General features: G+C 33.8%; 49 protein-coding genes, 1 tRNA gene, 4 pseudogenes and 2 other annotated features (1 of these 56 running past the window's edge). Of the genes and pseudogenes, 11 read left to right on the top strand and 43 right to left on the bottom strand.

All coding sequences use genetic code 11. The features are described 5' to 3' along the window. From pheT to Q9R40_RS00580, 4 genes are all read right to left on the bottom strand, one after another. On the bottom strand, positions 1-1,444 hold the 5' portion of the coding sequence (gene pheT, locus Q9R40_RS00565; RefSeq protein ID WP_304675867.1) for a phenylalanine--tRNA ligase subunit beta. Its footprint begins 971 nt before the window's first position; the window shows 1,444 of its 2,415 coding nt (coding positions 1-1,444); its start codon is at positions 1,442-1,444; its stop codon lies off the left edge, out of view. Next, positions 1,444-2,493, bottom strand: coding sequence for a phenylalanine--tRNA ligase subunit alpha (gene pheS, locus Q9R40_RS00570; protein ID WP_300592628.1), 1,050 nt, complete (start codon positions 2,491-2,493; stop codon positions 1,444-1,446). The genes pheT and pheS overlap by 1 nt, the downstream gene beginning before the upstream one ends. A gap of 34 nt (positions 2,494-2,527) precedes the next feature. Continuing rightward, positions 2,528-2,736: a binding site (T-box leader), on the bottom strand. 45 nt (positions 2,737-2,781) lie between these two features. After that, complete coding sequence (locus Q9R40_RS00575) at positions 2,782-3,138, bottom strand: helix-turn-helix domain-containing protein (RefSeq protein ID WP_012846505.1); 357 nt, start codon at positions 3,136-3,138, stop codon at positions 2,782-2,784. Positions 3,139-3,225: 87 nt separating this feature from the next. Then, the gene (locus tag Q9R40_RS00580) at positions 3,226-3,987 is read right to left on the bottom strand and encodes an RNA methyltransferase (RefSeq protein WP_300724169.1); all 762 of its coding nucleotides are present in this window, start codon (positions 3,985-3,987) and stop codon (positions 3,226-3,228) included. Between the two features lie 97 nt (positions 3,988-4,084). Here Q9R40_RS00580 and Q9R40_RS00585 point away from each other — a divergent pair, with 97 nt between their 5' ends. Next, a complete protein-coding gene (locus tag Q9R40_RS00585; RefSeq protein WP_004893729.1) occupies positions 4,085-4,360 on the top strand; it encodes an acylphosphatase in 276 nt (91 codons plus the stop codon). A 63-nt stretch (positions 4,361-4,423) separates the two neighbouring features. Next, a complete protein-coding gene (gene yidC / locus Q9R40_RS00590) occupies positions 4,424-5,407 on the top strand; it encodes a membrane protein insertase YidC (protein WP_304675872.1) in 984 nt (327 codons plus the stop codon). Positions 5,408-5,449: 42 nt separating this feature from the next. Here the strand turns inward: yidC and Q9R40_RS00595 are convergent, their stop codons facing one another. The 9 genes from Q9R40_RS00595 to Q9R40_RS00635 all read right to left on the bottom strand — a co-directional run bounded on the left by Q9R40_RS00595 (position 5,450) and on the right by Q9R40_RS00635 (position 12,690). Beyond that, entirely contained in the window at positions 5,450-6,988 is a 1,539-nt protein-coding gene (locus Q9R40_RS00595) for a HAMP domain-containing histidine kinase (protein ID WP_297939785.1), read from the bottom strand. After that, positions 6,954-7,682, bottom strand: coding sequence for a response regulator transcription factor (locus tag Q9R40_RS00600; protein WP_004897782.1), 729 nt, complete (start codon positions 7,680-7,682; stop codon positions 6,954-6,956). The genes Q9R40_RS00595 and Q9R40_RS00600 overlap by 35 nt, the downstream gene beginning before the upstream one ends. A gap of 70 nt (positions 7,683-7,752) precedes the next feature. Beyond that, positions 7,753-8,313: a DUF177 domain-containing protein gene (locus tag Q9R40_RS00605; protein WP_304675876.1), complete on the bottom strand. Its 561-nt coding sequence runs from the start codon at positions 8,311-8,313 to the stop codon at positions 7,753-7,755. After that, positions 8,313-9,470 carry a nucleotidyltransferase gene (locus tag Q9R40_RS00610; protein ID WP_297939791.1) on the bottom strand — a complete coding sequence of 386 codons (1,158 nt, stop codon included), beginning with the start codon at positions 9,468-9,470 and terminating at the stop codon, positions 8,313-8,315. Before Q9R40_RS00610 ends, Q9R40_RS00605 begins: the two co-directional genes overlap by 1 nt. 10 nt (positions 9,471-9,480) lie before the next feature. Continuing rightward, a complete protein-coding gene (gene rsfS / locus Q9R40_RS00615) occupies positions 9,481-9,828 on the bottom strand; it encodes a ribosome silencing factor (protein ID WP_004897785.1) in 348 nt (115 codons plus the stop codon). A 22-nt stretch (positions 9,829-9,850) separates the two neighbouring features. Continuing rightward, positions 9,851-10,447, bottom strand: a complete 597-nt coding sequence (yqeK, locus tag Q9R40_RS00620; RefSeq protein WP_304675879.1) for a bis(5'-nucleosyl)-tetraphosphatase (symmetrical) YqeK — start codon at positions 10,445-10,447, stop codon at positions 9,851-9,853. Beyond that, a complete protein-coding gene (locus Q9R40_RS00625; protein ID WP_004897787.1) occupies positions 10,440-11,066 on the bottom strand; it encodes a nicotinate-nucleotide adenylyltransferase in 627 nt (208 codons plus the stop codon). The genes yqeK and Q9R40_RS00625 overlap by 8 nt, the downstream gene beginning before the upstream one ends. After that, positions 11,066-12,175 (bottom strand): ribosome biogenesis GTPase YqeH, encoded by a 1,110-nt coding sequence (gene yqeH, locus Q9R40_RS00630; RefSeq protein WP_304675882.1) that lies wholly within the window; start codon positions 12,173-12,175, stop codon positions 11,066-11,068. The genes Q9R40_RS00625 and yqeH overlap by 1 nt, the downstream gene beginning before the upstream one ends. Further along, positions 12,172-12,690, bottom strand: coding sequence for a YqeG family HAD IIIA-type phosphatase (locus Q9R40_RS00635; RefSeq protein WP_172475473.1), 519 nt, complete (start codon positions 12,688-12,690; stop codon positions 12,172-12,174). Before Q9R40_RS00635 ends, yqeH begins: the two co-directional genes overlap by 4 nt. A gap of 161 nt (positions 12,691-12,851) precedes the next feature. Between Q9R40_RS00635 and Q9R40_RS00640 the strand changes: the two genes are divergently transcribed. After that, a complete protein-coding gene (locus tag Q9R40_RS00640) occupies positions 12,852-13,178 on the top strand; it encodes a hypothetical protein (protein WP_304675885.1) in 327 nt (108 codons plus the stop codon). Positions 13,179-13,385: 207 nt separating this feature from the next. Here Q9R40_RS00640 and rplT read toward each other — a convergent pair whose 3' ends face one another. From rplT to polA, 15 genes and pseudogenes are all read right to left on the bottom strand, one after another. Then, positions 13,386-13,742 carry a 50S ribosomal protein L20 gene (gene rplT / locus Q9R40_RS00645; RefSeq protein ID WP_003646918.1) on the bottom strand — a complete coding sequence of 119 codons (357 nt, stop codon included), beginning with the start codon at positions 13,740-13,742 and terminating at the stop codon, positions 13,386-13,388. 32 nt (positions 13,743-13,774) lie between these two features. Beyond that, positions 13,775-13,975 carry a 50S ribosomal protein L35 gene (rpmI, locus tag Q9R40_RS00650; RefSeq protein ID WP_003646917.1) on the bottom strand — a complete coding sequence of 67 codons (201 nt, stop codon included), beginning with the start codon at positions 13,973-13,975 and terminating at the stop codon, positions 13,775-13,777. Positions 13,976-13,993: 18 nt separating this feature from the next. Beyond that, positions 13,994-14,512 carry a translation initiation factor IF-3 gene (infC, locus tag Q9R40_RS00655; RefSeq protein ID WP_004893676.1) on the bottom strand — a complete coding sequence of 173 codons (519 nt, stop codon included), beginning with the start codon at positions 14,510-14,512 and terminating at the stop codon, positions 13,994-13,996. A 38-nt stretch (positions 14,513-14,550) separates the two neighbouring features. After that, positions 14,551-14,663 (bottom strand) — a sequence feature (ribosomal protein L20 leader region). Between the two features lie 84 nt (positions 14,664-14,747). Next, positions 14,748-15,395, bottom strand: a complete 648-nt coding sequence (locus Q9R40_RS00660; RefSeq protein WP_304675892.1) for a zinc ribbon domain-containing protein — start codon at positions 15,393-15,395, stop codon at positions 14,748-14,750. Between the two features lie 241 nt (positions 15,396-15,636). After that, a complete protein-coding gene (locus Q9R40_RS00665) occupies positions 15,637-16,683 on the bottom strand; it encodes a CPBP family intramembrane glutamic endopeptidase (protein ID WP_304675893.1) in 1,047 nt (348 codons plus the stop codon). After that, positions 16,680-16,868, bottom strand: coding sequence for a hypothetical protein (locus tag Q9R40_RS00670; protein ID WP_304675894.1), 189 nt, complete (start codon positions 16,866-16,868; stop codon positions 16,680-16,682). Before Q9R40_RS00670 ends, Q9R40_RS00665 begins: the two co-directional genes overlap by 4 nt. Before the next feature lie 207 nt (positions 16,869-17,075). Further along, positions 17,076-17,506, bottom strand: a pseudogene (locus tag Q9R40_RS00675) (DUF3021 domain-containing protein). After that, positions 17,503-17,937: a LytTR family DNA-binding domain-containing protein gene (locus Q9R40_RS00680; RefSeq protein WP_304675895.1), complete on the bottom strand. Its 435-nt coding sequence runs from the start codon at positions 17,935-17,937 to the stop codon at positions 17,503-17,505. The pseudogene Q9R40_RS00675 and the gene Q9R40_RS00680 overlap by 4 nt, the downstream one beginning before the upstream one ends. A 164-nt stretch (positions 17,938-18,101) precedes the next feature. Beyond that, entirely contained in the window at positions 18,102-20,033 is a 1,932-nt protein-coding gene (gene thrS / locus Q9R40_RS00685; protein WP_304675897.1) for a threonine--tRNA ligase, read from the bottom strand. Between the two features lie 281 nt (positions 20,034-20,314). Beyond that, positions 20,315-21,214 (bottom strand): primosomal protein DnaI, encoded by a 900-nt coding sequence (gene dnaI, locus Q9R40_RS00690; RefSeq protein ID WP_069168615.1) that lies wholly within the window; start codon positions 21,212-21,214, stop codon positions 20,315-20,317. Between the two features lie 14 nt (positions 21,215-21,228). Beyond that, positions 21,229-22,569 carry a DnaD domain protein gene (locus tag Q9R40_RS00695; RefSeq protein ID WP_304675901.1) on the bottom strand — a complete coding sequence of 447 codons (1,341 nt, stop codon included), beginning with the start codon at positions 22,567-22,569 and terminating at the stop codon, positions 21,229-21,231. A gap of 7 nt (positions 22,570-22,576) precedes the next feature. Beyond that, complete coding sequence (nrdR, locus tag Q9R40_RS00700; RefSeq protein WP_011162337.1) at positions 22,577-23,041, bottom strand: transcriptional regulator NrdR; 465 nt, start codon at positions 23,039-23,041, stop codon at positions 22,577-22,579. A 4-nt stretch (positions 23,042-23,045) separates the two neighbouring features. After that, on the bottom strand, positions 23,046-23,642 hold the full coding sequence (coaE, locus tag Q9R40_RS00705; protein ID WP_297939811.1) for a dephospho-CoA kinase: 597 nt from the start codon (positions 23,640-23,642) through the stop codon (positions 23,046-23,048). Beyond that, positions 23,639-24,469, bottom strand: coding sequence for a DNA-formamidopyrimidine glycosylase (mutM, locus tag Q9R40_RS00710; RefSeq protein WP_304675906.1), 831 nt, complete (start codon positions 24,467-24,469; stop codon positions 23,639-23,641). Before mutM ends, coaE begins: the two co-directional genes overlap by 4 nt. Before the next feature lie 19 nt (positions 24,470-24,488). Then, on the bottom strand, positions 24,489-27,149 hold the full coding sequence (gene polA / locus Q9R40_RS00715; protein WP_304675907.1) for a DNA polymerase I: 2,661 nt from the start codon (positions 27,147-27,149) through the stop codon (positions 24,489-24,491). A gap of 273 nt (positions 27,150-27,422) precedes the next feature. Between polA and deoC the strand changes: the two are divergent. The 3 genes and pseudogenes from deoC to Q9R40_RS00730 all read left to right on the top strand — a co-directional run. Further along, positions 27,423-27,877 (top strand): annotated as a pseudogene (deoC, locus tag Q9R40_RS00720) (deoxyribose-phosphate aldolase); the annotation flags it as partial. 49 nt (positions 27,878-27,926) lie between these two features. Next, positions 27,927-28,202: a GntR family transcriptional regulator gene (locus tag Q9R40_RS00725; protein WP_297939833.1), complete on the top strand. Its 276-nt coding sequence runs from the start codon at positions 27,927-27,929 to the stop codon at positions 28,200-28,202. A gap of 20 nt (positions 28,203-28,222) precedes the next feature. Continuing rightward, positions 28,223-28,573: a UTRA domain-containing protein gene (locus Q9R40_RS00730; RefSeq protein ID WP_304675935.1), complete on the top strand. Its 351-nt coding sequence runs from the start codon at positions 28,223-28,225 to the stop codon at positions 28,571-28,573. 89 nt (positions 28,574-28,662) lie between these two features. Here Q9R40_RS00730 and murC read toward each other — a convergent pair whose 3' ends face one another. The 7 genes and pseudogenes from murC to Q9R40_RS00765 all read right to left on the bottom strand — a co-directional run bounded on the left by murC (position 28,663) and on the right by Q9R40_RS00765 (position 35,277). Further along, positions 28,663-29,976 (bottom strand): UDP-N-acetylmuramate--L-alanine ligase, encoded by a 1,314-nt coding sequence (gene murC, locus Q9R40_RS00735; RefSeq protein ID WP_304675909.1) that lies wholly within the window; start codon positions 29,974-29,976, stop codon positions 28,663-28,665. Positions 29,977-30,562: 586 nt separating this feature from the next. Then, positions 30,563-30,972: pseudogene (locus Q9R40_RS00740) on the bottom strand (copper homeostasis protein CutC). Between the two features lie 111 nt (positions 30,973-31,083). Next, the gene (ytpR, locus tag Q9R40_RS00745) at positions 31,084-31,731 is read right to left on the bottom strand and encodes a YtpR family tRNA-binding protein (protein WP_304675911.1); all 648 of its coding nucleotides are present in this window, start codon (positions 31,729-31,731) and stop codon (positions 31,084-31,086) included. 24 nt (positions 31,732-31,755) lie between these two features. Beyond that, entirely contained in the window at positions 31,756-32,076 is a 321-nt protein-coding gene (locus tag Q9R40_RS00750) for a thioredoxin family protein (RefSeq protein ID WP_011162352.1), read from the bottom strand. A 582-nt stretch (positions 32,077-32,658) separates the two neighbouring features. Then, on the bottom strand, positions 32,659-33,315 hold the full coding sequence (trmB, locus tag Q9R40_RS00755; RefSeq protein ID WP_297939820.1) for a tRNA (guanosine(46)-N7)-methyltransferase TrmB: 657 nt from the start codon (positions 33,313-33,315) through the stop codon (positions 32,659-32,661). 11 nt (positions 33,316-33,326) lie between these two features. Further along, positions 33,327-34,538 carry an ABC transporter permease gene (locus Q9R40_RS00760; protein WP_304675915.1) on the bottom strand — a complete coding sequence of 404 codons (1,212 nt, stop codon included), beginning with the start codon at positions 34,536-34,538 and terminating at the stop codon, positions 33,327-33,329. After that, positions 34,531-35,277 carry an ABC transporter ATP-binding protein gene (locus Q9R40_RS00765; RefSeq protein ID WP_297939824.1) on the bottom strand — a complete coding sequence of 249 codons (747 nt, stop codon included), beginning with the start codon at positions 35,275-35,277 and terminating at the stop codon, positions 34,531-34,533. The genes Q9R40_RS00760 and Q9R40_RS00765 overlap by 8 nt, the downstream gene beginning before the upstream one ends. Positions 35,278-35,373: 96 nt before the next feature. On the opposite strand from Q9R40_RS00765, the gene Q9R40_RS00770 reads away from it, so the two are divergent. The 4 genes from Q9R40_RS00770 (at position 35,374) to Q9R40_RS00785 (ending at position 37,749) form a co-directional block, all read left to right on the top strand. Then, a complete protein-coding gene (locus tag Q9R40_RS00770; protein WP_297939826.1) occupies positions 35,374-35,808 on the top strand; it encodes an HIT family protein in 435 nt (144 codons plus the stop codon). An 81-nt stretch (positions 35,809-35,889) separates the two neighbouring features. Next, complete coding sequence (locus Q9R40_RS00775) at positions 35,890-36,381, top strand: YtxH domain-containing protein (protein ID WP_023599857.1); 492 nt, start codon at positions 35,890-35,892, stop codon at positions 36,379-36,381. Then, positions 36,381-36,731, top strand: coding sequence for a YtxH domain-containing protein (locus Q9R40_RS00780; RefSeq protein WP_053107639.1), 351 nt, complete (start codon positions 36,381-36,383; stop codon positions 36,729-36,731). The genes Q9R40_RS00775 and Q9R40_RS00780 overlap by 1 nt, the downstream gene beginning before the upstream one ends. A 121-nt stretch (positions 36,732-36,852) precedes the next feature. Next, positions 36,853-37,749: a peptidylprolyl isomerase PrsA gene (locus Q9R40_RS00785; RefSeq protein ID WP_023599859.1), complete on the top strand. Its 897-nt coding sequence runs from the start codon at positions 36,853-36,855 to the stop codon at positions 37,747-37,749. Between the two features lie 56 nt (positions 37,750-37,805). On the opposite strand, the gene Q9R40_RS00790 is transcribed toward Q9R40_RS00785, so the two are convergent. Genes Q9R40_RS00790 through Q9R40_RS00810 form a run of 5 tightly spaced genes read right to left on the bottom strand, consistent with a single transcriptional unit; the run spans position 37,806 to position 44,864 of the window. After that, positions 37,806-38,783 carry a 3'-5' exoribonuclease YhaM family protein gene (locus Q9R40_RS00790; protein WP_304675918.1) on the bottom strand — a complete coding sequence of 326 codons (978 nt, stop codon included), beginning with the start codon at positions 38,781-38,783 and terminating at the stop codon, positions 37,806-37,808. After that, a complete protein-coding gene (locus tag Q9R40_RS00795; protein WP_370648923.1) occupies positions 38,783-41,221 on the bottom strand; it encodes an AAA family ATPase in 2,439 nt (812 codons plus the stop codon). Before Q9R40_RS00795 ends, Q9R40_RS00790 begins: the two co-directional genes overlap by 1 nt. Then, positions 41,202-42,425, bottom strand: coding sequence for a DNA repair exonuclease (locus Q9R40_RS00800; RefSeq protein ID WP_304675920.1), 1,224 nt, complete (start codon positions 42,423-42,425; stop codon positions 41,202-41,204). Before Q9R40_RS00800 ends, Q9R40_RS00795 begins: the two co-directional genes overlap by 20 nt. A gap of 5 nt (positions 42,426-42,430) precedes the next feature. After that, on the bottom strand, positions 42,431-42,784 hold the full coding sequence (locus Q9R40_RS00805; protein ID WP_061400667.1) for a YlbF family regulator: 354 nt from the start codon (positions 42,782-42,784) through the stop codon (positions 42,431-42,433). 22 nt (positions 42,785-42,806) lie between these two features. Then, positions 42,807-44,864 (bottom strand): PBP1A family penicillin-binding protein, encoded by a 2,058-nt coding sequence (locus tag Q9R40_RS00810; protein WP_270515340.1) that lies wholly within the window; start codon positions 44,862-44,864, stop codon positions 42,807-42,809. A gap of 106 nt (positions 44,865-44,970) precedes the next feature. Between Q9R40_RS00810 and Q9R40_RS00815 the strand changes: the two genes are divergently transcribed. Continuing rightward, positions 44,971-45,819, top strand: coding sequence for an RluA family pseudouridine synthase (locus tag Q9R40_RS00815; RefSeq protein WP_304675921.1), 849 nt, complete (start codon positions 44,971-44,973; stop codon positions 45,817-45,819). Between the two features lie 32 nt (positions 45,820-45,851). On the opposite strand, the gene Q9R40_RS00820 is transcribed toward Q9R40_RS00815, so the two are convergent. The 3 genes and pseudogenes from Q9R40_RS00820 to Q9R40_RS00830 all read right to left on the bottom strand — a co-directional run. Beyond that, positions 45,852-45,935 (bottom strand) — tRNA-Leu (locus tag Q9R40_RS00820). Between the two features lie 391 nt (positions 45,936-46,326). Then, positions 46,327-46,569 (bottom strand): dihydrofolate reductase family protein, encoded by a 243-nt coding sequence (locus Q9R40_RS00825; RefSeq protein WP_304675922.1) that lies wholly within the window; start codon positions 46,567-46,569, stop codon positions 46,327-46,329. Positions 46,570-47,120: 551 nt separating this feature from the next. Next, a pseudogene (locus tag Q9R40_RS00830) lies at positions 47,121-48,070 on the bottom strand (peptidase); the annotation flags it as partial.

Below are 48,070 nucleotides of genomic sequence, written 5' to 3' on the forward strand. Positions count from 1 at the left end.
TCAAGTTATCATAACCATAAATTCGGCCAACTTCTTCTACTAAATCTGCTGGAATAGAAATATCCCATCTCCTATTAGGAACGGTAACCACTAACTCATCTTCAGAGCCTGCAACAGTAAAACCTAACTGATCAAAGATCTTTTCCATTTCAGCTCTGCTTAACTCAGTTCCCAATACCTTATTAATATAAGATACTGTAGTTTTAACTACTGAAGGATTTCTTTGAGCATCAGTTGCTTTTATTTCACCTTCATTAACTGTACCATCCGCATCATTACGCAATAACAATGCAGCCATATCCAAGGCTTTTTGAGTATTATCCCAGTTAACACCCTTTTCAAATCGGCTTGATGCTTCAGTTCTGTTAGCGTGACGCAATGCAGATTTTCTTACACTAGTTCCATCAAAAACGGCAGATTCTAAGATTACATCAGTAGTATCGTCTTCAACTTCTGAGTTCTTACCACCCATGACACCGGCCATCATAACAGGCTTTTGACCGTCAGTAATGATGATGTCATTTGGATCTAATTCTACTTCTTTATCGTTCAATAATGTAAGCTTTTCATTTTTATTTGCTTTTCTAACTTCTAGTTTACCGTCCTTAAAAGTACGAGCATCATAAGCATGCATTGGTTGACCAGTTAAAAGCATTACATAATTAGTAACATCGACCACATTATTAATCGGACGAATTCCTGCATTCCAAAGGCGTGTTTGCATCCACAATGGACTTTCACCAATTTTCACATTAGAAACTTTTCTTAAGTAAAACTTAGGTGCTAATTTTTCATCAACTTGTACATCTAATTCATTAGTCCAGTCAGATCCATCTGCCTTAAGCACTACTGGTTCAACTTTAGGTTTTTCATCAATAATTGCACCAACTTCATAAGCGGCACCTTCCATTGATAAAGTATCAGCACGGTTTGGAGTAATATCAAAATCTAAAATATAGTCATCCATGCCAAGTGCTTCGTATACTTCTTCACCTGGTTTTACATCTGCATCTTTAGGGAAAACAAAAATTCCATCTGCATATTTTGCAGGAACTACCTTATCTTCAAAACCAATTTCTTGAAGTCCGCAAATCATACCGTTTGATTTAATTCCGCGAATTTTACCACGCTTAATTTTTTCATTTCCGGCAATTCTTGCCCCGTGTAAAGCAACAATAACATCTTCACCAGCTGCAACATTAGGAGCACCACAAACAATCTGAATTGGTTCTTCTTCACCAACATCAACTTGACATTTGTGTAAGTGAGTCCCTTCAATATCCTCACACTCTAAAATGTGTCCAACTACTAATTTTTTTAATCCTTCTGCTGGGTGATCTACAGATGCGATCTCAACACCAGTTCTAGTAATCTTTTCTCCTAAATCTTTAGGATCTTCATCTAAATTAAGAAAATCTTTTAACCAATTATATGAAACAAGCATTAATCTTCCTCCTTACGGAATTGTGCCAAGAAACGTACATCATTAGTATAGAAATCACGAATATCAGAAATGCCGTATTTCAAAATTGCAAAACGATCTAACCCTAAACCAAAGGCAAAACCACCATAGACTGTTGAATCTACACCAGCATTTTCTAAAACATTTGGGTGAACCATACCAGCACCAAGTACTTCGATCCAGCCAGTATACTTACAAATTGGACAACCCTTACCATCACAATTAAAACAAGAAACATCCATTTCAACTGATGGTTCAGTAAATGGGAAGTAAGATGGACGAAGACGAGTCTTGCGATCTTGACCAAAAACGTGCTTGGCAATCATTTCTAGAGTTCCTTTAAGGTCTGACATAGTAACATTTTTATCGATTACTAAGCCTTCCATTTGTTGGAATTGATGGGAGTGCGTTGCATCATCATCATCTCTACGATATACCTTACCAGGACCAACCATCTTTAATGGACCTTTAGAAAAATCATGCTTTTCTAAAACTCTAGCTTGGTCTCCTGAAGTTTGAGTTCTAAGTAAATTTTCCTCGTCAATATAGAAAGTTGCTTGCATATCACGAGCAGGATGGTCTTTTGGCAAGTTCATCATTTCAAATACATAGTGATCAGTTTCAATTTCTGGACCTTGAACTACTTCATAACCCATTCCAATAAAGTAGCTTTCCAAATCATCCAAAATAATATTAATAGGATGTTTTGAACCTAAATGTCCCTCACGACCAGGCAAAGTAACATCAATTTTTTCTTCTTCTAATTTTTTAGCAATTAAAGTTTGTAAGAAGTTATTTTTTGCTTCATCTAACTGCTTTTGAAAGAGATCACGAACTTGATTTACTTCTTGACCCACTTTAGGTCTATTTTCTGGGGCAATATCTTTCATTGAGTGAAGAATTTGAGTTAATTCACCCTTGCGTCCCATTAATTCTACTCTAATCTTATCAAGCATTTTTTGGTTTTCAGCCTGATTGATTTGGTTCAATCCTTCTTCTTTTAACTTATTTATTCTATCGAATAAGTCCATCTTATTTTCCTTTCCAACAAAAAAGCTCCGTCCCAAAAGGGACGAAGCTTCGCGGTACCACCCTAGTTTGAACTAGCACAAATAAAGTGCGTGTTCACACTCTTTTCGAATAACGGTGAAATACCGGAATTGATTAGATTCTGCTCCTAAGATGAAATTCATGCTTCTAACTTAAGTTTCTTTCACCAGTGAAACTCTCTCTAAAAAGCTATCCACACTACTAATCTTAATCATCGCATTTAATTATAATAGTATCTTAAAACTTTTTACCTAACTTTGCAATTACCTTTAAGCCCATTTATCAGCCCAATTATGGACTTGCTCAAAAACGGGTTGTAAATCGGCACCCTTTTGAGTCAAGGTATAGCTGATAATTCCACTCTTTTTGTCTACAGTACGGTTAACAATTCCGTCTTTTTCTAGTTCTTTTAGTCGTTCAACTAAAACACGATCAGAGCATTTACTAATGCAACGTGCTAAATCCTTAAAACGCATTGCATTAGTATCACACAAAGAGCTAATAATTAAGCCGTTCCATTTTTTACCAATAATTCCAAAAGCATCAATAAAATGCGAACACAGTGAATAATCTTCTGGATCCGGACAGTCAGTCATTTTAGTTTTGCTTTCAATTTCTTGGGACATCTGTATTCCTCCTAAAAAATCAAAATAATTTTAAATCATCTATACTAAGATTATAGTGATTACACTTACTAAAAACAAGCTGCAAGCTTATGAAAAATGATAAATCATAATACCCGCTGCTACTGCCGCGTTTAGTGACTCTGCCTTTCCCTTTATCGGGATATAGATCTTTTTATCAGCTGTTTCAATTACCTCTTTACTTGCCCCATGAGCCTCATTTCCAATTACGAGCGCTAATTGAGGAACTGGAGCACAATTATTCAAGGACTTAGCGGTTTTATCAAGAATACTTACATAGACTGGAAGGCCGTTTTCCTTAAAACTACTAATAGCTTCTAAAATCGGATTTTGGATAATTTGAATATGGAACTGGCTCCCCTGCATACTACGCTGAACTTTTGGATTATATAAATCTACACTTTCTTCAGATAATACTACACCATCAAAACCGGCTGCATCGGCTGTACGAATAATCGTTCCAACATTCCCTGGATCAGTTAAATTATCTAAAACAACCCATTTTCCATATTCAAAACTAAATGATTTTGGTTGATTAATTGGTAGCACCATAAAGATATCTTGACTATTCTTAGTGCTACTTAAATGCTGAGCAATTGCATCAGTAATCTGGATGACTTTATCATCTTTTAATTTATAACTCGCCTCTAACTTTTCTAAGGCTTCTGCTGTTCCTAAAATATAAAGATAATTTTCATGACTCTTTAAAGCTTCTTCAACTAAATGAAAACCTTCAATTAAATAAGTTTGAGTCTTTTTACGATACTTTTTCTGTTCAAGCTTTCTAAGGCTTTTAATTGTGGGATTATTTACTGAGTTAATTTCTATCATAAATTTCTACTTCCTTCTACTCTAATATTTTAAATTACCTCGTCCAAAATTAACATGTTAAAATTTAAATTAGAATATACAGAAAAGAGTGATACTTATGAAAACAGTCACAATGAGAGTTACAGGCTTAGTACAAGGAGTTGGCTTTAGATGGACAACTCAAATGATTGCTCAAGAACTAGGAATCACAGGTACTGTTAAAAATAATCCAGATGGATCTGTATCAATTGTAGCTCAAGGGGATGAACTCCCATTAGAGCATTTTATCAAAAAAATCAAAGCATCTCCTTCAGTTGCTGCCCATGTTGATCATGTAGATTTAAAGACAATTCCCAATACAGAAAAATTTACTCGCTTTAGTGTGGTTTATTGATACTTTAACAAATAACTAGTAAACTTTATTGCAGTAACAATAAAGTAGGAAAGGTTATAGTTAATGAAATCAAAAACTAAATATTTTAGTCTATTTGCCATGATAACTGTGCTAGCACTTACCTTAACCGGATGTGCTAACAATGGTCAAAGCATCTATCAAGCACCCACTAGTGGGCCCTATGCTTGGGTCTTTAGTCTATTTGGCAAACCAATTCAAAACATCATGTTAGCTGTTGAGAATCAAATTGGTGGATCAAATGGAGCCGGCTGGGCAATTATTATCATCACTTTTGTTGTTCAGCTCATTGTTATGCCTCTTCGACTAGCATCCCAACGTAAAATGACTACCCAACAAGAGAAAACTCAAAAGCTCCAACCTCAAATGAAATTGATCCAAGAAGCACTTAAGAAGCCTGGCCTAACACAACCACAACAAATGCAAATTAGCCAACTTCAAATGCGCGTTTATAAGGAAAATAATATGTCAATGATGGGCGGAATGGGATGCTTACCATTACTTATTCAGCTTCCAATCATGATGGGAATTTATCAAGCTGTAGCTTATTCTAAAGAATTAGGTGCTTCAAGTTTCTTTGGTATTTCTCTTGGACAACGATCCATTATCTTAACAATTATTGCTACATTGCTGTATGTAGTTCAAGGTTATCTTTCAATGGTTGGAATACCTGAAGAACAAAAGAAAGCAATGCAAATGACTTTAATTCTAAGTCCAGCTATGACTTTCTTTATTAGTATTTCTGCTCCAGGCGCCCTAGCACTTTACTTCTTAGTCGGTGGACTTATTGCTATCTTGCAACAATTAATTACTACTTTTATTATTATGCCAAAAGTAAAAAGAGATGTTGCAGCTGAATTAAATGAACGTCCACTTAAAGTAGTTGTTACTCAAGATACCATTGATAACATTCTTAACACTACTTCTTCATCAACTTCCACTCCTGAGACAAATAAAGATCTTCATCAAGATTTACGTGCACGTAATGCGGGTAAACAAAAGCGCCCAAATGATTCAGACAAAAATTAATAAACATAAAAAATAGGAAATCCATTACGGATTTCCTATTTTTTATTTATCTGACTTAGATTTTAATAATGGAAATTCAATCATGAACTTACTGCCTGAGCCAAGTGTTGAACTAACACTGATTTTTCCATGATAACTTTCAACTAGTTTCCGAGCGATAGCTAAGCCTAATCCATTTCCACCTTTTTCACGGGTTCTAGCCTTATCTACACGATAAAAACGATTAAAAATTTTATCCTGTTCATCAGGAGCAATACCTTCACCAAAATCTTGAACTGAAATCTTAACTTTATCTTTTTCAGTAGCAGCAGCCACCAAAATTTCTTTTCGATCAGTAGAATATTTAATAGCATTATCAATCAAAATGATTAAAATTTGCTCGAAATGATTACGATAAATCTTAACTATCGTATCAGGTTTTAGGTCTGCATCATCATAAGTAATGGTAAAGTCTTGATGAATCATTCTCATGTCATTCACAGTTCTGTTTAGTACTTCATTGACATCAGTTGTTTTATCAGGATATTGCAAATCAACTTGTTCCGCCCGAGTCAGATTCAGCATTTCTTGAATCAAATGTTTCATTCTCTTGCTTTCTTGAAGAGAAGCCTGAATTGATTCTTCCAGTACTTGAGGATCATCTTTTCCCCAACGCTCTAATAAGTTTAAGTGTCCTTCAATTACAGCTACGGGAGTTCTCAATTCATGAGAAACATCTCCTACAAACTGTTTTTGCTGCTGCATATAGGCTTGCATTCTATCGAGCATCTTATTAAAAGATGTCGCTAGTTCTCCTAATTCATCATTTCTATGAAGATCGGGTACTCGCCTTTTATCAGTGGGGTCTTTATTAATATCATGAGAAATTTGAGACATTTTCTTAATTGGTTGGACAACACTATTAACTATCAAGTAAGACAAACCAATAAAAATCACAATAGCAATAACTGATAGACCAATCATCCAGTTTCGAATAGATTTCAATACTTGATTTTGTTGATCCATGGAATTATCCACAATCAAATATCCAGTTAATCGATGTGTCCTCTCAGAAAAAATCTTCTGATATACTTTCATATGAATTTTCCCGCGACTCGTCACAACTTTTAGCACATGATTTTCAGTCTTACTAAATTGTGGCATCCCTTCATCGGGAACATTTCCATTACTAAAAACAACATCTCCGGCAGGATTATAAATTGTAATACTGGTATCACGATTAGATAAAGTAGCTAATACGTCATCATTAAAAATATTACCACGATCATTAGAAGTAAGTGGTGTTTGTCCTTCTAAAATACGACTTGTATTCGGAGAAAGCTTAGGTACAACATTTGAAATTTGTAAACTTGTTGGAATTTCAACTAGTCTTCTTTGAAATGTAGTTGTTACACTCTCTGTCAAATTTCTTTCCTGTGAGATAATTTGTTGCTCAACTAACGAATAAATTGCAATTGAAAATATAACAAAAGAGACCGTAATTGTCGCTGCAACTAAACTTACCCACTTAAAAGTTAGTGAGGACTTTAGGGTCTCTTTCTTAGATTTATTTTGTTTCTTCACGTGCTTCATCATTTTCATCAGTTCTTACCATATAACCGGTACCACGAACAGTCTTGATGTATGATGGACGGCCCGGTACATCAATCTTATTACGTAAATAACGCACATAGACTTCAACAACATTCGTTTCAATCTTAGATTCAGGTCCCCAAATTTTGTTTAAAAGTTGCTCTCTTGTAACCACATTATTCTTATTTTCAATTAATGTCATTAACAAGTTGTATTCACGTTTAGTTAGATCAACTGTACTATCTCCGCGGTGAACAATTCGATTAGCTGTTTCAATAGTTAAATCATTGAAGTGAACTACCTTTTGAACTCCCATCGTATCGCCCATAGCTCTCTTTTCAATTTGTACTCTTCTTAAAACAGCACGTAAACGAGCTAATAATTCTTCGATTGCAAAAGGTTTAACGATATAATCATCAGCACCATGGTCTAAACCTGAGACACGGTCAATTACTGAATCTCTTGCAGTCATCATAATGATTGGAGTTGTTTTTTCTTGGCGCACACGACGAGCAATTTCCAATCCATTAAGATCTGGCAACATTAAATCTAACAAAATTGCGTCAAAATCTTCATTTAAAGCTAAATCCAATCCTTTCCGACCGTTTCCTTCAACTTGAGTTTCATATTTTTCATGTCTTAATTCTAGTTCTACAAAACGGGCAAGATTTTTTTCATCTTCAATAATCAGAATTTTACTCATTATTTTCTCCACTACTATTCAATCTGGTTAAAAATTTTATTAATAAATTAATATTAAATTTAAAGATACATTAATGCAAGGGTTTATTACTTGTTTTTTCATCTTTAAATAAATCCTTAAGCTTAGCAAAAGCAGGATTTTCCTTATTAGATTGCTGTTCTTGATAAGCTTCTTGAGAAATAACCTTCCAGCCTTCTCCTTCAGGAAAGTCTCCTTCGGCCTCTTCTTCAGGGGTCAAGATCACCGATGGTAAGCTTAAAAGTAAGTTATCTTCTACAGCCTTTTGAAGATCAATTGTATCATCCTTAACAGTTACAATTGTATCTTCTTCATCAAGCTGTTCTTGAGTTGGTTCAACTTCACTATAGTTCTCAGTAAAGTTGAATTTTTGATGCATTTTTACTGGCTTTAAGCTACGAGTTGAAGGTACTACAACATCTGCTTCGACAGTAAAATTACCAGTAACAAAAGGTTCATCATAGAAGAAGTCACCGGTAACATGAACATTCTTTGCATCTGCCAGTAATTCTTTACTTCTATCAAAAAATTCTTTACTTAACTCAACGTTCTCATCAACATGAGTTAATGGATTACGACTATTTTTAATTTGCGAATATGAAAACTTTAACATTATTTTACCTCGATTGGTTTACGACCAAAATTTTGATCTTCACCCATAATTTGTTCAAAAAGCCGATCCACTTTCACTTGTAAACCTAAGGTTCCCCTTGCAGCATTTTTCTTATCAACTTTTGAAATAATCGGTACTTGAACATCTTTTCTAATTTTCTTAAGATAATTTCTTCCTCGACTACTGTAACCTAACAGTAAAGTTGAAACATCTTGATAAGAATCCTTTATTTCGTTCTCAGTGACATTTAAAAGCGTGTAAAGACATAATCTTCTTAAACGAGCATAAGTATATCGCTTAGACTTAATTTGCCGTAAAAATGAAGTAAAATCTTCTGCCGTATGGATTTCTTCCTTCATTTTATACTCTAGTCCTTCACTCATTTGATAAATTGACTGCAGTTCTTCTAAACTTGCACTTTCAATTCGATACTTCAAAAAGTTAAATAAAAGATTCCAGTTCGGATAAACTTTTTGACTTTCTAAACTTACCAATTCTCCTTTAGGAAGATATCTTTTTAATTCAGATAAGTCATTAGGATGATGCAAGCAATAATTTCTAATAGCCGTAGCTGAGGAAACTATTTTATCTTGTAAAAGGGGATCATCATGTCCACTTCCTACTCTTGTTATAGGATGTAAATGAAGTGGATTTTTTAATTGTTCACTTGCAACTGCATAAGCAACGGCTAACATCATGTTAGGTTGATTTACCTCATGCCCCACTTCTCTAGCAACCATTTCATTATATTGAGTAGCATAAGTTTGAGTGTAGTCTCGAAAGTCCATCCGATTCTTTGGAATTTGATTTATTTTTTGACCTAAATAAGAAAAATTTAGATTTGAATCCTCTACTCCAAAAAATAATTCTGACACTCCCAAATCACTCAACATTTTAATACTACCATTAGCAAAAATATCAGCTGGCTGCACAGCAAAAGAAAATGGTAGTTCGAATACTAAATCAGCTCCAGAAGCTAAAGCTGCTTTTGCTCTTTGCCACTTATCCATAATCGCCATTTGTCCACGTTGAACATAATTACCTGACATTACAACAATTATTGGATCATTTTTAGCTGCCAAGCGGGCTTGATTCATTAAAAACTCATGGCCGCTATGAAAAGGATTATATTCGGCTACAATGCCAATTACACTCATACTCTTACCTTTAGTCTAAGTTTAATTCTAGTTTCTTACCATTGCTCCAAAGCTTTTCTAAGCCATAAAAGTCTCGTGCATCTTCAGTAAATACATTTACAACTACATCTCCCATATCTACCAAGAGCCAGTTAGAATCACGAGTTCCTTCAATACGGTAGTCTTCTTTTCCATGTTCATGAATTTTATCAATAATACTGTTAACAATGGCATGAAGTTGACGGTTTGAGCCAGCTGTTGTTACAACATAGTAATCAGCTAAAATACTAATTCCTTGCATATCATATGCTTCAGTATCTTCACCATGTCTTTCATCGATTGCTTCTACAGTTAAATCTAATAATTTTTTACTATCCAATTTTATTTTTCCTTTCAAAATTCTAACCCTTTACTGCCCATTTATTGTAAGCAGCAAATGTCTTAGGATAAATCTTTTTTCTATTAGTTATTAAAAAATCAAGTGTGTGGGCTAATTCAAAGCCTACCCCATCATCTAAGTTAGCAAAGGCTACTTTTCTTGCTTCTTCTACTCCAGGAAAGTCACGACCTGGCTCAATAAAATCTGCTACAAAGACAATTTTATCTAGTGTGGTCATTTCTACATCAGCAGTAGTATGACGCTTAATAGCAGTTAAAATTTCTGGATCAGTTATCTTTAATTCTTTTTCAATAAAATATGATCCCACAATTCCATGCCAAATAGCTCGATTATAATTAAGTAAATCTGGATCAAAATGCTGCTTCTTAATCACTTCAATAAATCGTGCAGGAGCGACTTGCTTTGCATAATCATGGATAAATCCTGCTAAAGCAGCCTTATCAGGATCATAATTATTAAGTTCAGCTAACTTACGACTAGTTTCACTTACACCAATACAATGCTTAAATCTCTTTTCATCCATGTTGCTTTTTTCTTTAGCAACAATTTCCTCAGAAGTTAACGGGGAATATGTTTTAACAAAATTAATTTCAGTCACGATACAAGCCTCTTGATTCAATATATAAGCGTACACTTTCCGGTACTAAATACCGAATAGAATTACCTGTAGCTATATTTTGACGAATTAAGGAAGATGAAATATCTAGATTTGGTGCATCAACCCAAATCATTGGAAACTTGGGGTTTTGCGGATAATTTGGTCTCCTAACGCCAACTAAGGTAGATAAAAGTGCTATAGTTTCTGGTTCACGCCAATTTTCAAAGTCGTTTACTTCGTCACTACCCATAATTAAGTAATATTGATTACGTGGTGCTCTCTTCTTTAAGTAACGTAAAGTATCAACCATATATGAAGTTCCACCACGCATTATTTCAAAAAGCTTAACATGAAAGTGTGGATTATCATGAGTAGCCAATTCAAGCATTGCACAACGATCTTTAGTGCTTATGTTTCCCGCTATTTTTTTATGTGGCGGCGTATTATTGGGAATAAACCATATTTCATCTAAATGAAGCTGTTTTCTAACTTGCTCCGCCATTGATAAATGAGCTAAATGAACCGGATTAAAAGTTCCTCCCATAATTCCAATTTGCTGAGCAGAGCTCGTAACTGGTTCAAATTGTACTTGTGGTTTTTCTTTTACAACACATTGCATTATATTAACGCTCTTCTAATTCCTAAACCAATTCCTTCTGGTGTATAAGCTTTTACTACGACATTAGCAGGTGTGGTAATAAAGCCAACGCCGCCAAATAAAATATCACTTTTTTCTTTTGGTGAAAAAGTTTGGCCCTTTAATGGTCCGAGATTATCTTCTTTACTTGGTGGAAGCAATAAATCATCTTTATGTTTTTCATAAAATGCATCCGCATTTTCAGTCTTTGTTCTGTGTACATAAAGATCGCGTGCAACATAAATTGTAAATCCAGCAGATGGACCATCTACATAGTCAAAACGTCCCAATCCAGCTAAAAAGATTGTCTGTCCAGGCAAAAGTTGGTAGGTTGCTGGCTTTAATGGCTTCTTTGGTTCAACAACTTCAAGTTCTTTTCCACTCAAATGACTAGCCAGTTGATTGGCATTCAAAATTCCGGGTGTGTCAATTAAATAATGCCCATTAGAAAGTGGAATTTTAATTTCATCTAATGTTGTTCCAGGAAATTTAGAGGTAGTAATGACATCCTTTAAATCACTGTTCATATTGATGATCGCGTTGATTAACGTGGATTTTCCAACATTGGTTGTTCCAACAAAATAGATATCTTTCTTTTCGCCTTTTTTAGCTAAAAATGCCATCAACTCATCTAAATTTTTCTTTTTAGCAGCTGAAACTAAAAATATTTTTTCTGGTTTTAAGCCATTTCGATTAGCTTCTTGGCGCATCCAATCTTTAATTTTGGATTCTTTAGAATTTTTGGGAAATAAATCTACTTTATTACCAACTAAAATATATTCATTACCTCCAATAAAACGCTTAATTGAAGAAATCAATGAATTACTAAAATCAAACAAGTCAACCACATTAACGACTAATGCCTTCTTTTGACTAATTGAATTAAGTAAAGCCAAGAAATCATCGTTATTTTCTTCAACGGGCATAATTTCATTATAGTGTCTTAATCTAAAACACCGCTGACAATATACTTCATTATCATCATTCTCTAGTGCCTTTTTTAAGGCAGAAGATGGTAAGTAGCCCGATTTTTTAGGGTCTTGATCTTGTAATATACTTCCACAACCAATACAACGTAATTCTTCACTCATTCTAATTTCTCCTTAAAAACTACAGGTTTTCTTAAATTCAAAAAGAAAAAGATAAATTTCTCAAAGAAGCGGTTGATTCTTGTATTCCACTTATCCGTTTCAACTAATGGTTTTACTAAAACCGTAGCTACACCAGCTAAATTACCCGCCTGTATGTCAGTAATCAACTGGTCTCCTACCATTAAAACTTGATCTTTTTGTAGATTCAAAGCCTTTAATTCCTTATTAATACCGATGGGCAAAGGCTTGCGTGCTTTTGCAATAAAAGAAATATGGTATGGATTCAGAACTTTTCCAATTCGTTCTGCATTATTATTTGAAATAACAACTAAGCGAATTCCATCCTTGGCTAAGCGTTCATTAAGCTGTTTCATTTCAACCGCTGTATCTGCTTTATTCCAAGCAAGTAACGTATTATCCAAATCGCTAAAAACAGCCTTAATTCCCATCTTCTTTAACTGTTTTGGATCTAAATGATAGATAGTATCTATTGTATAACGAGGTCTAAACAACATTAAAAAATCTCCACTTTTTTCTCATATCTATAGTATCAGAAATCTTTAATCTTTAGAAACATTTGATGATTGAAAAATTAAATTTTACTTTTCTTTAGAATAAAAGATGGTAAAATGATAACAATTTATATTTCCACCGTATTACACAAAGAAGTTAAATTATGAAAAATTTTATCGATCTCCATCTACACTTAGATGGTTCTTTGCCATACCCTACTGTTAAAAAATTAACGAAAGCTCATAACTTTCCAAGTTTAACTGAAACACAACTCAAAGAAAAGCTCTCTGTTTCTAAAAATTGCATTGATTTACAAGAGTATCTAACTAAGTTCGATTTTCCTCTACTACTTTTGCAAACTAAGAAAGATCTAGAAACAGCGATTTTTGATCTTTTAAAAAATTTGCGTTCTCAAGGACTAGTCTACACAGAAATTCGATTTGCTCCTCAGTTTCACACTCAAAAAAGCTCACTCAAGAAGGAGCGATGAGATCCTGCATTTCAGGACTTAAAAAATTTTATCAGTGGCAAGATGCGCAACAAGACAATTCTTACCCTCTACATGCAAATTTAATTCTTTGCCTCATGCGTTTACCACATCGGGACCAAGAAAATAATTTAACTGTCAAGTTGGCCGCTAAATATAGTTCCCAATGAGAAAAAAATGCTCCGCTTATGCGGAGCATTTTTAATATTCTTAGTTCAAAGCTTTCTTAGCAGCATCTGCTAAATCAGCAAAAGCTTTTTCATCGTTGTAAGCAATGTCAGCTAACATCTTACGGTTCATGTCAATACCAGCTACCTTTAAGCCGTGCATTAACTTAGAGTATGAAAGACCATTTTGTCTTGCAGCAGCGTTGATACGAGCAATCCATAATTTTCTGAATTCGCTCTTACGCTTCTTACGGTCACGGAAAGCATATTTACGAGAAACAAATACTTGAGTACTTGCTGCTTTAAATTGTAAGTGTTTTGAGCCACGGTAACCCTTGGCTAATTTCATGATCTTCTTACGACGAGCGCGTGTTACGGTTCCACCTTTAGTTCTTGGCATCTAAAATTCCTCCTCAAAAAGTCTTCTAATAATTAACGCATTTGGGAAAGCATCTGTTTGATGCGCTTTAAGTCACTTGCTGAAACCATAGCAGCTTTTCTCAAATGACGACGTTGTTTCTTAGTCTTACCGTGGAAACGGTGTCCAGTGTAAGCATGGTGACGCTTTAAACCACCATTAGCAGTTCTCTTGAAACGCTTTGCTGAAGCGCGGTGTGTTTTTTGCTTTGGCATATCTATTCCTCCAATTAACTACTTTTTCTTTTTATCTTTCTCACTTAATGGAGCAAGCATTAAGAACATTGAACGGCCTTCCATCTTTGGCTTAGTAACTACATTAGATAAATCACTAGCTTCGTCAGCCATCTTTTCTAAGACCTGTTTACCTAACTCCTTGTGAGTAATTGCCCGGCCTCTAAAGCGAATAGAAACTCTAACTTTAGCGCCTTTGGTCAAGAATTTACGAACATGCTTTAACTTAGTGTCAAAGTCATTTCCTTCGATTGTTGGACTTAAACGAATTTCCTTGACAGCCATAACCTTTTGATTCTTACGGTTTTCTTTGGCTTTCTTTTGTTGTTCAAAACGGAATTTACCGTAGTCCATAATTCTAGCAACAGGTGGCTTAGCATTAGGAGAAAGCAAAACCAAATCAAGGTCAGCATCAGCTGCTTTACGTAAAGCTTCATTCTTGGATACAACACCAACTTGTTGGCCATCAACTCCAATTAAACGAACTTCACGAGCACGAATATCTTCGTTTAAAATCATATTTCTTGGTATGAGTATTCACCTCCACGTTAATTTCGAGGACAAGAAAAAAGCGGGCAAAGTTAACGCCCGCTTTTAATCAACAGATATTATCGATCAGCCCAGAGGTAATATTAACTTAGGCGAGAAGCGGGAGCTTCTTCTTGTTCTCAACTTCTAAATTATACCATCTAATTGACTTACGTCAAGAATTTTATTTTTTCAAAACATACTTAGCATATTTATAATCTAATTTTTATTTAATTTTTGCTCCACAGTGAGTACAAAATGTTGCATCTAAAGTCACTTCACTACCACCTGAAGGACAAAACTTACTTGTTTCCTCTACTACAGCTTGGTTTTCTCCTTTAATCGCATTAACAATAGTGGCCGTATTAACATTGTTATTATTAATTTGACGATCTGTTTGCATTCTAACATTTCTATCATCTTGATAAGAAGCCAACTTTTCATTTATTTCATCAACAAAAGTACTAATTTTACTACTTTCAAAGAAAGGTACAGAAATTTGTTGACGAATACCTGCTCTTTCAAAAGACATACTAGCTTTAATTCCTGATAAAAACATTACAATTCCGATTAAGGCTACAATTAAGCCTCCCAAACCACTATTCCCCATAGACGCAAATCCACCTAGAGTAATGATTGCACCAAAAATCATTGCTCCCAGCTTAAAAGAAGTTGAAGTAGATACATTAGTAATGCCTGATAACGGAGTATGTTGCTTATCCTTTCCCGCAGGTATAAGTCCAAAAAATACTGTATTAGGCATGTCAATGTTTAAAAATCTATCATTTACTGACATACTTCCTTTAACCCAAAAGGCAAGTAAACTCACTGAAAACTTATTTGCTTCATTCGCCGAAATGTTTGATTCTACCATAATTTATTAATTCCTCCAAATATATATAAGCATACTTATTAAGAGTACCTTTCAACTTCTTTTTAGTCAAGAGGATTATTAGGAGGTAGACATGATAGTCCTATATTTACTCCCAAGCGTAAATAAAACATTTTACAGTCAAGCGTTATCTGGAGGTTGATCAAAAAGCGTTACTATAAATTAAAAGCAAGCTTTATAGTAACTTCTGATTCAATTTAAATGGTAAAAATAATTATCTCAACTAGACTCTAGGGGGTAAATTCATCAATCGGTCAGTATTTTCTTCTAACACCTTCCCTTTTTTACCATACATCATCCACACCGTAACAGCTAATGGAACTAAAACCATTAGAACTTCAGAAATGTAATCTGTGGCCCAGCCATTAAATTGCCAGCCTGCAGAATTCCAACCACTCTGCAGGTTTGCAAGGTAATCGGTCAAGAAGTGAAAAATCATTGGTAGCCAAAGTTTTCCACTATAAAGGTAAAGCACAGCCCATAAAAAGCCACTTCCCATCATTCCAATTACTTGAGCAATTGTAGCTTCAAAGGTTTCACCATTCCAGCCAACATTTCCTAGGTGAGATAATCCGAAAAGAAGCGCAGAACCATAGATAGCTATTGGTACACGCCAACTACGATATCGCTTAAAGCCAGCAAGTAAAATTATAATAGCCAAATATCTTTCAGTTTCTTCTAGTACCCCTGGTTCTAGAGCAGATGTAAAACTTGCAATAGTAACATATTTTTTTTGCAAATCAATTGAGTATCTAAAAAATGCAGTCCAAATTTGCTTATCATAACTAATAAATGCATTGTAAAACACATCAATAGATGCAAACAATACTAGTAATAGTAAGATCGAATATTGAAAATTTCTGCTTTTTACAAACTTCAAATTAGGATTAAAGTGAAATCCCCATGCTTTTCCTAAAAAGCAAGCTAAAATTAATAAAGCAAACGCTGCAACTACGCCTTGGCCAGTAATTGAATGAAGCCACGGTAAATTCTTGCTAACTTTTAATAAAGAATCAGGGCCATATTGTGTTCCTAGAAGGGCAACTCCTACTAAACGTAAAAACCAATTCTTCAAACTACCCACAAATAAAATTGCGAGGGGTAACAGTAAAACTAAATAGCTCACCCAGAGTAAAAGAACCCATAGAATTTCTAGCTGAGGGATATTCTTTAAGAAGTAATTACCTATTTCTACCCACACGCTTGGAAATAAAGTACTTAGACCAAATAAATTTAGCCATCTTACAATTTCAAAGATTATTCCATTCATTTTTTTGCTCTTTGAACATATAAATTGAGTCCAAAAATTATTATAAAGAAAGCTCCTTGAATTAAATTTTCTAAACTATTTTTATTGTGAGATAGAGCCTCTAAAAATATCCACAGAAGCGCAATTAATAATTGAATATCAAAAATTTGTTGCCATCTTTTATGCAACAAAGTAAAATTCTTCATTTTATTCCTCCAGTTAGTTATCTAATTTTTTTATTATAATGATCTCTCAATTTTTTTAAAGCTATTTCATGCATAATAAAAAGAACTCATTTTCTGTGAATTCTTAAAAAACTAGTTAAATTTTACTTCATTCTAGAATTACAACTTAAAATTTTGTTCTCTATTTAGATATATCAGCGCCGTCTTCATTTATTTTCTAGCCATGTTTTATTCTTTATTTTTCTTCAAATGCGTATTAATCTGCCTCACTTCATTCCACAAGTGAAAAAAGTAAGTTCCGTATGCAATAGCATACATCAGAATAAAGTTTCCAATCATAATTACCCAATTCTCTTCCATAACTGTTACCCCATCTACAAAGAAATTAAATACTAACCAAACACCTAAGCAAACAAAAAAATTGATGATAGTCTGCTTTCTTAATGACCAACTATCATTGTTAAAAATCCACCCCGCTAAATAGAAAAAGATACCAATTAAAAAAGATTCTAATATCCAAAATAAAAAATCTGAGATTTTAAGTGTACTATTAGCTAAATGGTTCCAGAATACTGCAGAAGAATCTGAGCAACTATCCAAGTCATTCCGATTCCAATTCCAATTAAACCACTTACTAATAATTGACCAACCTTTTTCATAATCCTAACCTCTCTTTCAAAACTTTAATCTTTCTTCTTGCAACTTGAATGCGTAAGCCATTTTCTAAAATTGCATCAATATTTCCGCTACTAACAATTTCTAAATGATTTATAGAATGATAGTTGACAATTGAACTTCTGGAAGTAGTAACAAAATCATTAGGTAGAAGTTTTTCCACTTGATATAATCCTCCTCTAAAAATGTAAACATCTCTTTCTGTACAAATCCTGGTTTTTTCATTCTCAACTTGAATAGCAAAAATCTGTGAAAACTCAATCATATAAGCATCCCCATCTCGGTAGCCCCAAAGGAAATCTTGATTTGATTTTAATTCATTCGTTATTCGCCTTATTTTGCTAGTCATCTTTTTCACCCAAAATTCAGCCTTTTCTTCTGATAAATTAGGATCAATCTTAAACTCAACTTTCATTAATTTCCCTCCTTACTTGCTTATTAAGTATAGTTATTTACCGCTTGAAAACCAGAGATTTTCGGTAAATGGTCTTAATCTAACGGCGAATGGTTATTTTCGATACAAAAAATCCGCTAGGATCTTCTTCCTAGCGGATTTTTACTATCTATCAATTATTAAAATTATTTTTCTCTTGAGTATGACTTAACATCAGCATCAATTTCAGCAATAAAGTCATCTAAACTCTTAGAAATTTGTTCTTCAGTACCATAGCGACGAACATTAACGCCGTTTGCGTTCATTTCTTCATCACCTAAAACTAAAGTGTAAGGAACTTTTTGTGTTTGTGATTCACGAATCTTGTAGCCAAGTTTTTCATTTCTGTGGTCTACTTCTGCTCTAAATCCGCGCTTAGCTAATTCTGCACGAACTTTATCAGCATATTCGCCATGAGCTTCTTCATTAACTGGAATAATTTCAGCTTGAACTGGAGCAAGCCAAGTTGGGAATGCACCCTTGTAAATTTCAGTTAAGTAAGCGATGAATCTTTCCATAGTACCAACAATACCACGGTGAATCATAACTGGACGGTGTTCTTCACCATCTTGACCAACATAAGTTAAGCCAAATCTTTCTGGAAGCATGAAGTCAAGTTGGATAGTTGACATAGTTTCATCGTTACCCAAAGCAGTCTTAGTTTGAATATCAAGTTTTGGACCGTAAAATGCTGCTTCACCTTCAGCTTCAACGTAATCAAGGCCAAGATCATCCATAGCTGCTTTAAGCATTGATTGAGAGGTTTCCCACATTTCATCGTTTGCGTAGTACTTATCAGTGTTCTTTGGATCACGGTAAGAAAGTCTGAAGTAGTAGTCAGTAATGTCAAAGTCCTCATAAACATCCATGATCAACTTCAAAACTTTAGCAAATTCTTCTCTAATTTGATCAAGTGCTACAAAAGTGTGCCCATCGTTCAAAGTCATTTCACGTACACGTTGTAATCCTGACAAAGCACCTGATTTTTCATATCTGTGCATCATACCTAATTCAGCAATACGAATTGGTAATTCACGGTATGAACGAATGTGGTGCTTATAGATTTGAATATGTGATGGACAGTTCATTGGACGAAGTTCAAGCATTTCGCCGTCCCCCATATCCATTGGTGGGAACATATCATCACGATAGTGTGCCCAGTGACCAGAAGTCTTGTAAGCATCCACGTTCATTAATACTGGAGTATAAACATGTTCATAGCCATCAGCTACTTCTTTATCAACGATGTATCTTTCAACAACACGACGAATAGTAGCACCCTTTGGCATCCAGTAAGGAAGACCTGCACCAACTTTAGGATCAACAAAGAATAAATCTAAGTCTCTACCAATAGTTCTGTGATCTCTTTCTTTAATTTCAGCACGACGCTTCAAGTCTTCATCTAAAGCAGCCTTCTTGAAAAATGCAGTACCAAAAATTCTTTGAAGCATTGGGTTAGAAGATTTACCTAACCAGTATGCACCTGCAACTGACAAAAGCTTAAAGTTCTTGATTTTACCAGTATTTGGTAATAAAGCATCAAAGCCAAAGTCAACAAAGTCACCTAACTTGTAAACTGCAACTTCGTCTTCTTCATCTTTCAAAAGATCCAATTTGAATTGGTCATCCTTAAAGATTTCTTCCAATTCACTCTTCTTCATTGAAGCATATTCAATCTTTTCACCATTCTTAATAGCTTTTTGCATTGCCTTTTCAAGTTCTGGTAATTCAGTAACCTTAATTTGATCTTCTTTATCAGTATCTACGAAGAAACCACCTTCGTCAGCTTCGTGCATCCCCAAACGTAATTCTGGGTATTTGCGCTTTGCAACAGCTTCAAGCAAAAATGCTGCCGTAGCACGTAAAATGTCTAAGCCTTCTTCATCTTTATCAGTAATAATAGCTGCTTCTACATCTTCATCAACGATGTAATCTAAAGGCTTCATTACTCCATTAATCTTTGCACCAACAGCAGCTTTTCCTAGAGAAGTAGCAATTGAAGATGCTAACTCTTTAACAGAAACTGCCTTATCAAAATCTTTCTTAGAGCCGTCTGGCAAAGTTACAGAAAAACTCATAAATTTTTACCTCCAAATAAAAAATCCCAGCACTAAAAACAGTGCTGGGACGTTAAAATACGTGGTTCCACCCGAAATTCGAATTAATTACAAAATTAATTCCTCTAAAGGTCGTTAATGGTACCTAACCAAATATAAAAAATTTCAGGAATGAAATTGGGGTTTTCTTCTAATCAGGAGCTTCCAGAACTAGGCTCCTGTCTCTGAATTGAAGAAAATCATGTCTTTCATTGACTTTCATTATACTAGCTCATCAAATAGATGCAAGCAAAATTTTAAAATTAATTTCGACGATTTTTACCGCCAACAAAAACTTCTTTACTCAAAAAACGAACTCGTTCCATCAAACGCCTTGCCTTAACTTCATCAACGCTATTTCTAGTTTCGGCAAAATGTTCATTTAAACCATCCATTGTTATGTTCGAACTAAAAAATGTTGGTAAAACATTATCCATCCGCTTTTGTAAAATCACACCTAATACATCGTCTCGTGACCATTCACTTAATGTCTCTGCTCCAATATCATCAAAAATTAAAACCGGAGCTGAAGCAATGCGATCAATCTCATCGTTTAAACTATTATCTTGGAAATGGCTTCCTAAACTAGCAATAAAAGAAGGTACATGCAGAAAAACTACTCTACTGCCTTGCCTTGCTATTGCATTAGCTACACCAGCGAGAATGTAGGTTTTTCCTACACCAAAATCTCCAGTTAGATACAGTCCCTTTATATGCTTATTTTTTTTAAATTCAGCTAAAAACATTGCTACTTCATTCAAGGCATTCTCACGTTCAGGAGTTGCATCAACATTTGCTAATTCAACATGACGAAGCTTAGCAGGTAGATCAATCAGTTCAATTCTATTTTCTGCGCGCTTTTTAGCTTCTGAATTTAGTTTTGCTTCAGTAGGGACATAGGTAATATCAATTACTTTTCCATTAAGAAAAAGTTTAGGTGTATATCCCTCCATCACTGGATTGGGTGACTCAATTTGTTCAACATAGTTGAAAATTGTAGGAAGGGATGCCTGGACAATTTCTTTATTCAATCTTTCTTTATTCTGTGCGAGAAAGGCTTGAACTTTTGGATGCTTTATTGCTGTTTTAGCAATTTTTTTGCTATCTTCACCTAATTTGCGTTTCTTTATAATTCGTGTAATTACTTCAGAAATATCTTCCACCAGTACAACACTTCCTATTCATTTTTACCAAATTCTCGAAAAATTCGATTTCTTTCTTCAGCAGACATCGTTGTTTTTTTAGACTGATTTTTCTTCTCATACTTTGACCAGTCAGTTGTATTGCGGACAGTCTTCTTCTGAGTACGATAAGATAGACGTTTGCGCTTATTCTTACGTTCCTTAAGATAAGCAATTGCTTCAGTTGGCGTAGTAATTCCCTTTTGAAGCCAATCATTGGCAATTCGATCTGCTAAATTATTAGTCAAGACCGCATCATATTCAAAACAAGTATGAACTATTAGATTAATTAAAGGCGGTGTTAAACCCATCTGATCCTGCAAACGGTAAATAACTTTCTTTTCATTAGCAGTTACATAGCCGCCCTTTTTTTCTTTTAAATCATATAGGTAATCAGTGGGAGTTTTACTATCTACTGCTCGAATTAAATCTGCATCTGCTCTTGACAAGTTTCTAATTGTTTTATCGGCATCCTTAGGCTTTTGCTGCAACTGTTTTCTAACCATTTCCTTATTTCGATTAAGGCCAAAGTTTTCGTTAACAGCATTTTGAATTGCATACATGTTTAATTTATCTGTGCCTGCCGACATAGTAATTAAAGAAGTTTCCACAAATTCTTGTTCTGTTAAGTGATAAAAATCAATAATTTGCTTGATTTCTACCTGATGCTTTAAAACTTCTTCTTTATCAATATGATAACTTGCAAATAGATCGACCAAAAAGCTCCAATCAATCTTCACAGGCTCATTTCCTAGCTTTATTTTACCTTTATTATCTTTAGGAACTTCACTTGCTGCTTCTTTAACTTCGATAGGAGCGTCAATTGCACTCTCAGCACTTAGATGAAATACGTCAAAAAATCCACTAGTAACCTCTTTGGCATCCTTTAATCCAATAAAAGTACGCGGCGTGAATTTTTTGACCAAGCGATTAAAAGTTACACTTCCTACTCGTTCAAGTAACAAACTAGACAACAGAAAGGTATGAAAAAATTCACCAGCTGAGGGAACCTTTTCCACTTCAAAAATTAACGTTTCTCCTAAAACAGGATTTGATCCTATAAAAGTCTTAATCAACCCTGTTGCTTCTAAATGATGTAGGGTGGAAAACAGATCTTCTAGTTTTAGATTTGTCTGATCTTGAAGTTGATACAGAGTTTTATAATCTTTGGCAAACGGAACTTCATCAAACTCCTTAGTCAAAGTTATATACAATCCTACTCCTTGTATGCCTACAAGGGGTTCAAATAGAGTAGTTAAGACTCTTATATTTTCTTCACTAACAGCTACTTGATTAGCCACATAAAAAGGCTGTTTAGGATCAGCACTTTCAAACACCGGCTACCTACTCCTTATCATGCTTAGCCATCATATCTTCCATGGCTTCCATAAATCCTGAAACATCTTTAAATTGACGGTAAATACTTGCAAAGCGAATATAAGCAACATCATCTAAATTTGCTAGCTCTTTCATCACTAGATTACCAATATCTTTAGATGAAATTTCATTAAGACCTTGCTTACGAATTTCATTTTCTACATGGTCAACTAAAGCATCAAGTTGCTCACTTGAGATTGGTCTCTTTTGTGCGGCCATCATTACCCCATGTAAAATTTTATCGCGATTAAATGCTTCACGGGTTCCGTCATTTTTAACTACTAATAAAGGTGAACGTTCTACTCTTTCAAAAGTTGTAAAACGAAAACCACAATTTTCACATTCTCTACGTCTTCTAATTGCTCTATTTTCATCACTTGGACGAGAATCAATTACTCTTGAAGCATTTTTATGACAGTTTGGACATTCCATTTTTTTACCTGCCTATCTCTTGTAATAAATCAGATAATTTTTTCTCTAAGTCATCTATTGTACCAGTATTAGCTACTACATAGGTAGCCCTTTTTTCTTTTTCACTTAACGGCATTTGATTATTTATTCTAGCTATAGCTTCTTTTTTAGTGAAGTTATTTCGCTTCATTAAACGTTCAATCTGTAATTCTGGTGTAATAGAAATAACTAAAACGCCATTACATAAACTTTCAAAACCAGATTCAAATAGTAAAGGCACATCAATTACAACTAATTTTTCTTGATTTGCACGATATCGTGCCATTTGTTGTTTAATTTCTTGATGGACAAGTGGATGTGTTAACTCATTAAGTTTTTTCAACTTAGCTTTATCGTTAAAAACTATTCCACCTAACTTACGACGATTAATCGTTTGATCATCATTAAGAATATCAGTACCAAAATAATCTACTACTGCTTTGTAGCCATTTTGCCCAATTTCCATTATTTTATGAGCAATCAAGTCTGAATCAATAATTGGAATTTTTTTCTTTTTAAAAAATTCATCAGCTGTACTTTTACCACTAGCAATTCCACCAGTTAACCCTAAAAAATATGTCATTTGTATAGCACCTGACAATGCGGACAGAAGGTAGTTCCGCGTCCATTTACTTTAATTTTCTCTAGAATAGTGCCGCAATTATTACACTCTTCACCCGCATGACCGTAAACCTGGAGCATATTTTGGTAACCACCTATATCACCATTAGCATCCAAATAAGTATGTACCGTAGTACCACGCTCTTTAGTTGCAACAGTAATCGTATGATTTATATTGTGATATAAATCTACTATTCTATCATTAGGAATTGAATTAGCACTGCTTAAAGGATGAATTTTACTCTGCCACAGCACTTCATCAACATAAATATTTCCTAAGCCGCAAACTACGGTTTGATCTAAAAGAGTATTCTTAATATTTTTCTTCTTTCGACTTAGAGCATTAATAAAGTACTCCACACTAAACTCTTCAGTATTTGGCTCAGGGCCAAGGTGCCGAATTCCAGTTGTCTGCTTTTCTGTGCCGGTTTCTACTAGATGCATTCTTCCGAATTTACGTACATCAGCATAACGCAGAGCAGTTCCATCAGTAAAAACAAATTCCACATGCTCGTGCTTTCCTTTAGGCTGATCAGGAGTTACTAAATGATATTTTCCTTCCATTCGTAAGTGGGAAACCATAGTCAGGTCATCGTTAAATCTAAATAATAAATACTTACCATAACGATCAATTTTCAAAATTTTTTTATTCGTTAATTTTTCAACGAATTCATCGGGATCATTAACTATAATTTTTGGATACCAAATAATAATTTTAGCAATTGTTTTTCCTTTAACTAGAGGAATTAGCGTTCTTCTAACTGTCTCTACCTCTGGCATTTCTGGCATCGTCTCACCTACTTACTGTTTATTTTGCATCGTACCAATTATGTCCCCAGTTTGAATCGGCAATTAGTGGAACATCTAATTTGACAGCTGACTGCATAACTTCTGGAACAATTTTCTTAATTGTATCTAATTCATCTTTTGGCACATCAAAAATCAATTCATCGTGCACTTGTAAGACCATTTTAGTCTTTAAATGTAGTTCATCAAGTTTTTTCTGCATATTAATCATGGCAATCTTAATGATATCAGCTGCTGAGCCTTGAATTGGAGAATTAATTGCAGTTCTTTCTGCAAAACTTCTAACATTGAAATTCTTTGAATGAATATCTGGTAAATACCGTCTTCTATGCATAATTGTTTCTGCATAGCCATTCTCACGTGCTTTTTTAATTGCCTCATCCATATAATTTTTAATTTGAGGATATTGCTCAAAGTAATTTTCAATGAAAGTCTTAGCCTGCTTACGACTAATACCTAAGTTTTTAGATAAGCCATAGTCTGAAATACCGTAAACAATACCAAAGTTAACAGCTTTAGCATGTCTACGCATTAATGGTGTTACTTCATCAGGTGAGTCCAAGTGGAATATTTTCATTGCGGTGTGGGCGTGAATATCATAGCCTGACTTAAATGCTTCTTGCATATGTTCATCCCCAGAAACATGAGCTAGCACTCTTAATTCAACTTGGGAATAATCACAAGAAAAAATATAGCCATCTTTTGTCGAAGGAACAAAAGCCTTTCTAATCTGTTTACCTTCCTCAGTTTTAGTTGGAATATTTTGTAAATTAGGATCAACCGAAGAAAGACGACCTGTTGTAGTTAAAGTCTGCAAGTAGCGTGTATGAATTCTTCCATCGGGTTGAATACAGTCAAGCAAGCCCTTAACGTAAGTATTTTGAATTTTAGCAATCTGGCGATAGTCCAATATTTCTGAAACAATTGGACTTTTCATTTTTAATTGCTCTAACACTTCAACAGATGTTGAGTAACCAGTCTTTGTTTTCTTAATTGGTGGTAAACCTAACTTTTCGAATAGAATATGACCTAACTGTTTAGGTGAATTCAAGTTAAATTCTTCGCCAGCTTGTTGATAAATTTTATGCTCTAATTCTTGTAATTTAACTGCAAAGTCGTTACCTAATTGATTCAAAACAGAGGCTTCAACTTTGATTCCAGTAATTTCCATCTTTGCCAGGACAAGAGCCACTGGAATTTCAATTGTTTCATATAAATCATCTTGTTCATGATCTTTTAGTTTTTCAAGAAGTGGAGTTTTTAATTTCTCAATTACGGCAACTTTAGCTGCTAAATGTTCAAAGAATTCATTATCATCAGGTAAAGCTTGTTTTTTACCTTTTCCGTAAACTTCCAAATCAGTTTTCACAGAATAATCGTCATATAAATGGGCCACTTCTCCAAGATCATTCGAGTTGTTTTCATTATTAACTAAATATGAAGCAAGAAGCATATCATAATCTAGACCTTCTGCCTTGATATCTAGTCGATGTAAACCTACATACGTTCTTTTAATGTCAAAAACATTCTTCTTGATAGTCTTATCTTCTAGCATTTGACGAAGGGGATTTTCTTGCAACAAAACTGGATCTTTAGATACATAAATCTTATTGCCAACTTTTAAAGAAAAGCCTTCAATTGGAGCTAAATGATAATTACCACCTAACATTGCTAAATAAAAAGTTACTTCTTTTTCACTAATTTTATCTAGTTCAACGATATTTTCCTTGGTTAATTCTAGATACTCATACTTTTCCATTTCTGATGTATTACTAGTTGTACCATTAATATCTAACTCAGCTAAAAATTTCTTAAATCCTAAACGCTCATATAAATTACGTAAATCGTCAATATTTGGTTCTTGTAATTTAGTATCAGCTAGAGTTACTTCCACTGGCGAATCACGATCAATAGTAGCTAATTTTTTTGCTAAAAAGGCCTTATCTTTATCATTAATTAAGTTCTCTTTTAGCTTAGACTTTTTCATTTCGTCTACATGTTCATAAAGTTCTTCAATAGAACCATATTTTTGAATTAGACGAGAAGCAGTTTTTGGGCCGACCTTAGTTACACCAGGATAATTATCTGAACTATCCCCCATCAAAGCTTTCATGTCAATGAATTCAGTTGGGGTAACACCGTTAACCTCTTTCATATGGGCTGGAGTATAAGCTTCCGTATCGCCAACTCCGTTTTTAGTAATTAAGACTGTGGTTTTATCAGATGCAAGCTGAGTTAGATCCCTATCTCCAGTTACAATATCAACTGTATATCCAGCGTCTTCTCCCATCTTAGAAAGTGTCCCAATAATATCATCAGCTTCATAATTCTTTAGCTCATAACTCTTTATTCCAAGATCTTTAAGCATTTCACGAATTACAGGAAGTTGCTCTGACAATTCACTTGGCGTTTTTTGGCGACCACCTTTATAATCTTGATACATCTCAGTTCTAAAAGTAACTTTTCCTGCATCAAAAGCAACTAATACATTAGTTGGATTAATCTGCTTCATGATTGCATCAAGCATATTTTTAAAAGTAAAAATTGCATTTGTATGCAAACCATCTGGACTAGTAAAACGATCAAGCTGACGGTATAAAGCATAAAAGGCACGAAAGGCCACAGAGTTGCCGTCAATTAAAAGTAATTTCTTTTGTGCCATATTTTTCTCCTTAGATAAAAAAACTGTCAAATTAGTCTCTTAACTATTTTAACAGTTTTTCTTCTATGATTTAATTATCTACTTTGCTTTAGTTTGCTCTCAGATTAATTCTTTACCACTATAAAGAAAAAAGGAATCGCATCTCTGCTATAATGTGATTCCTATGATAAATGCTTAAGTAAAAAATAATTATTAGGGGAATATTTTTACTTAGATTCTACTTTTTTCGTGAAAATAGTTACTTTTTGTTGATAATCATCTATCAACAAATTTAAAAATGGCGCTAATGAAATTGACTATGTAATTAATATTACTGAATTAAAAATAAAAATTATGCTTATATTAAAGAAGAAATGAAGCAAATGGTTGATATTTGTCACAAATATCATGTGCCATGTAAAGTAATTTTTGAAAATTGTTACCTAACCAAAGAAGAAATCAAAAAATTGGCAGAAATTGCGAAAGAAATTAAACCTGCTTTTATTAAAACTTCTACAGGTTTTGGTCCATCTGGTGCAAAGGTTGAAGATGTAAAATTGATGAAGTCAATCGTTGGGGATGACGTAAAAGTTAAGGCAGCCGGTGGCATTAGTAGCAGTGACGATTTTTTAGCAATGGTAAGAGCTGGAGCAGACCGGATTGGTTGTAGTGCAGGTGTTAAAATAATTGAGGCCCTAAAACAACGCATGCAAGATGACGACGTAAGTACAATTGAGATTAATAGATAATGAGTGAAGCAAAATATAAAAAATTGAAACTATTTTAAAAGAAAGAATTATTAACCACACCTACCCACTCAATACACTATTACCTAAAGAAATTGAGCTAGCTAAAGAATTCAAAACGAGCCGCCCTACAGTAAACCATGCAATTCATAATCTCGTTCAACAAGGTTTCTTAGAGCAGCGAAAAAGATTAGGAACAATCGTAAAGAGAAATAAGATTCAACAGGAGTTTATTCAGGTAATTCAAAGTTACAATCAAGAGATGGATGCTAAGGGATTAAAAGCAAAAACTAAAGTGCTCTCTTCTAAAGAAATTGCCCTACTTTAGAAGTACAAACAGCCCTGAAGCTGTCTCCTTCAGAAACAGTCTTTAAATTAGACAGACTTAGGTATGCTGATGATACACCAGTTGTTAGATTCACAACTTATATTCCTACTCATCTTGCTCCTGATTTAATTAAAATAGATTTCAATCACGCATCCTTATATGACGAATTAAAACAGAGAAATTTGTCTGTCACTCATGTTACAAGAAGGTTGGAAGTAAAAAAGGCCTCACCATCTATTTCGCAAACCTTAAAAATTGCAGAAAATGATCCTGTTTTTTTTATTTTCATAGTTATGGATATGCAAAAAAGGGCAAAAAATAGAATACTCAATTGCCACTTACCGTGGAGATTTAAACTCGTTTATTATTGATCTTAATATTAAATAAAAAGGGTTGATTAGATCTTTTACTTTACTGCAAAAGTCTAATCAATCCTTTTATCATATTTCAAAATATTTAATTAAAGTAGCTTTTCATAAGCATCTTCATATTTAGGAATATCACCAGCACCCATAAATACTACAACTGCATTTTTATGCTTAGTTAAATCAGCAATATTGTCTAAATCAATTACTTCTGAACCAGGAATATTATTTACCAAATCTTCACTTGAAATATCTCCGTTTGCTTCACGAGCAGATGCATAGATAGGAGTAACATATGCCTTATCTACATCACGCAAAATTTCTTCAAAGTCTTTTTGATATTTCTTAGTTCTTGAGAAAGTGTGTGGTTGGAATACAACTACTAATTCTTTATCTGGGAATTTTTGACGAGCAGCTTGAATAGTTGCACGCATTTCTGTTGGGTGGTGAGCATAATCATCAATTACTGAAACATCCCCAAAATCTTTTTCGGCAAAACGTCTTTTTGCACCCTTGAAAGTAAGTAGACCTTCCTTAATATCATCCATTGGAACTTTTTCAGTATAAGCAACTGCAATTACAGCAGTAGTGTTTAAAATACTGTGATCACCAAATAAGTGAATTTCAAAACGGCCAAGGTCTTTTCCATGTGCTAAAACATTAAATTTAGAGCCAGTAGTTGTCTTTTCAATATTAACTGCTTGAAAATCATCAGTGTCCTTGAAGCCATAAGTATACTTAGGAATATCAGTCTTTAAGCTTTGCAAGCGCTTGTCATCTCCCCAGACAAAGAGAGCCTTCTTAGTTTGATCAGCAGCAGTTTGGAAAGCACTAGTGTAATCATCTTGATCCTTAAAGTAATCAGGGTGATCAAAGTCAATGTTAGTCATAATTTGGTAATCTGGATGATATGCCAAGAAGTGACGACGATATTCATCAGCCTCATAAACAAAGAAACGTGAATCTTCTACTCCTTTACCACGGCCATCACCAATTAAATAGGAAGTAGGAGCTACTTCACCTAAAACGTGAGCTAAAAGACTGGTAGTTGAGGTTTTACCGTGAGTACCGGATACACCAATTGAAGTGTGCATCTGCACAATTTCTTCAACAGTATCAGGATAGCTTTGCCATTCAACATTTTTGTCTAAACATTCTGCTACTTCCGGATTGTCTTGTTTAAAAGCATTCCCCTTAACAATTACTTGTTCTGCATTGCTCTTAATATTTGCTGGATCAAAGTTTTTCACTTTAATGCCAGCTTTTTCAAGAGGTACTTGAGTAAAAGTATATTTTTCAATATCTGAACCTGCAACATTATAACCTAGGTCATGCAAAACTAGAGCTAGGGATGCCATACCAGTTCCTTTAATACCAATGAACCAAATTTGTTTATTTTTGTCTAACATATTATTAATATCTCCATAGTTTATGCCAAAATATTCGCTTTAATTCTACCATTTTTGGCACAAAAAAAGAACATAACACAACGTTATGTTCCAATTAGAAAGTAGTTAGTTCATCCTTACTCCCTACTTTCTTTATATTTATTATTTTACAATAAATTATTTATAGGACCCTAAAATATTTAAATAGTTTTAGATCATCATCCGTGCCATCATCTGTCTTACGTAGGAAATAGGTCAAAATGATAATCATTAAAAAAACTTCTTATATCCTTTACACTTGGTTGATAAGGGAGCCTATACCCCCCCCCAGAATTTCTGGAGGATCTAATAACAGCTTGTACGTACTGCACTTCATAATTATTATTTTTTTCCATCACTTTCTATCTCACTGTATATACTAAAATAAAAAACATCATTCTTACATTTTTACTATATCACTTATCGTGATTAAACAACATAATAAAGATAGATATTATTCATAATTTTCTGTTTATAGGTTAATAGCTTCAATGTATTAACACAATAGATAATTCTTTTTCTGTTATATGGCTTATCAAAAGAAGTTTAAAATTATACCAGTTTAACTTTAACCTAATAGCTTAGTGCCATGAACCTGTTTTATTTTTATTTGTTCAACAATCTTATTTATATTTGCCTTAGTAATTCCGCCACCAGGTAAAATTTCTATCTTATTTTTTGACTGTTTGACTACTTCCTTTAAATGATCAAGCGTATGGGAGATTGGTTGATTTAACGGTCCACCATGAATAAGAATACGCTTAACTCTGTTTTGAGATAACCAATCAATGGCTCCTTTCTGTTCAGCGTTTGTTAATTCATCAAATGCCATGTGCATCACGACTTCTAAGTCTCCAATATGAGGTGTCGTTCCACCCACAGTTAAATCATTGCTTAGTTCTATTCGATCAGCACCTTGTTTAATCGTCACACCAAAGGTATATTAGTAAAATTTTCAATACATACTTCTTTAATCACAATTTATGTTTTTCTCCAATCTAAGATTGCTTTTACACTATAACTTACACTAAAACCCGAAATTCAGCTGAATTCCGGGTTTTATAATCGTTATTAATTAAGAGTATTATTTTAAAGACTAATTTGACCACTAGCTAATAATTCATCACACTTAGTTGGTTCAAATTCATCGCCAGCTTTAAAGTCGTCAGGAACAACCATAATACCACGCTTTTGAGGAGCATGTGCTAAGCCCAATTCGCGTGCTGAACAAATCATACCGTATGAATCAACACCACGAAGTTCACCTGGCCAAATTTGTTGACCATTTGGCATTAGAGTACCAGGAAGTGCCACAACTACCATTTGGCCTTGAGCAATATTTGGAGCACCACAAACAATTTGATGTTCTTCACCATTACCCACATCAACAGTAGTTACATGTAAGTGATCTGAATCTGGGTGTGCTTCACAAGTCTTAACGTAACCATAAACAAGAGTAGGCTTTCCAACTTCTAGCTTAGTATCGAAACCAGCTTCAGCAACTTTCTTGTTTAAAGCATCAACTAGTTCTGGTGTTGGTTTAACTTCACCATTTGGTAACTTATCGTAGTCTAAAAAGCTACTTACGTTAAAGAAATTAAATCCAATAACTTCTCCATCTTCATTTTCAACTCTTGTAACTTGATCTTTTTCTGTGAATTTACTACGACCCTTATCTTGGTCCAAAATCACAATTAAAGTATCAGGGTAACTTGTTTTATTGGTAGAAATAATCATTTCTAGTAAATTTCCTTTCCTAGACTATTTGAGAGAGTTAAGGAAGTTTTCTACTTCTTCTTTAGTCTTTCTGTCCTTATTTACTAGTCTACCAATTTCTTTGCCATCTTGGTAGACAACAAAGCTAGGAATTCCAAAGATATTTAATTCTTTGGCTACATCAATTGATCCGTCACGGTCAATCTTATAGAATTTTGCATCAGGATTATCTTTTTCAATTTGTGGTAAAAATGGGTCTAAGAAGCGGCAATCTGGGCACCAGGTAGCTGAAAATAGTAATACTACTTTTCCATTTTTTGTAATTTCTTTTAACTTCTCAGGGGTTAATTCTTTAATTTCTTCCATTTATCTCACCTTTTCTTACTTTTTATAAGTTATAATAATTTTACATCCTTTTATTTAAAAAATCTAGTCTCAGCTCTTTTAGCTTAGATTAAAACCGATCTACAATAAAAATATAGAAATAAGGTATTAAAATAATGGTTGATATGACCACGGAATTACTCCATCCCAGTATGGATTACACCTAGTTTTTGACGAAATAGTTCAAGATATTAGAAAAGATTCTGATAATTGGATTATTGAAAATAATATTAATCAAATTTCCTCATTAATTTCTACATATCATAAAATCGCAGCTACAATTACCACCAATACTCGAAAAAATGGGCTACCTATCCACTTAAAATCAGCTTCAGATGATACCTTAAAAGTGATGGACAGATTTAATGATGAGATTCTTACTTTTGACAATTTTGTCAATAACAGTGACCATATCAAAGCCTTTACTAAATTTTTTAGGGCAGTCAATTATACAAACGAATTACTCCTAGAATTAAAATTACAAAGTAAATAATTAGACTAAAAAAGTGCCTAGAATTAAATTTTTCTAGGCACTTTTTGTCTTTTCAAAATATTCTTATCAATTTATTTTACAAAATGTGCATGTAAGCAGTAAATTGGATTACCCTTAGCTGCAAATTTATGTTCATATTCAGTCTCAACATTTCTTTCAAAAATTTCATCATCTGCGTGATGTAAATCTAGACTTACATAATCAAATTGCATCCCATAATTGTTAAGACTTACTAAACTATATTCAAATAATCCTCGATTATCTGTCTTAAATTCTAAATGTCCCTCTGGCTTTAAAATTTGACGATACTTATCTAAAAAGCTCTTATAGGTTAATCTACGCTTTTCATGACGTGTCTTTGGCCAAGGATCAGAAAAGTTTAAATAAACAATATCTACGCTATTTTCTGGTAAATACATCGCAATATTAGCAGCATCTGCACACATCAATTGCAAGTTATCGATCTTGTCTTCAAGCTTAGTTCTTAAAATCATCCCTGCAGCTGTTGTTTGAAGTTCTACTCCAATAAAGTTCATTTCGGGATGTTCCTTAGCTAAAGTAGTAATGAATTGGCCTTTTCCTGAACCTATCTCAATTGCTAAAGGCTTAGAAAAATCATCGAATCTTTCTTCCCAGTTAATTTTCTTATCTGGATCCGGCTCGTTTAAAATTGCTTCTGGATGTTCAGCTACTAATTTTTGAGCCCAAGGTTTATTTCTTAATCTCATTTTTTCACAACCTAATATCTAACTTTTTTAAATAACTGTTCAATTTTACTTGGTAAATAAAAATATAGCAATAAAAATGTTAAGGCAAGCAAAGCAATAATTCCACCAAATGCTTCTAATTTTTGCGGAGAAAAGATTATTATTGCTAAACTAATTAATCCCCATTCAAGTAACATTCCCTTTTGTAGAACTTTTCTTAATGCCTGTCCTCTAGAAGCAAATGGAATTGGCATTACATGATACATCATATTATGCTCATATACTGTTCCTAAAGGAATCAATTGATAAAGCGTTAGGAAAATTATCAAAGCACCCGTACCAATTGCCCAACCTGCATCTTGTAAGCAAGCAATTAACAAAATCGCAAAAAGAATCATTCTAATTAATAAATTGCTATATTCTGGATCTCTCAATAATACTCTTTGGTAAATAAAAGTATTGGGCGTTTGATCAGTCGTTTTTATTAAGAAGTCTAAATATTTTCTTCTAGAAATTCGTACTTTCTTATTAGGTACATCAGTAAACATACTATAGAAATTATTGAGTAAGTCTACTCTTCTTTCTTCATAATCCAGTGCCTTGTACCAATCAAACATCTTTCCTTGAGGTAAGTAATCTACTCCAACCCACGAAGCAATTGCCACTGTAGTATAAATAATTGGATTAGGATAAGGTCCTAGAAAAGAAAGATATAAGATTAGAAAGTTAATTCCTAGATATAGCCAAGTATTGTAATAATCATATTTGTTAAAATAAAAACTTCTAACGATCAATTTAAATTGAACATTCTTACTGACAATCAAACCAATCACAATAAAAATCAGGCCACCAATTGAAAAGCCAGCTCTCATCGTTGCAAAGGGCAATAAAATTCCTGATACCAGAATAATTAAAATAACAGGCAAGAGCATATTATGTAAATAGAGTGGCTTAAAATAAGCTTTCATTTCATTATCCTGATTAAAAAGAAAATGTTCATCTGCCCGATCAAATAAAGTAGCAAAGTGACCAACTCCCAAAGTTGCAGTCCAAATTAAGGCTAGGAGTGGCTTGTAAAACCAAAGATTATTTGGCCATTTTTTAATATTTTGCGCATACCAAAACATTAAGGCTCCAAATAGAAAAATCAAAGCCAAGATAAAAAAGTCGTTAAAAACTAAAGTCAGATAATGCATCTGTTTTTTGAAGTTTTTATTGAGTCTACTTTTAATTAAATCAGTCATGCTTCTTCACCGTTTCCTGATTTAAAATTTGATATAAACGATCAAATGAATCGCTTGGCTTTAATCCATAAAATTGTCTAATCTCAGTTAAACTGCCCTCAGTTTCAATTGTGCCATTATTTAAGACAGCAAATGTCTGAACCGCTTCTTGTGCTTCAGCCAAAACATGAGTAGTCATTAAAACCATCTTTTGATTAGCAACAGCCTCTTTAACTAAATCAATAAAATTAGCTACTGCTAAGGGATCAAGACCAGTAAAGGGTTCATCGATTACTAACAAGTCCGCATTTGCTAAAAAGCTGGTTACAATCATTACCTTTTGCTTCATTCCTTTAGAAAAGTTAATTGGAAGCCAATCAAGCTTATTTTCTAAACGAAACATTTTGCATAATTCTTTTGCTCGTTTCCAAGCTTGATCATGATCTAAATCATAGGTAAGCATTACTAACTCTAAATGTTCTTTCAAAGTTAATTCTGGATATAAAATTGGGGTTTCTGGAATATAAGCAACCATCTTTTTAAATTCGGCAGGATTTTCAGTTAAGCTTACACCATTCAAAATGATCTTACCCTTTTGCATTCTTAATAATCCAAGTAAGTGCTTAATTGTTGTTGATTTACCAGCACCATTTAAACCAATTAAACCAACAGCTTGTCCGGGTTCAATTGTTAAATTTACATTTTTAATGACATTAATCCCGGAGTATCCTCCAGTTAAATTTTCAATTTTAAGTGCCATTACTTTTTCCTCTCTACTGCAATAAGATACATATTTATGATAGCATGAACATAAGCTAAACTAAATTTTCTTTTCATTAAGAAAGGGGTCTTTACCATGACAGAATTAGAAAAAGATTGTTTATTTTGTAAAATCATTAGAGGAGAAATTCCTTCTTATACAGTTTTTGAAAATGATGACGTTAAAGCGTTTCTTGATATTTCGCAAGTAACTAAAGGCCATACTCTCATCATTCCTAAGAAGCACTTAGTTAACTTCTTTGATTATAGCCAAGAAGATGCGGCTCGATTTTTACAATATATTCCTGTTATTGCACAAGCAATTAAAAACTCTGATCCAACTATTAAGGGATTAAATGTTGAAGTAAACAACGGTGAAATCGCTGGACAAGTTGTGATGCATTCACATATTCATTTAATTCCACGTAGAAGCGAAAATGATCCTGTTTCTACTCCTCATGTAAACAATGCAGATGAATATTCTGAAGAAGATTATCAAGCAGTTGCAAACGCTATCAAAAATAATCTATAATAACAGTAATTTTTTCTTCAATGCGGTACAATAAAGGTGGTATTAAGTTAAAAATTATTGAATAGATAAGAGGTATACATTATGTCTGGATTTTTATTAGGAATTCTTACTGGTACTGTTGCAGGGGGCTTATTGTCATATGCTAAGAATCCATTAAGTGGTAACTCAATCAGAAGTGATGTTAAGGATTCTGCAGATAACTTAACCGATTCAGTTCATCGGGTTAAGACAATTTATGATGAACTCGAAGAAAAGAGAATGGAGCAACCTGAAGAAGAGAAGCAGACTGAAAAAACAGATGCTACTGAAACTCCAAATGAAGACGAAGATGTTGAAGTTTCTAATCGTCCTTCACTCAAAGATAAGGCTCATGATTTAGTTGATGCTTTCTCTGCGGCTTCATTCAAAGCCGTTGACCATGATCGTGTCTTTGCTGCAGTTAAGAACAAATTAAATGAAGCAAAAGAAGACCTTGAAGACGCAAGCGATGATGTGAAAGATGCTACTGAAGATGAAGAAAAAGTAGACAGTAACTCTGGCGCAAGCGAAGAAGAACATAAGGAAGAAAATTAATGAAATTTTTTGGAATTGGATTAGGATTAGGCAGCTTAGCAGGATTAGGGATCTCTCTTCTCCCAAATCCACAAACTGGTCATAAAGTTAAAGAAGACGTTCGCCTTTTTTTAGATGGCACCAAAAATGATGCTTCTTCATTAGTTACCAGTACAAAACAAGCTACGCAAGCTGCCAATGAATTAATGAATAATCTGCCGCAAGCAGAACAAACAGTTAAAGACATACAAAATAACTTAACTGATTTTCAAAGTTCAATTAAACCAGAAGTTGATCAAATGAAAGAAAATGTTTCTAATTTAACTAAAGAAGCAAAAGAAGCAGTTGATGGAATTAAAAATGAACTTTAATTTTAAGATTTGTTAGTCTTTTTTATAAATATCAAGAAAACTCTTATTGTCCATTGGGCTAATAAGAGTTTTTATGTTATATTTGAACTTGTAATTAAGCAAAGGATGTGCAAATTAATATATGAATAAAACATGGAAAAAAGCAGCTACTGTTTTAGCTTTTGCAGGAATTGCCTTAAGCGCTACTGCTTGTTCTGGAAGTAAAGCTGTCGTTACTTATAAGGGCGGTAAAATTACCGAATCTCAATACTATGACAAGATGAAAGAATCTCAAGCAGGTCAATCAACTCTTGCCAGCATGATTGTTTCTGATGCCCTAGAAAGTCAATACGGCAAAGACGTTACACAAAAGCAAGTTGATAAAGAATACAATAAGTACAAGAAGCAATATGGTAGTCAGTTTGACTCAGTTCTTGAACAAAATGGAATGACTGCTTCTACTTTTAAAGATAATTTAAAGACTAATCTTTTAACTGAGGCTGCTTTGAAGCACATCAAGAAGATTACTCCAGCTCAAGAAAAGAAAGCTTGGAAGAATTATCAACCAGAAGTTACTGTACAACACATTCTTGTTTCAAAGAAGAGTACAGCTGAAGACGTCATCAAACAATTACAAGATGGCGGTGACTTCAAGAAACTAGCTAAGAAGTATTCTACTGATACTGCTACTAAGAACGATGCCGGTAAATTACCTGCATTTGACTCAACTGATTCTACTTTAGATTCGAGTTTCAAGACTGCTGCATTTAAACTTAAGACTGGTGAAATCACTACTACTCCAGTTAAGACTCAATACGGCTACCACGTAATTAAAATGATTAAGCACCCGGCTAAAGGTACTTTCAAGGAACACAAGAAACAAATTGATAACCAAATCTATCAATCAATGTCCGAAGATCAGAACGTTATGAGAAGCGTAATTGCTACTGTACTTAAACGTGCTGATGTTTCTATCAAGGATAAAGACTTAAAGAACGTTCTTTCTCAATACGTTTCATCAGATAGTCTTTCAAAATAGAATTTTTACATAATATAAAAACCAAGGTTAACTTCCTCATTAACCTTGGTTTTTATTTACTCTAATTTTGGTGCTTTATCTAAAGCTTCATCATTTTTAGGCCTATAGAATCTACGATTGTCTTGTGACTTAATGGTTTCAGTAAATTCTCCTGGCTTAGTTTGTTGCAAAGCATTAGTAATTGCATAAACTGTAGCGTCTAAATCATCAATTTTATGTAAAACTTCAGCCTCTAGCACTACTGGTCGATGAGCTGCGCCATATTCAGGTAAGCCGTGATGTGACAAAACTAAATGCCGCAAGAGCATTAAATCTTCACTATGCTCATCAATTTTCAATTCATGAGCTGCTAGCATAATCTGCTCATCAATTAAAACCAAATGTCCAATCAAATTTCCCTCAGTCGTATAAGTCGTTGCTACAGGACCCGATAGTTCAATTACCTTCCCCATATCATGTAAAATACACCCTGCATAAAGGAGTGAACGATCAATTTGAGGATAAGTATTAGCAATTCCTTCCGCATCCCTTAGCATTGAAACTGTATGAAAGGCTAATCCATTTCTAACGGCATGATGATTAGATTTGCCAGCTGGATATGAGAAAAATTCTTTATTCCACTTTTTCAGTAAGTAACGCACAATACGATTCCATGTTGGATTTAAGATCTCAAAAACACGTTTATTAATCTCTTCTTCAAGATCTTTTTGCTTAATGGGAGCTGAATGAACAAATTGACTTAAATCATATCCTTCATTTGGACCCACTACTCTTAAGTCATAAATTCTTATTTGCGGTCTATCTTGATACTCTTCTCGTCTTCCGCTCAATTCCACGATGGTTCCTGGACTAAAAGTATCTGCATCCTGCTGACTAGCGTTCCAAAGATTTCCCCTAATCGTGCCACTTGAATCGCTAAATTGTAAAACTAAGTATTGTTTGCCATTTTTACTAGTACGAAGACTGGAATCTTTTAAAAGTAAAACCAAATTCATGTCTTCGCCATCATTATAATCAAGCAACCTTTTTATCATTATTGTTCCTTTTCTATTCTTATTGGTTCCAGCTCAAGACTAGATACTAAATCTTGTCGTGCTGTAAAAATTAAAACTTGTGTCTTCTTAGCCAACTCTTCTAATAGTTTGACAATATAGTTGGTTCTTTGTGCGTCAAAGTTTACAAAAGCATCATCAATCAAAATTGGCAACGCAATTTTATCTGCAACTTGTTCCACAAAAGCTAATTTCAAAGCAAAATATAATTGCTCACTTGTCCCACGAGACAGATATTCAACATCAAACTTTTTACCATCTTCTCTTTTAACTTTAAGTTTTTTATCTAATTGGATATCCACATATCTTCCACCAGTTAAAAGATTGAAATACTTCTTTGCATCTTCAAGCATCTTAGGAAAACGCTCATTCGAGGCTAAATCTAAGCCACGTGCGATCCAGTTGCTGGTTAATAAGTTAGCTAAATACTCTTTAACATTTTCACTCAATGATGTTTCTAAGTCAGTTAATTTTTGTTTTTCGGCAAAATATTTATCAGAGTTTGCTAAAACATGCATCTGATTTTCAAGTTTGGCATTCTCTGCATGCAAATCATTAATTTGCGCCTGCTTTTGAGAGATCTGCTTTTCTATTTGCTCTTTATTTTCTGTTAATTTATTTGGATCTTTTGTAATTTCTTCTAATTGTGCAAGATCCGCTTGCAAATCATTTTGTAATGCTTCCATTTTTAACTTTAATTGTTCTTGTACTTCAGCTTGTTGCTTCAGCTTGGAGAATTCCGCAAAATCAGTAACTTTACTTGCCGCAAATAAATTAGAAAGATCAATTTTATTCTTAGCTAATTGGTTCTTTTTTTCTTGTAAATGCACTGCTACATCATTTAAATGTTGCTTAGACAAATTATTTTGATCAATTACTTTTTGCAATGAATTTAACTGATTTACAATATCTGAAAATGTCTGAATATTTCTTTGAGTAAAAGGATATAACTCCTGAACAAAAGCTTGAATTTTTTCATTCAGAGAAACTTGTTCTTGATCTAGTTGGCCAAGTGTTTGCTTTTTAGATTCAATTTGAACTACTTCGTTCCACAAACTATTTAAGTCAATGACATTAGGATCAAGTCCATACTTTTCAATAAATTCTTGGTCTTTCTGACTTTTCTTAGTATTAGTTTGCTTTGTCCAAACAAATAGTCCAAGCCCACCTAAAGCAATCATTATTCCCAAGAAACGTACGAATAAATTATTAATTGCAATTGAACTAAAAAGTCCTGCAACTAATAAAATTAATGATAAAATTCCTGGCAAATTATTATTTTCTTGCTTTTGATTCTTTAAAGCCTGATAATCATCTTTTATTTTTGTTCGAGTTTCACTTGATAACTTGCTTAATTTAACCGCTTCTGGCTGAAACTGCTCATAAGACTCTAAATCTTTCTTGGTAGTTTCAATTTGCCGCTGCAAATCTTTACTTTCACTTTCCCAATGCAAAACTTCAGCCTTATGGTCAACTAATACTTGAATTTTATCTTTGTTTGATAACTCGCTGCTATTCTTAATTTCGTCAAGCTGCGTCTCTAAATTTTTTATATGAGCTGTTAAATCTGAAATTTTATTTTGAATAGCTTGCGCTCGCTCATAACTCTCTTTAGAAAAGGAAACCGGTTGTACTTCTTCTCTAAGTTGCTGATACTGCTTAAAATTAGTTAGCTTTTGCATTAATAGACTAATTTTTTGGTCTTCTTTATTTAATTCAACTAGTTCAGACTGAATTTTTTTCAGTTTTTCCTTTTCTCGAGTTAATTTTTCTTCAAGTTCACGATAATCATTAAGTTCACTATTGGTTTGAGCTAAAACTTCTTTTTGTTCTTCAATTTGATTAATTAATTGATTAACTATCGGCTTACGTCCACTCTTTTTAAAAAGCTTCTGAGCATTACTTGAAAACTCATCTCTTAAATCAAGTAATTTGTGACTTTGTGATGCTCCTAAAAAGTAAATTTGTTCCATTAATTCTGCCTGAGATAATCCATTTACCTCGCGCAGCATATCCTGATTAAAAATAAAGCTGTCCGTATAAAAACTACCATCTATATTTTGGATCCGATCAAAAAACACATTCTCTGGCACTTCTTGATCATTTAAACTAACTTTTAAAACCCCCTTCTTAGGATCCCCTTTTGCATATAATCGACTCAAAAGAAAGGTACCATCCGTATCTTCAAAAGTTAAACTTCCGCCCATTGGACTAACATGATCCAAAGGCTGATAATTCTCAAAGAAAGGTGATTTATTAGTTCTTAGGTGAAAGCCAAATAGAACTTGCTTAACAAAGGCTACAGTTGTACTTTTCCCAGCTTCATTCGCCCCTAAAAATATCGTTAAATCTTTGTTCAAATTAAAAGTCACATCATTTAATTTTCCAAAGTGAATAATTTTAATTTGAGTTAACTTCATCATTTATATCCTTTAATTTTTGTCCCAATTTAACCTGTGCTAATTCTTTTACTTCGTCAATAAATTCAGGTTTCTTCAAAATATCAGCAACATAATCACTTTTTTTACTTAAATCACTAGCTAACGCATAAATCTTATCTAGTTCAAAAGTTTCATTTTTAGCTCGATCAAATGCTTCTTTATCCGCTGTTCTAAGTTGAAGCTTTTCATTATTCGTCAGATAAACTTTTACAAGTCTAGAATCAAATTTCAAAGAATTAGAGAGTTGAAGCCAGTACTCACTGTCCTTAACTAATTCTAGTTCTTTTTCACTTAAATATTGGGCTCCTTCAATTGTTAAACCAAATAAAGTTTTTCGTACATTTTTCTTAGTCAAAATTTCAACTATTTGTCTTGTTAGATCTTTTTGTGAAATTTCTTGATCCAAAGTCAGGGTTGCCATTTGCCAAATAATTGGTGCTGTTTCAATAAAATCTAGACTTACTTTTTTAGTTGTTTCATCTACTATACCAATATATACACCTTTACTACCTTGTTCGTTAATGTGTCTACCCTGGAGATTACCACTATAAACAATTAAGGGGTCTTCACTTAAGGTCTGACGTAAATGAATATGACCTAAGGCAAAGTAATTATAATTTAAATCTTTAATTTCAGCCGTTGTAAATGGAGCATAAACATTCTGATAATTTGTAGTAGTTTTTGCACCCGCATGCATTAAACCAATAGTAAAGTTATCCCCTTTTTTAGGAAATTCACTAATCTTATCAGTTTCGATGTGATTATGTTGATAAGAAAATCCAACTACTGTATACCGAAAATCCTCTTTAGTTTTAGATTCAAATTCTTCTACTTCTTCATTAGAGCCTAAAAGTTTGAAGTATGGTGTTTGTGGCAATAACATCTCATTAGGATTCAAATAATCATGATTTCCTAGAATCATCACGACTTGAATTTTTTGATCTGTAAGTCGCTTTATTTCACGACTAAAAAATAATTGACTCTGAGGACTAGGATGAGCTGAATCAAATGTATCACCTGCAATTAATACTAAATCGACATTTCTATCTAGTGCTGTATCAATTGCCTTAGTGAATGACTTTTGGGTAGATTGTTTAATATTTTTAAATTCATTAGATGGCAAAAAAGATAGTCCTTGAAAGGGACTATCTAAGTGCGCATCTGCTAAATGCATAAATTTCATACTAATTATTTTGCCTTTAAATCATCGTACAAATCGCCAATTGGCTTAGTCATAGCTTGTTGAACGTCGTTGATCATTTGGAAGAGAGCTTGTTCCTTGGTAATCATGTCTTTTAATTCGTCATTATTACGAACTTCTTCATTGATCTTTTGATATTCTTTTTGTGCTTCTTCAGAAAGTGGTTGACCAGAATTTTGAGCGGCTAAAATTTGTTGTTGAAGCTTATCCATTCGTTGGTATAACTCTAAACTTTCTGGATTATTCTTTAAATTTTCAAGAGATTTCTTCAAATCTTTGAATTGTTCCGTTTCTTGTAAGTCCTTTGCTAATTGATTAGCGTTATCGTAAATATTAACCATTTTAATTTAAACTCCTTCGTTTTTATCGGCCTAAAAGTCCTTTAAGATTATTATACCATTCGTTGAACTTAGACCCAGTATCATTGATTCCTTTTTGTACTTGTTGACCTAAATTACCAAGCCAGTCTGAATTTGCCCCCGTATCTTTGGCTATCTGTTGGGCGCTCTTTTCCTTAAACTGTGTCTGAGAAGTATATGGAAGTAGCCGCTCTAATTCAGATTTATACAAGTGAGTAATTCCTGTTTCTGAAATACCTTCCATATAATGTTCTTGATCAGTCTTATCAAAACCTACCCAAGTTGATAAGACAACATCTGGAGTATAGCCAACAATCCATTGATCTTTTGTACCAAATCCATAACTATCAGGTACTTCAGTTGAACCAGTCTTACCTGCCACTCTAAAGCTTGATGGTTGAGCAGATCTCCCAGTTCCTGAAGTAAATACTCCTAAAAGCATTGATGTCATTTCCTTAGCAGTATTAGTTGAAATAATTCTGTGACTACCAGGATTCTTGTTTTGAGCAATAACATTACCGCTGGCATCAGTTATTTTAGTGATACAGTAGGATTGATTTGGTAAATTACCCTCGTTAGCAAAAGCACTATAAGCTCTCGCCATCTGCAATGGTGAAACACCAGTTGAAAGTCCACCTAAGGCTAACGCTAAGTTTTGGTCACTCTTATTAACGTGAATACCAAAGTTTTCAACTGATTGTACACCCTTGCTGACACCAATCTTATCTAAAAGCCATACTGCCGGTACGTTCTTACTTTGAGCTAGTGCTTCATACATTGGAATTTTATTCGAGTATTGATTGTCAACATTCTTTGGCTCATACCCGTTTTTTCCAAACTTTTGTAGTTTATTTGAAAGTTCAGAATCATAATGATACCCATTCTGCAAAGCCGGTGAATAGACCGCTAGTGGTTTCATGGTAGAACCTGGCTGACGCTTCATTTGAGTAGCACGGTTATAACCGCGAAAGACGTGTTGTCCTCTCCCACCAACCATTGCTCGAACAGCACCTGTCTTTGGATCCATTGCAACGCTAGCCCCTTGCACTTTAGTACCATCACTGGCATTTGACGGGAAATTCCAGCTTTCTTCAAAACTATCTTGCAGGGCAGTTTGATAATCAGTATCTAAGGTAGTGTAGATTTTTAGACCCTTATTCATTACATCTTCTTCTTTTAAGCCATAACGATCTATTGCTTCGTCAACAACTGCATCAAAGAAGTAAGGGTAGCGATAGCCATCTTCTTGAGAAAATGTATCATTGAGCGTAAGCGTAGTCTTCTTAGCATTATCAGCTTGTGTCTTAGAAATCTTGCCTGTATCGGCCATCAATCCTAAAACAACATTACGACGTGCAAGAGCATTATCCATATGATCAATTGGATTGTAGTAGCTTGGACTACGAAGCATACCTGCAATTGTCGCCGCTTCTCCTACTGTTACATCACTGGCATTTTTTCCAAAGTAACGTCGAGCGGCATCTTGAACACCCCAAACACCATTACCAAAATATGCATTGTTTAAATACATTGTTAAGATGTCTTTTTTGGAATAAACGTGGTTAATTTCAATTGCAAAAAAGAGCTCTTCTAGTTTTCTAGAAAAAGTCTGCTTTTGTGTCAATAATGCATTCTTGGCTAGTTGCTGCGTTAGCGTTGAACCGCCTCCAACGATTCCATGATGAATCAATCCGCTTACTGCAGCTCTTGCCATTCCCTTTACACTAAAGCCAGGATTTTTATAAAAAGTTCGGTCTTCTGTAGCAATCACAGCATCTTGAATGTAAGGTGATATCTGATTCAATTCTACAAACGATCCCTTTTGCGAGTATAAAGAGCCAGCCTTCTGATTTTTATTATCATAGATTGTAGTTGTAGTGGAAAGAGCTGCCTTCATATTAGAGATGTTTGAAGTTTTCACCTTAACGGTATAATAAGTACAAACAAACAAACAACAGGACAGTAATATCAAAATTAACCAACGCCAAATTTGAAAACGATGGTTGAAGTTTTTAATCGCTAAATGAATACGATGCCAAAACTCATGATTTTGGGAATGCATAAAATTAAAACTCCCTTTTCGTCAATAAACCTAATATGACGATTTTAGCATATCTTTATTTGAAAAATAGTATTTAAAAAGTTAAAAATTAGATAAGGTGAAAAATATGACTACATACCATTATTCCTTCACGTATCCCGTATACTTAATGTCAACAAGTGTTGGTGAGCTAATGCGTAAATTGCTTATACCAAGAAAATGGCGTCACTTTTTACGTAGTGAAAAGAAAATATTAATTAACGGAAAATATCTACCACTCAATTTTTTAGTAAAGCCTGGTGATAGAATTGAAATTCAACTTGATCATGTTGAAAGTGATCAGCAAGCTTATCCTGCTAGTGGAAAATTACCTAAAATTGTTTATGAAGATACTGATATCCTAGTAATTAACAAGCCAGCAGGACAAAAGACGCATCCCAATTTACATGAAGTAGATACAGCCTTAAATGACTGTGCTACTTATTTAGGCTACAGTCCTTATATTGTTCACAGATTAGATATGTTGACAAATGGACTTTTATTAGTAGCAAAAAATCCAGCTGTTGTTCCTATTTTAAATCGGCAATTAACTAATAAAACTTTACATCGAGAATACTTAGCCTGGGCTTCCAACCCTAAACAAATTGAAAAACAAGGTATCATCGATCTTCCAATCGGTCATGATCCTAGTGATCAAAGAAAAAGAATGGTACGACCAGATGGATTAAATGCTATAACTCACTATGAAGTAATAAAAAAAGAGCAAAATAAAATTCTAGTAAAGCTTACTTTAGAAACTGGTCGAACTCATCAAATTAGAGTCCACTTAGCTGCTCTAAATGCACCAATCATTGGTGATCCTTTATATAATTCAGATTATCAAGAAGGAGAACAATTACAGCTAACAGCTTTCCAACTTACCTTTAGAAAACCGTTTAGCTTTGAAAATAAAACAATTAAATTAGAGGAAAAATAAAAGAGATATGTAAAAACATATCTCTTTTATTATGCCCCAAACAGGAGTCGAACCTGCACTCACTTACGTGAACAGCGACCTGAACGCTGCGCGTCTGCCAATTCCGCCATTGAGGCAATTCTAGAACATATCTATCATACCAAAAAAACAGCGAAATTGAAAAGCTAAATCTTCCTTATCAAACTACAAATTATTTATCTCATTTAATTGCATATTCTAATTTGTAAAAGTCGATTACCAATTCTATGATGACGATATTCTTTCCTAACAAAAACCGGGCTAGGTAATTTTCCTGTATTTCAACAAATCCCAATAGCTTTTTTGTAAAGGAATAAGCCAGGATATTATCCTCTAATCAGAACTTCCTTACCAAATCAAGATTATTCAATCGAAAATTTTTAAATAATCATTAGTCTTTCTAAAATTTCTCAATTTCTATCGGCGTTCATAAACTACATCTACAATACCATTATAATTTCTAGTATTAATGAGCTTAAGTTTTTGTTCTTATGAACTTACTCCGAAAAGTCGCAATCCCTTACCTAATAAAGTTGGAATAATTGAAATATAGGACTTATCCACTCGCTCATCCTCAACTAATCGCTGAATCAGATTTGCTCCACCGCAAATCCCTATATCTTTATCCTCTTGGTGCTTCAGCTGGTTAATCAACTTAACTGAATTTTCATTTGTAAATTTAATTTCATCAGTAGATTTTTCTTGGCGGTGAGTAAAAATATAAGTCGTCATTCCAGAATATATCCACTTCTTCAGCGAAAGTTCAGTAGTAACTTGATGATAGGTATTCCACCCATTAATATGATATCGATATCTCTAATAAATTCAGAATATGTATCAAGATTTTCTATATCACTACTTTGACCCGCAATCCAGTTACCTCCAACTCTAGTATCTGTAATATAACCATCAAGACTCGTCGCAATAAATAAACTTACTTTTCTCATTTTTCTTTCTTAATGCCCTAGTATTAATTTTATCCCAATTATACTAATAACTAATAAAACGATAAATAACCATATTATTAGTGAAAACTTATCTTGAAATAGAATTACTCTAATAATAATTGAACCTAAAACAAAAAATGCCAAGTAACGATTACTCTCTTCAAAGACCTACTGAAAGTAATTATTACTTGGCTTCCCCGGTGGGAAATTTATTAGTTTTTAATGACTTAGAGTTTAGTAAATAAAAATATTCTTGTAAAGTTCGTGTGATGATTTCTTTTCTTCACCAATTTATGAATCGAAATAAATTCTTTTACAAAATTATATTCATTATCTCTATTTAGTTTTCTTTTTTAAAATATTTAATCCAAGTGCTGTAAACAAGCTACTAATGCCTACTAAGACTACTGCAAAGTTAGGATTCTTACTTCCTGCTTGTGGTAAGCTTGCATTATTTGTAGAAGTTGCAGATACATGACGCTTATTCATTTTTGCATCAAATTTAAATAATTTAGTAAACTCCTTCTTTTTATAGCTATTTGTCTCAGTAGATTTATTATTTGAATTTATTTCTGGCTTATTCTCTAGTGCATCTAGTTTGGTAGTTGATTTATTATCTTCAATTGGTAATTTTTTAGTTATTGATTCACTCTTCTTAAGTGAGTCTAAGTCGTAAGATGGAACGTCTAGCTTGGTTCCGTTACCTACTTCTTCACCCTTCTTAAGTAGGTCTAAATCGTAAGATGGTAAATCTAAATTGGTGCCGTCACCTACTACTTCTCCCTTCTTAAGTGAGGCTAAGTCGTAAGATGGGACGTCTAGCTTGGTACTGTCACTTAATGATTCACCCTTTTTTAATGAGTCTAAATTGTAAGATGGCAAATCTAAATTGGTGCCGTCACCTACTACTTCATCCTTCTTAAGTGAGTCTAAGTCATAAGATGGTAAATCTAATTCGGTACCTTCACCTACTACTTCGCCCTTCTTCAGTGAGTCCAAGTCGTAAGATGGTAAATCTAAATTGGTTCCGTTACCTACTACTTTTTCCTTCTTAAGTGAATCTAAATCGTAAGATGGTAAATCTAAATTGGTTCCGTCACCTACTACTTCACCCTTCTTAAGTGAGTCTAAATTGTAAGATGGCAAATCTAAATTGGTTCCGTTACCTACTACTTCACTCTTCTTAAGTGAGTCTAAGTCGTAAGATGGTAAATCTAATTCGGTTCCATCGCCTACTACTTCACTCTTCTTAAGTGAGTCTAAGTCGTAAGATGGTAAATCTAATT

The sequence above is a fragment of the uncultured Lactobacillus sp. genome, assembly GCF_948948975.1.
Lineage (GTDB): Bacteria > Bacillota > Bacilli > Lactobacillales > Lactobacillaceae > Lactobacillus.

Bases quoted from the DNA above. Each gene is read 5' to 3' on its own strand.
- Q9R40_RS00580 (WP_300724169.1), bottom strand. From the start codon at position 3,987: ATGATAGAAATTAACTCAGTAAATAATCCCACAATTAAAAGCCTTAGA.
- Q9R40_RS00595 (WP_297939785.1), bottom strand. From the start codon at position 6,988: ATGAAAATGATGAAGCACGTGAAGAAACAAAATAAATCTAAGAAAGAG.
- Q9R40_RS00790 (WP_304675918.1), bottom strand. From the start codon at position 38,783: ATGATAAAAAGGTTGCTTGATTATAATGATGGCGAAGACATGAATTTG.
- Q9R40_RS00575 (WP_012846505.1), bottom strand. From the start codon at position 3,138: ATGTCCCAAGAAATTGAAAGCAAAACTAAAATGACTGACTGTCCGGAT.
- ytpR (WP_304675911.1), bottom strand. From the start codon at position 31,731: ATGATTATTTCTACCAATAAAACAAGTTACCCTGATACTTTAATTGTG.
- Q9R40_RS00780 (WP_053107639.1), top strand. From the start codon at position 36,381: ATGAAATTTTTTGGAATTGGATTAGGATTAGGCAGCTTAGCAGGATTA.
- Q9R40_RS00760 (WP_304675915.1), bottom strand. From the start codon at position 34,538: ATGACTGATTTAATTAAAAGTAGACTCAATAAAAACTTCAAAAAACAG.
- yidC (WP_304675872.1), top strand. From the start codon at position 4,424: ATGAAATCAAAAACTAAATATTTTAGTCTATTTGCCATGATAACTGTG.
- Q9R40_RS00810 (WP_270515340.1), bottom strand. From the start codon at position 44,864: ATGCATTCCCAAAATCATGAGTTTTGGCATCGTATTCATTTAGCGATT.
- coaE (WP_297939811.1), bottom strand. From the start codon at position 23,642: ATGACATATTTTTTAGGGTTAACTGGTGGAATTGCTAGTGGTAAAAGT.
- trmB (WP_297939820.1), bottom strand. From the start codon at position 33,315: ATGAGATTAAGAAATAAACCTTGGGCTCAAAAATTAGTAGCTGAACAT.
- Q9R40_RS00665 (WP_304675893.1), bottom strand. From the start codon at position 16,683: ATGAATGGAATAATCTTTGAAATTGTAAGATGGCTAAATTTATTTGGT.
- Q9R40_RS00805 (WP_061400667.1), bottom strand. From the start codon at position 42,784: ATGGTTAATATTTACGATAACGCTAATCAATTAGCAAAGGACTTACAA.
- pheS (WP_300592628.1), bottom strand. From the start codon at position 2,493: ATGGACTTATTCGATAGAATAAATAAGTTAAAAGAAGAAGGATTGAAC.
- Q9R40_RS00680 (WP_304675895.1), bottom strand. From the start codon at position 17,937: ATGAAAGTTGAGTTTAAGATTGATCCTAATTTATCAGAAGAAAAGGCT.
- Q9R40_RS00585 (WP_004893729.1), top strand. From the start codon at position 4,085: ATGAAAACAGTCACAATGAGAGTTACAGGCTTAGTACAAGGAGTTGGC.
- polA (WP_304675907.1), bottom strand. From the start codon at position 27,149: ATGGCACAAAAGAAATTACTTTTAATTGACGGCAACTCTGTGGCCTTT.
- Q9R40_RS00640 (WP_304675885.1), top strand. From the start codon at position 12,852: ATGAAAAATTTTATCGATCTCCATCTACACTTAGATGGTTCTTTGCCA.
- rpmI (WP_003646917.1), bottom strand. From the start codon at position 13,975: ATGCCAAAGCAAAAAACACACCGCGCTTCAGCAAAGCGTTTCAAGAGA.
- Q9R40_RS00605 (WP_304675876.1), bottom strand. From the start codon at position 8,313: ATGTTAAAGTTTTCATATTCGCAAATTAAAAATAGTCGTAATCCATTA.
- thrS (WP_304675897.1), bottom strand. From the start codon at position 20,033: ATGAGTTTTTCTGTAACTTTGCCAGACGGCTCTAAGAAAGATTTTGAT.
- Q9R40_RS00800 (WP_304675920.1), bottom strand. From the start codon at position 42,425: ATGAAATTTATGCATTTAGCAGATGCGCACTTAGATAGTCCCTTTCAA.
- Q9R40_RS00750 (WP_011162352.1), bottom strand. From the start codon at position 32,076: ATGGAAGAAATTAAAGAATTAACCCCTGAGAAGTTAAAAGAAATTACA.
- Q9R40_RS00660 (WP_304675892.1), bottom strand. From the start codon at position 15,395: ATGGTAGAATCAAACATTTCGGCGAATGAAGCAAATAAGTTTTCAGTG.
- Q9R40_RS00785 (WP_023599859.1), top strand. From the start codon at position 36,853: ATGAATAAAACATGGAAAAAAGCAGCTACTGTTTTAGCTTTTGCAGGA.
- Q9R40_RS00625 (WP_004897787.1), bottom strand. From the start codon at position 11,066: ATGCAATGTGTTGTAAAAGAAAAACCACAAGTACAATTTGAACCAGTT.
- infC (WP_004893676.1), bottom strand. From the start codon at position 14,512: ATGATTTTAAACGAAGATATTCGTGCTCGTGAAGTTCGTTTAATTGGA.
- mutM (WP_304675906.1), bottom strand. From the start codon at position 24,469: ATGCCAGAAATGCCAGAGGTAGAGACAGTTAGAAGAACGCTAATTCCT.
- Q9R40_RS00610 (WP_297939791.1), bottom strand. From the start codon at position 9,470: ATGAGTGTAATTGGCATTGTAGCCGAATATAATCCTTTTCATAGCGGC.
- Q9R40_RS00635 (WP_172475473.1), bottom strand. From the start codon at position 12,690: ATGTTGTTTAGACCTCGTTATACAATAGATACTATCTATCATTTAGAT.
- yqeH (WP_304675882.1), bottom strand. From the start codon at position 12,175: ATGAGTGAAGAATTACGTTGTATTGGTTGTGGAAGTATATTACAAGAT.
- Q9R40_RS00815 (WP_304675921.1), top strand. From the start codon at position 44,971: ATGACTACATACCATTATTCCTTCACGTATCCCGTATACTTAATGTCA.
- murC (WP_304675909.1), bottom strand. From the start codon at position 29,976: ATGTTAGACAAAAATAAACAAATTTGGTTCATTGGTATTAAAGGAACT.
- Q9R40_RS00775 (WP_023599857.1), top strand. From the start codon at position 35,890: ATGTCTGGATTTTTATTAGGAATTCTTACTGGTACTGTTGCAGGGGGC.
- Q9R40_RS00770 (WP_297939826.1), top strand. From the start codon at position 35,374: ATGACAGAATTAGAAAAAGATTGTTTATTTTGTAAAATCATTAGAGGA.
- Q9R40_RS00670 (WP_304675894.1), bottom strand. From the start codon at position 16,868: ATGAAGAATTTTACTTTGTTGCATAAAAGATGGCAACAAATTTTTGAT.
- Q9R40_RS00765 (WP_297939824.1), bottom strand. From the start codon at position 35,277: ATGGCACTTAAAATTGAAAATTTAACTGGAGGATACTCCGGGATTAAT.
- Q9R40_RS00825 (WP_304675922.1), bottom strand. From the start codon at position 46,569: ATGACGACTTATATTTTTACTCACCGCCAAGAAAAATCTACTGATGAA.
- Q9R40_RS00600 (WP_004897782.1), bottom strand. From the start codon at position 7,682: ATGAGTAAAATTCTGATTATTGAAGATGAAAAAAATCTTGCCCGTTTT.
- nrdR (WP_011162337.1), bottom strand. From the start codon at position 23,041: ATGGAATGTCCAAACTGTCATAAAAATGCTTCAAGAGTAATTGATTCT.
- rplT (WP_003646918.1), bottom strand. From the start codon at position 13,742: ATGCCAAGAACTAAAGGTGGAACCGTAACACGCGCTCGTCGTAAGAAG.
- Q9R40_RS00795 (WP_370648923.1), bottom strand. From the start codon at position 41,221: ATGAAGTTAACTCAAATTAAAATTATTCACTTTGGAAAATTAAATGAT.